Raw genomic sequence first — 57021 nt, 5'->3', positions numbered from 1 at the left:
GCCGCTGCTGAAACGGTTTGCGCTGGTTGCCAACGACGTGCGGGCCTTCGTGCGCGACGCGGCCGGCCGCAAGCTCACGGGTCAGGAAAAAGGCACGATTGGCGAGGCCCTGCCCCGCATGTTCCGGCTGCACAACGTGGTGGACTTATACCGGGACTTTTACCGCTGGATCGGGCGGCCCGAGCTGCTGAAATTCCACCCCGGCCAGCGGCTTGAATACGCCGATGTATTTGCCCTGATTTACCTGCGCATCCGGCTGGAAGGCCTGCCCGGCTACGACCACGTGAAGCACCTGCTAGTGGATGAAATGCAGGACTACACGCCGGTGCAGTACGCCGTGCTGTCGCGCCTGTTCCACTGCCGCAAAACCATCCTCGGCGACGTCAGCCAGACAGTGAACCCCTACAGCGCGTCCTCGGCCGAAACCATTGAACGGGTGTTTCCGCAGGCCGATGTGGTAAAGCTCTACCGTAGCTACCGCTCCACCGTTGAAATTACGGCCTTTGCTCAGCGCATCACGCCTAACCCGGACATTATTCCGCTGGAGCGGCACGGTCCCACACCTGCGGTAACCCGCTGCGGGAACCGGCAGGAAGAGCTGGAGGCCATTCGGCAATTGTTAACGGATTTCCCTGCCTCCGCCAGTCACTCGCTGGGCATTATCTGCAAAACCCTCCGGCAAGCCGAGCAGGTGTATGAGGCGCTGCAAGCCCCCGGCGTGTACCTGCTCACCGACGAATCCACCAAGTTCAAAGAGGGCGTTATCATCACCACGGCTCACCTGGCCAAGGGGCTGGAATTTGATGCCGTCATCGTGCCTTTTGTTTCCGCGCGCAACTACCGAACGGACGTTGACCGAAGCATGCTGTACGTGGCTTGCACCCGGGCTATGCACCAGCTTACGCTCACGTATTCGGGGGAGCTTACGGCTTTCCTGTCAACCAATGGTGTCGAATAATGTCTGGGCCGCCTGAACGATGCAGAAGAACGTCATGCTGAGCGCAGCCGAAGCATCTCTCCCGCTTCGTTGAAAAACAATCTTGCGTCAGCACGCGAGATGCTTCGGCTGCGCTCAGCATGACGTCGTTCTACTTTTTAAACAGCATGATGATTTAATCATTACGCCAGCAGCTGCGGCTTCTCCTGGTACACCTTCCACAGGAACTCGCCGAACAGGGTGTTGGCCCAGGCAAACCAGGCCCGCGTGAACCTGGTGGCGTCGTCCTTGTGGAAGGATTCATGCATGTATCCGGTGCCGGCGTGGGTGGCGCGCAGGCTCTGCACACACGCCCGGATTTCGTCGTCCTGAAGACTGGTGAGTCCGCGCATGGTAATGGCAATGGGCCAGATCATATCCTGGCCCACGTGGGGGCCACCAATGCCTTCGGCGGCTTGGCCTTTGAAGAAGAAGGGGTTGTTTTCGGACAGCAGAAACCGCCGCGTATTCTGGTAAACAGGGTCAGTGGCTGATACGGCACCCAGGTAGGGCAGCGCCAGCAGGCTGGGCACGTTGGCGTCGTCCATGAGCACCTGACTGCCGAAACCATCCACCTCGTAGGCGTAGATTTTGCCGTGCTGCGGGTGGTCGACAACTGCGTACTGGCGCAGGGCGGCTTCTACTTCGTCGGCCAGGGCGGTGAGCTGCCGGGCGGTGGTGGTATCCTGGGCTAGTTGGGTCAGCATCTCGGCGGCCTGGCGCAGACTGATTACGGCGAAGAAATTGCTGGGCACCAGAAACGAGTAGAGCGTCGCGTCGTCGCTGGGGCGGAAGGCGGAGCAGATCAGGCCCACCGGGCGCACGGGGTAGCCGTAGCCGTTCATGGGCTGCGTATCGGTGGCGGTGGCGGTTTCGCGCTGGAACTTGTAAGGGCCCAGGCTGTCCTCGCGCTGCTGCTCCCGGAAGGTTTGCAGCACCAGCTTGATGGCCCGCTGCCAGGCGGCGTCAAACGGCGCAGCATCGTTGGTGGTTTTCCAGTAGTGATAGGCCAGCCGGATGGGGTAGCAGAGGGAGTCTATTTCCCATTTCCGCTCATGTACGCCGGGCTGCATAGCCGTCAGGTCCGATTTCCACTCCCCCACCCGCGCGTCGTCGCCGTAAAACGCGTTGGCGTAGGGGTCTTTGAGGATGCAGCGCGTCTGGCGGTTGATAACGCCGGCTACCAGCTGCCGCAGCTCTGCATCCTTCTTGATGAACTGCAGATAGGGCCACACCTGGGCCGAGGAGTCGCGCAGCCACATGGCGTCAATGTCGCCGGTGATGACGTAGGTATCGGGTCGGCCTTCGCGCAGGGCGTAGGTTACGGTAGTGTCCAGGGTACTCGGAAAACAGTTGCCGAACAGCCAGCCCAGTTCCTGGTTGGGCACTTTCTTCTGAAACTCCTTGATAGCCGCCTCCACTGCGCGGCTCCGGAACCGCCGCTTCGCCTCCGCCGGCCGCACCACCGGGAAAGCCGGAGCAGCACCCAGCACGGAAGTCGGTTGCAGCAGCGCGCCACCGGAAAGCAGCGTGAGTCCCTGAAGAAAGTGTCGGCGGTTCATGGGTTGAATGGGAGTTGGTGGTTGGGATTGGGGAGGAATAAGTACGTCATTCCGAGCGAAGCCGAGGAATCTCGCGTGCTGTCGTCGGGTGCTGTTAAGAGAGTCCGGCAATTAAATGCAGAACGTCGTACTGAGCTTTTCGAAGCATGACGTTCTATTTATTTACCCGGCAGAGCACTCTGGCATCGTTTATAGCACCGACTTGGGCCTGTCGGCGGGGGCCACGCCCCAGGTGGGGCTGGGGGTCGGGCCCATTTCAACTACCAGCGTGCCGCCCTGCAGCAAGTCCTGGTGGGTGATGTAGGATTTTGTGTAGGCCCGGCCGTTGCGGGTTACGGCCTGGATGTACTTGTTGGTCGCGCTGTTGTTTTTAGCCTCGATGGTGAGCGTTTTGCCGGCTGCCAGCCGGATGGTGGCCCGCTCCACGGCCGGGCTGCCGAACACGTAGGCCCCGTTAGCCGGATTCAGCGGGTAGAAACCCAGCGTGGATAACACATGCCAGGCCGACATCTGCCCCACATCCTCGTTGCCGATGATGCCGTCGGGCCGGGCTGTGTAGAAATTATCGGTGATAAAGCGCACCTTCTCGGCTGTTTTCCAAGACTGACCCACGTAGCTGTAGAGGTAGGTGATGTGGTGGCCCGGCTCGTTGCCGTGGGCGTACATGCCAATCAGCCCCGAAATATCCGGCGAGGCTTCTTTCCCCATGCTGCCCTGCACCAGAAACAACGAATCCAGCTTCTGCGTGAACCGCTGCTCCCCGCCCAGCAGCGTAATCAGGCCCTCCACGTCCTGGGGCACCAGCCAGGTGTACTGCCAGGCGTTGCCCTCGGTGAAGTCGCTTTTCATGTGTACCGATTTGAAGGGGTCGAAGGGCGTGCGCCACTCGGTTTGCGACACCCGGCCGCGCATGAAGCCGGCTTTTTTATCGAAGTAGTTCTGGTAGTTCTGGGCGCGCTTACTGAAGTAGGCGTAATCAGCCTGCTTTCCCATTTTCAGCGCCATCTGGGCAATGCACCAGTCGGCCAGGGCGTACTCCAGGCCTTTCGACACGCTTTCCACCTCGCTGTTGGCCGGAATAAAGCCCTGGGCCTTCACAGCTTTCAGCCCGAACTCGTCGCGCATGGCAGTGGCTTTTACGGCCTCGTAGGCGAGGTTAGCATCGAACCCCTTGAAGCCTTTCAGGTAGGCATCCACCACCACGGGCACGGCGCTGTAGCCCACCATGCAGTTGGTTTCGTTGCCCATCAGGTGCCACACCGGCAGCTTGCCCTGCTGCTGGTATATGGCCAGCATGGAGTTCACCATATCATTCACCCGCTCGGGCTGCAGAATGGTGAACAGCGGGTGCGCGGCCCGGTAGGTGTCCCAGAGCGAGAAGGTGGTGAGGTTGGTGAAGCCCGGGTTGCGGTGCACCTGCTTGTCGGTGCCGCGGTAGTCGCCGTTGTGGTCGTTGAACACCGAGGGGGCAATCATGGTGTGGTACAGGGCCGTGTAGAAGGTTTTCCGGCGGTTTTCGTCGGCCTGAATCTGTACCTTCTGCAGCTCCCGGCTCCAGGCGGCATCGGCCTGCGCTACCACTTTCGTAAAGTCCCAGTGCGGAATTTCGGCCCGGATGTTGGCCAGCGCGCCATCCGTGCTAACGGGCGAAATGCCCACTTTCAGCTTTACTTTCTCCCCGGCCTGAGTGGCGAAGGTGAGCACGCCCTTGAGGCGGTTGCCAGTGGCGGCGGGCTTGGTGTTGCCCAGCGTATCGAGCACCTGTACGCTGCTGAAGCTGCGGATGGGCCGGGAAACAACGGCCGCGAAGTACAGCCGCTGATCCTCAGCCCAGCCTTTGGAGTTGCGGTAGCCGATGAGGGTACTGTCGTTGAGCTGCTCAATGTGGGTATCGGTGGCCAAATCCCAGCCGATACCCTGCTGCAAATCAAACACGAGGTGCGCGGCGTCGGACTTGGGGAAAGTGTATTGGTGGAAGCCTACCCGCTCGGTGGCCGTTAGCTCGGCCCGGATATCGTAGCGCTTCAGGCGCACGGCGTAGTAGCCGGGCCGGGCCTCTTCTTCCTTGTGTGAGAAAAACGACAGCAGGCCCCGCTCCGGATTCTTCGCCCGGCCTTCCATCACGCGCACCGGCCCGGTGGTCGGCATCACCGTCACGTCGCCCAGGTCACCAATGCCGGTGCCGCTGAGGTGGGTGTGGGCGAAGCCCACGATGGTGGAGTCGGAATAATGGTAGCCCGAACACCAGTCCCAGCCCTCCGTCACGTTGACGGGCCCCAGCTGCACGCCCCCGAACGGCACATTCGCCCCCAGGAATACGTGCCCGTGGAAGCCTGTTCCGATGTACGGATCCACGTAGCGCGTCAGGCTGGGCTCGGGGGCTTTGGCTGTTGCCGCCGGTGTACGAGCCGGCTGGATGCGGGTGCAGCCTAACACGACTAAGCCCCAGCTGAGCACCGTACCCAACAGAAAAAACCGACTAAAAAGAAGCTGCATACGCTGGCATTTGAGAAGTAAACAGGGTCAAAAAAGCAGGATAATCCAGTGGCGCGCTGCCCGGACAAAAGCACCCGCTACTGCACCACAATTTCATCCACAAACAGCCAGGTATCAGGCCTGGCGGCTCCGGGGGCTTGGGCGTTGCGGGCCGTCACCCGAACATACCGGGATTTGGTCTTTTTCACGTCCGCCCGCACTTCGCTGACACTGGGCTTGGCCGGCGCGGTCTGCACCGAAACGGGTGCGGAGTACACGGTTTGGAAGGTTCTACCATCCTCCGACACGGCCACTTCTACGCTGGTGGGCAGTTGAATTCCGGAGCCCACGGCCCGCAGGAAAGTGCTGGTAACCGTGTTGATTTCGGTGGGCTTTTGCAGGTCCAGGGTGGCTACCAAATCGGAGCCATAGAAACCCAGCCACTGCCCGTCGGCGTGGTTGGTGGAGCCTTTCTGACCATCTACTAACGTGAGCGGCCCCATGCCTTTGTAGCTCTTGTTGGCCTCGTTGAGCAGAGTTACGGGCCTAGCAAACGCCTGGTGCATGAGCAGCTCCCGCGTTGTGACCTTGCCCGTCATCTTCCCCTCTTCAAAAGATGCCGCTTTGATAACGGCTGAGTTGGGCACCGTGAACGGCTGAGTATAGGCCATGGACGCAGCCGTGGGCTCCGAGCCATCCGAGGTGTAGCGGATCTGCGGGCCGGCGGCGTCCATCTGCAGGGTTACAGTGGTGGTGCGGCGGGCGGGGTCGAGGGTGAGTTGGGGGCGCACGTTGAAGGCGCTGCGGGCGTAGTTGCCCCCCCAGGCCTCGTAGCGGCGGTACTGCTGTTGCATGCGCTGCTGAAAATCGGGCCAGTTGCGTTGGCGGGCAGGCGTCCAGAGCGCCTCCGCCAGCGCCGACATGCGCGGAAACGCCATATACTCCACCTGCTGTTCGGTGGGAATGTACTCGGTCCAGATGTTGGCCTGCCCGCCCAGAATGTACTGCTGCTCGGCGGGTGTCAGCTCCTTCGGGGTGGGCTCGAAGGTGTACACCTTCGACAGCGGCAAATAGCCCCCGAAGGCCAGCGGCTCCAGCTCGGGCAGGCCCTGGTAATGGTCGAAGTAGGAATGGGAGCCGGGCGTCATCACCACGTTGTGTTTTTGCCGGGCCGCCGTGGTGCCGCCTTCCTGCCCGCGCCACGACATAACAGCCGCATTAGGGGCCAGGCCGCCTTCCAGAATCTCATCCCAGCCGATGATGCTTTTGCCTTTGGAGTTGACGAACTTCTCCATGCGCTGCACGAAATAGCTCTGCAGCTCGTGCTCATCCTTCAACCCCTCGGCCTTCATGCGGGCCTGACATTTGGGGCAATTGTGCCAGCGGGTTTTGGGCGCTTCGTCGCCGCCGATGTGCACGATTTTGCCCGGAAACAGCGGCATCACCTCCGTCAGCACGTCCTGCAGGAAAGTAAACGTCTGCTCGTTGCCGGCGCAGAAAATATCATCGAACACGCCCCACAGTCCCTCTACCTTGAACGGCCCGCCCGTGCACGACAATTCCGGGTACCCCGCCAGCGCCGCCACCGCGTGGCCGGGCATCTCAATTTCCGGCACCACCGTGATGTAGCGCTCCTGGGCGTACCGCACCACTTCCCTGATCTGCTCCTGGGTGTAGAAGCCGCCGTAGCGGACGTTATCGAACTGATGGGGCTGGTCGGTGTAGTGGCCGATGAGGGTGCCGTCGCGCCAGCCGCCTACCGAGGTTAGCCTGGGATATTTCTTGATTTCGATGCGCCAGCCCTGGTCGTCGGTCAGGTGCCAGTGGAAGGTATTCAGCTTGTGCAGTGCCAGGTAGTCGATATACTTCTTGACGAACTCCACCCCAAAAAAATGCCGGCTGACATCCAGGTGCATGCCGCGCCACTGGTAGCGGGGCTTGTCAATGACTTCTACGGCCGGCAACCTCACGGCTGCCCCGCGCTGAACAGGTAGTAGCTGCCGGATGGTTTGCAAGCCCCGAAACACCCCCTGAGCGTTGCTGGCAGCCAGTACCACCTGCGTGGGCTGTACGCTGAGCATATAGCCTTCCGTGCTTAATGTATCCAGCGCGGGCCGTAACGTTAGCCGGATACTACCAGCGTCGGGGTTGCTTGGCGTGGCTACTACCTGAAGCTGCACGCCCGATGTTCGTCTGATATCCTGGCTCAGCGTCTCGCCAATGCGGCGCAGCTCCCCGTTTTTGGGGTCAACATATATTTTGGTAGCCGGCGTGACGACGAAGCTGCCGGTGCCAGCCATAAGGCGCACCGGCTGTGGAATAATGGAGGCTGCCGGGCTTGCGGCCGGTTGCTGAGCGGAAACGGCTCCGGACAGGCTAAGGAATGCAGCCAAGGGTAGCCAGATTTTCTTTCTCACAGGGAATGCACAGTAGAAGGATGGAAAGGTAGCTCCTGCTTAATGTGGCACAAGGCCGCGGCACCCAGGACGGCCGCGTTATCGAGAGTGGAAGGCGCAACCACCAGCTGCTCCACCACCTTTAAAAAAGGGAATTCCCGCAGGCTCTCCTGCCAGCCGCCCTGTAAATAGGCAAACCACTTGCTCACGGAGCCGCCTAGAAAAACGCCCTGCTGAACGTCAGGTGCCCCAGACAGTCTGCAGCTCATTCCTGCACGGCGCATAGCCTCATTACCAGTTCCCGCACACTATCGGCGTCGGTTTCCCAGCGCGGCGCATCAAACTCAGTGGCTTTGGCTGCGGGCGGACCGGCCAACAGCTTTTTGGCACTGGCATGAAATTCCTGCGCTCCGGTGCACCGAGCCAAATCCTGAATAGTGGTGGGTGTGACGCCTGAGCCGGGCATAATCTGAATGCGCCCGCCCGCCTGCTGCACCAGCGCGGCCAGTTGCTCCTGCCCCTGTGGCGCAGTTAGCTGCCCGCCGGAAGTCAGCACCCGGTGGCAGCCCAGCACAATAGCATCTTCCAGAGCCTGATGTTGGTCCAAGCAGACATCGAAGGCGCGGTGGAAAGTAACCGACATATTCCCCGCCGCTTCCACCAGTTGCCGGCAGGTAGCCAAATCCACGCGGCCCGTTTTATCCAAAGCCCCCAGCACCACGCCTGCGCAACCCAGTGCCCGGCACTGGCGGATGTCGGCTTCCATGATGGCCATTTCTTCCGCATCATACACGAAGTTGCCTGGCCGCGGCCGGATCAGCACAAATACAGGAATAGTCAGCAGAGCCAGTACGCGCTGAATGGTACCGTAGGAAGGCGTAACGCCCCCCTGCTCCAAGCTCTGACACAGCTCAATCCGGTTAGCGCCCCCCGCCTGCGCCGCCACGGCCGACTGCACCGAGCCCGCACAGATTTCCAGTAGCAGGCTCATTTCAGCAGATACTCCGCCTGAATAAGCTGCTGCTGATTCTGGGCGTCGCACACGGCATAGCTGAAGCCTTTCTGCAGGGCAAACGCCCCATGCTGCCCCTGGGCGCTAATGGCAATAAAGCACACCTGAATATCTTTGGCCTTATCACCTTTAATTCTGGCTACCCGCTCAATAGCTGCTTTACAGGCCGCTTTCGGCGACATGCCCTGGCGCATCAGCTCCACCACCGTATGCGCGCCGGCAATCCGAATCACATCTTCCCCCTGGCCGGTTGCTGCCGCCGCACCCACGGCATTATCCACGAACAAGCCCGAGCCAATGAGGGGCGAGTCGCCGAGGCGGCCACGCATCTTGAAGCCCATGCCGCTGGTAGTACAGCTGCCGCTGAGGCGGCCCTGGACATCCTGGGCCAGCATGGCAATGGTATCGTGGTTGTTGGCGCCGCCTACCGGGCCGGTATTACGGGTTCCGGAGTTCTCAATATTGACTACGGGTTTGTATTGACTGGTTTTCAACCATTCTTTATAGGCCTTCTCGGCATCGGGGCTGAGCTTCTGGGCTTCCAGCGGAAAGCCCTGCGCCACGGCGAATTGCTGCGCGCCCTCCCCTACCAGCATCACGTGCGGGGTCCGTTCCATCACGCGCCGGGCCACGCTGATGGGGTGTTTGATGCGCTCCAGGGCCGCCACGCTGCCGCAGTTAAACTGGTCATCCATAATGCAGGCATCCAGTGTCACGATGCCTTCCCGGTCGGGATTACCGCCCAGGCCCACGCAGCAGTTCTGCGAGTCTTCCGTTACCATCACGCCGGCTTCTACCGCATCAAGGGCGCGGCCACCTTTGCTGAGCACTTTCCAGGCACCCAGATTGGCGGCCAGGCCAGTATCCCAGGTTGAAATGACCTGCGGCTTCCCCGCTACCGGCGCAGGTGGCAGGCTCAGGGCTTCTACCGAGGGGCTGGCTGCCAGCGCGGCCAGGCCAGCAGCTGAAGAGGCAATAAATTTGCGACGAGTAGGCATGAACGGGAAGTCGATATGAGCTTCCTCAAATAAACTGATTTTTCACTTCCCGTACGGATGCCACTCAACCCGAAGCAGTAGCAACTTGCTGAGCTGGAGTTTAAGGAAGATTTTCAGGGTCCGGGGCCACCGCCCCGGCCTCTTTCTCCTCGTGTGCGGCTACCTGCTCCGCAGATGCAGCCGTATCCAGCCGGTCCAGTTCCTGCAGCTCCTCCACAATCATGGCCGGGTTGAACAGTCCTGTTGCGGCGGCTAAATCTTCCAGGAAATGGTCATTGACCTGGGGTTCTTCCGGAATTTCCGGCTCGAATGGTTGCTGCTCTGTCATCTGCCTGCTTACGTACCCTACTCCATTGGCGTTTTGCCTAATTCACAGGCCGGGGCTGAGTGCTGCCGTTTGGCCTTTATGTTACCACGTTCATTGCTGTTTTCCGGTGGAGCATACTGCTTGTATCAGCCATCCTGAGGTCTAGAAAAGTGCTTTTATATCCTGCAATAGAAGCTATTCAGCAAGGAGTTCATTACCTGTAAGTCTAAAGATAAAAGAAGTGCTTACCCATCTACGGCTTCAGAATAAAAGAAAAAACCTCATTAGAACGTCGCTAATGAGGTTTTTTAAAGCTATTGGTGGGCCCAGCTGGAATCGAACCAGCGACCTACTGATTATGAGTCAGTTGCTCTAACCGATTGAGCTATAGGCCCTAGGCGAAACTTCCCGCGTAGCAGTTGGTTTCAGCTGTGCAAACTTCGACTTTTGCGGCCGTATTTGCAATTCGCCTGCCCCGGAAAGTTTGCTAATAGCCCCGGGCAGGCCGTTTGACCTGACTTCATGACGCGCAAGCTGACGAACCTGCTCTTCGATTTTGGGGGCGTACTCATCAACATTGATTACGGCCTGACTGTGGACGCCATGCGCCGGCACGGTAGTGCCATTGAGTTTACCCAGGCGGCCCAGGCCGAACTGTTCGACCAAATGGAAACCGGCCAGCTCACCCCCGACCAGTTTCGGGCGGGGCTGCGGCAGCATTACGGGCTTACGGCCACCGATGCCGAGCTGGACGCTGCCTGGAACGCCATGTTGCTGGATGTACCGGCCGAGCGCCTGGCCCTTATTGCCGAGTTGCGGGCCCAGGGCCACCAGACCGCCCTGCTTTCCAACACCAACCATATTCACATTGAGGAAATAAACCGGCGGCTGAAAACGCAGTACGGTCTGGAGCATGGCATTGCCGACTGCCTGGACCGGGTGTTTTACTCCCAGCAGGTGGGGCTGCGCAAGCCGGGCGAGGAAATTTTCCACCACGCCCTGCGGGAGATGAACTGGAAGGCCGAAGAAACGTTGTTTATTGAGGACAGTCCCCAGCATATTGCTACGGCTCAGCGCCTGGGACTGCACACGCTTTTTCTGACTCCGCCGCTCACGCTGCTCGACGCTTTGCCCGCTGCCCTCCGTGCCTTCCCCAACCGAGAATCCACCGCTCCTCCCGCTGCCTGACGCTTCGGGGCCTGTTCTATCCTCAACGGCCGCCGCGCAGGATGCCAAGGCTGCGTTCCGGCGCTACGAGCGGCAACCCTGGCCCCGTCCTCTGCGATATGCCCTGCATCTGGGGCTGTTTCTGCTCACGGCCCTGACCACCACGCTGGCCGGGGTGCAGCTGATGCGTAATCAGTTTCTAGCGGATATATGGCTGCCGTTTGAGGTGCTGTTGCAGCCGCGGCTATGGGCCGCGCTGAAAGTTGGACTGTGGTATTCGGTGCCATTTTTGGGTGTGCTCACGGTGCATGAGTTCGGGCACTATTTCACGGCCCGCTACTACCGCATCCGGGCCACGCTGCCGTTCTTTATTCCGCTACCCATCGGCATAGGCACGTTTGGGGCCGTTATCCGCATCAAGGACCGAATTTTTTCCCGTCAGGAGTTTTTTGACGTGGGCTTGGCCGGGCCGCTGGCCGGCTTTGTGGTGGCCGTGGGCGTGCTGGCGTATGGCCTCACTCATCTGCCGCCGCTGGAGTATCTGTACGGTTTTCACCCGGAGTACCGGCCTTTTGGCTCTGAGTACGCCCAGCATGTATATCAACATCTGAAACCAGGGAATAGTCTGGTGCTTGCCCAGCCGCTGCTGTTTAAATGGCTGGCGGCGTGGCTGGCCGATCCGGCCCGGATGCCGCATCCGAATGAGCTGGTGCATTATCCGGTGTTGGTGGCGGGCGTGCTGGCGTTGTTTTTCACGGCCCTGAATCTGCTCCCCATTGGGCAGTTGGATGGGGGCCACATCGTGTACGGGTTGCTGGGGCCGCGTCGGGCGGCGCGGGTGTCGGTGGGGCTGTTCACGGCCTTTATCTTCTATGCCGGGCTGGGCCTGTTCACGCTGCATTCCGGCGCTGATATGTGGCTGTACGGCGCGGTACCCTACGGGCTCTACCTGTGGCTGGTGTTCCGGCGGGCGGTGCCCACGGCCCGCCGGGCCGTGTTGCTGGCGGGGGCCGTGTGGCTGGGGCAGATAGCTCTAGCCTCGGCCATACCGGGCCTGATGGGGATGCCGGGCTGGCTGCTGTTTGGGTTGCTGCTGGCCCGCGCTACGGGCATTTTTCATCCGGTAGCGCCCCGGGAGCAGCCGCTGTCCAGGGGCCGCCAGGTGCTGGGGTGGCTGATGCTGCTTATTTTTGCGCTGTGCTTTACGCCCTCCCCTATTCTTTTATCCTGATGATTTCCGCCGACTTGCGGGGTTTCCCCGCGGCTGGCATTTGTGCATGACGGTTCCTCAATTCTCTCAACATCATTTCCTGCGAGGCTCTACACGGCTGGTTCTCGGCCCAAATGGGCTGTACGTCAGCCAGGGTCCGCGCCGCGGGGCGGCCCGGCTGGAAACCGAAATTCCTTACGAAGAGCTGCTGCCGGTAACCCTGGAACACCAGAGGCCCGACCCGCTGCGGATGCCACCGGCCGGAACCTGGGTAGCTGTTTGGGTGCTAGTGCAGGGTATCAGCCGGCTGCTGCAGAACAAGAACCCGCTGCCTACGGAACTGTGGGTAGCCTGCGGCGGCTTTCTGCTGGGACTGGCAGCAGTAGTGCTGGTGCGCCGCTACCGTGGCCGCCGTGTGCTGCTTACCACCAACCGCATCCACCTGGCTTTTCACGATGCCCCCCGGAACCGCGCTGCCCTTACCACTTTTATTGATGCCATGCAGCTACGGGCCCACGCCTACCTGCGCGAGGAATACGCCACCGTAAATCCGCTCGGCCACATTGAGCTGCAGCTGCATCGCCTGCATTGGCTGCGGCAGCTGAAGGTGCTTTCGGAGCAGGAATACCGTACCCTCAGCACCCGCCTCACCGGTCGCCTTTCCCTCGATCCGGTGAAACTCATGGGCCAGGACCTGGAAACGCCGTATCTGAATTAGACTATTTTTGCTGTCTTATCGAGCACTTTATGACTACTCCTACTCGGCAGATCAATCAGACTTATCCGCTTATCGGCTTTACCAAGCTCACCATGCAGGAGAACAACCTGCGCATTGAAGAGAAGCGCTTCTTTCAACAGACAGCCGTTGACATTCCCTACGAGGAACTATTACCAATTGGAGTTGGCCATCATCACTTTGTTCCGTTTCGACTACTGTTAATTGAGATTTTTCTCGGTTTCGGGTGTGGTAAAGCCTGCTACACACTGGTAACTCAACCCAACCAACGGGAATCAGCTACATGGCTTCTGTTGATTCTACTCGGTATTTTCCTGGGGTTAGGAGCCTATATTCTGCAGATCTGGCGCCATGATTTTCTGATTACGACCGGGCGGGGCAATATCGCACTGTTCCACAGCCCTCGTAATAAAGCCGCGCTTTACGATTTCGCCAACGCCCTGCGCGACCATACCATCTTGTATATGCGCAGGCAGTATGCCGTAGTTGACCCTCTGTTGCCAGCTGAGCCTCAACTAGCCCGCCTTGAGTGGTTACGGAGTCTTGGAGCAATCAACAATACTCAGTTTGATCAGTTGAAAACCCGATTGCTTGGCCGTTTTTTCGGAGCAGAGAATATTCTGGGAGACGAATACGGACTTGCCCCTTCTGCCAACTAGCCCTGCAAAACACTATAAAAGCCCACGGACATAACCTGTACGTGGGCTTTTATAGTGATATAAATGCGCTGACTTATAACCCTACCCCAGCGCGGTTACGCCGGGCAGCTCTTTGCCTTCCATGTACTCCAGTAAAGCGCCGCCGCCGGTGCTGATGTAGCTTACCTGCTCCGAGAAGCCGAGCTGGTTAACCGCTGCGGCCGAGTCGCCGCCGCCGATGAGGCTGAAGGCGCCTTGCTGGGTGGCATCGGCAATGGCCTGGGCTACGGTTTCGGTGCCTTTGGCGAAGTTGCTCATTTCGAACACACCCATCGGGCCGTTCCAGAGGATGGTTTTGGAGTTGCGCACCACCTCGCTGAACGCCTTAATGGACTCGGGGCCCAGGTCGAGGCCCATCCAGCCTTCCGGAATCTGGTTGTTGGGCGCTACCTGTGTGGCGGCGTCGTTGGCAAATTTATCGGCAATGAGGCTGTCGGTGGGCAGCACCAGGTTCACGCCTTTGGCTTTGGCCTTTTCGATGAGCTCCAGGGCCAGGTCCATTTTATCGGCCTCCAGCAGCGAGTTACCGATTTCACCGCCCTGGGCCTTGGCAAACGTGTAGGCCATGCCGCCGCCGATGAGCAGGTTGTCTACTTTATCGAGCAGCTTCTCGATGATGAGGATTTTGTCGGAAATCTTGGCCCCGCCCATGATGGCGGTGAATGGGCGCTCGGCCTGCTCCAGCACCTTTTTGGCGTTGTCCAGCTCGCCCTGCAGCAGGTAGCCGCCTACGCGGTCCTCGGCGGCAAACGAGTCGGCAATAACGGCGGTGGAAGCGTGCTTACGGTGGGCCGCACCGAAGGCATCGTTCACGTACACGTCGCCGAGTTTGGCCAGCTTGGCGGCAAATTCGGCGTTGCCTTTTTCTTCCTCGGCGTAGAAGCGCACGTTTTCCACCAGCAGAATCTGGCCGGGCTGCAAAGCCTGGGCTTTGTCCTCGGCCTGCAGGGCGTCGTCGGCGAACTGTATTTCCTGGCCGTACTCCTGGCTCAGGCGGGCTACAATGTGCTTGAGCGAGTATTTATCCTCGGGGCCACCTTTGGGCCGGCCCAGGTGTGAGAGCAGCACCACCGAGCCGCCATCCTGCAGGATCTTCTTAATAGTGGGCGTAGCGGCCCGGATGCGGGTATCGTCGGTAATGGCGAAGCTTTTATCCAGCGGCACGTTGAAATCTACGCGCACCACGGCGCGCTTGCCGGCGAAGTTGTATTGATCGAGCGTTTTCATGGAACAGGAAATGGGTTTGGCTGGGGCGAAGATAGGTAATGGGGGAATGAGAGGGTAAAGGAACGGATAAGGAGGCCAGAACGTCATTCCGAGCGGAGCGAGGAATCTCGCGTGCTGATGTCTGAATAGCATTACAACCTCAGCACGCGAGATTCCACGCTCCGCTTGGAATGACGGGCTTGTTTTCACCAGACGCCCTATTCCATCCTCACCTCTTGAAATACTACCTTTGCCCCCGATATGAAAATTGGCATCTTCTTCGGTGGCCCGTCGCGCGAGCGGGAAATCAGCTTCGCGGGCGGCCGCACCGTGTACGATAATCTGGATAAGTCCCTGTTTGAGGCTGTGCCCGTGTTTGTGGACAGCCGTGGCAACTTCATCCTGCTCAACTGGGAATACATCTACAAAGGCACCATCCGGGACTTTTACCCGCCCGTGTCGGCGCTGCCGCGCACGGAGCTGCCGGTGCAGATGTACTTCGAGAGCCTGGGCGAGCTGAACCTGGAGGAGCAGGACCGCATTATTGCGGAAGTGGGCCGCCGGGTGGAGCCCCGGGAGCTGGCCGGCCTTATCGACTTCGCCTTCCTGGCCCTGCACGGCCCGGCCGGCGAGGACGGTGCCATTCAGGGCCTGCTGGAGTGGTACGGCATTCCGTACTCAGGCTCCGGCATCCTGCCCTCGGCCTTCGGCATTGATAAGATTGCCCAGAAGAAGCTGCTCAAAGCCCTGAACCGCCCCACGCCCGACTTCCGCCTCATCACGGCCGAAGAGTGGGACGCGGCCGACCCGCAGGCTACCCTCGACTACCTGGTGCGCGAGCTGGGCCTGCCGCTGGTGTTCAAGGCCCCGCGCCAGGGCAGCAGCATCGGCATCAGCATCCTGCGCGAAGCCGATGTAGCCAAATTTGCCACCGCCGTGGAACGCAGCCTGTTCCGCAAAACCGTAACCCAAACGGAGTGGCAGGCACTGTCGCAGCAGCAGAAAACCGTGTGGCTGCAGCAGCTGGTGGACATCCGCGACGGAATTGGCCTGCCGGTGGTATTGGAGTTGCCAGTTGCCGGTTCTGAGGTGCCGGTTTCAAACGAGCCAGCCACTGTCCCCAACGGGCAACGGACAACAGACAACTCGCAACTGATTTATCAGCCCGAGGAGCTATTGCGCGCCCTGGATGCGCACCTGGCCACGGCCGAAGCCGTGCGCCTGACCAGCGTGGAAGGCGAAACCCAGGTGCTGGTGGAGAGCTTCGTGCAGGGCCGCGAGTTTTCCTGCATTGTGGTGGAGGACGCCGACGGCCAGCCGCTGGCTTTGCCGCCCACGGAGATTGTGAAGGGCGAGGAAATGTTCGACTACCGCTCGAAGTACCTGCCCGGCCTCTCCCGCAAAGTCACGCCCATTGATTTACCCGAAGCCGATATTCAGCGCATCCGGGAAGCCTGTGAGGAAATGTTCCGCACGTTCGGCTTTCAGGTATACGCCCGCCTCGACGGCTTCATCGGCCCCGATGGCAAGCTGTTCCTCAATGACCCGAACACCACCTCGGGCATGCTGCCGGCTTCGTTCTTCTTCCACCAGGCGGCCGAAATCGGGCTCAACCCCAGCCAGTTCCTGACGTTCCTGATCCGCACCTCGTTGGCGGCGCGGCGGCGCGGCGGGCTGCGGCCGGTGAAGCTGGCGGGCCTGCTGGCCCAGCTGGATGCGGCCGTGGCGGCCCGGGCTTCCGAAGAGCGTACCCGCACCAAAGTGGCCGTCATTATGGGCGGCTACTCCTCGGAGCGACACATTTCGGTGGAGAGCGGGCGGAATATCTACGAGAAGCTCAGCTCCAGCGTCAAGTACGAGCCGGTGCCCGTGTTCCTGACCGGCAACAGCCAGGAATTCCGCCTGTACGTGCTGCCCATCAACGTGATGCTGAAGGACAACGCCGACGACATCCGCGAGAAAGTGGAGTACCTGGAGGCCGGACACGCGCTGCACCCCATTCTGGAGCGCATCCGCCACGAGGCCCAGGGCATCACCAGCACCTACGCCGGGCAGCCCACGGCCCAGCCGCGCCGTGTATCGTTCGAGGAGCTGGCGGGCATGGTGGATGAGGTGTTCATTGCCCTGCACGGCCGCCCCGGCGAGGATGGGGCCCTGCAGCGGGAGCTGGAGAAATTCGGGCTGCCCTACAACGGCTCGGGCGTGGAAAGCTCCAGCATCACCATCAACAAGTTCGAAACCAACCGGCGCCTGCGCCAGGCCGGCCTGCGCGTGGCCGAGCACCGCATGGCCAGCCGCCTAGAGTGGGACGCCGACGCCGAGAGCTTCTACCGCAGCCTCGAAACCCAGTTCCCCTACCCCTTCATTGCCAAGCCCGCCGACGACGGCTGCTCCTCGGCCGTAAAGAAAATCAAGAACCGGGCGGAGCTGGAGGCCTTCACCCGCCTCATCTTCCGCAGCCAGGAAGACCTGAACGAAACCGACGCCACCACCCTCAGCCTGGGCTTCAAGGAGGAATTCCCGCAGAAGGACGCCTTTCTGGTGGAAACCCTCATTAGCCGCGACGGCGCCGCCCACTTCCTGGAAGTAACCGGCGGTCTGCTCACCCACTGGGACGCCAATGGTCAGCTACAGATTGAGGTATTTGAGGCCTCCGAGGCCCTGGCTACCGGCGAGGTGCTGAGCCTGGAGGAGAAGTTTCTGGCCGGCGAAGGCCAGAACATCACTCCGGCCCGCTACGCCACTGAGCCCACGGAGCGCCAGCGCGTGTCGGAGGAGGTGAAAAAGGAGCTGCGCCGGGTGGCCGAAATCCTGAATATTCAGGGGTACGCCCGCATCGACGCGTTTGTGCGGGTGCGCCAGAACGGAGCCGTGGAAGTGCTCATCATCGAGGTGAACTCCTTGCCCGGCATGACGCCCGCCACCTGCATCTTCCACCAGACGGCCCTGGCCGGCTACACGCCCTACGACTTCATCGACCGGATTCTGGAGTTTGGCAAGCAGCGCACGGAGAAGCAGTTGAGCTAACCGAAAACCGTGGCGCAAGCTTTAGCTTGCGCCGGGCGTTACCTGGGTAGCCGGCTCCCGGTGCGAGCTACAACGTACGCCACCCGTTTATTTTTCACCCCTCCGGCCCTCGTTTGCGGGGTCGATTACGCAAGCTAAAGCTTACGCTACTATGTCCTTTTTTCGCTCCGATACGCCGGCCGACCTGCTTAAGCACGTGGTAATTATTCTGGTAGCCACGGCGGCCCTGGTGTTCGGGTTCTTCTTTGTGTACCTGCCCGTTACCACCAACCACGGCGAAACCATTGTGGTACCGAAAATTACCGGCATGAACCAGGCCGACCTGGAGGACTATCTGGATGAGCGGGACCTGGCGTACTTTGTGGACGACAGCACCTACGACGCCGGCATCCGGCCCGGCACGGTGCTTACCCAGGAGCCCAAAGCCGGCGAGAAGGTGAAGGAAGGCCGCAAGATTTACGTGTCGGTTTCAATGAAAAACCCGCCCGTTATCAAGATGCCCAAGCTGACGGACGGCTCGGTAAAAAACGCCCAGATGATTCTGAAAAGCTACGACCTGGTGGTGGGTCAGCTGAAATTCGTGCCCAACATCCAGAAGGATGCGGTGCTGAAGCAGCTGGTGAACGGCAAGGAAATAGCCGCCGGCGCCTCCATCACCAAAGGCACCCGCGTGGATCTGGAAGTGGGCGACGGCCTGGGCAACCAGGAATTCCCAGTGCCCAACCTGGTGAATATGCCCGCCGATGAGGCCACCACCCTGCTGGTGGGCCAGGGCCTGCAGGTGGGCGAAATCTTCTACCAGGAGCCTCAGGACGGCGAGACGGAAGGCACCGTGGTAAAGCAGCGGCCCGCCTCGACGCCCGGCACCACCATCCGCATGGGCCAGCTCGTGGATTTGTGGGTGGCGGGTAAAGAGCCGGTGAAAGCCGTTGACTAAAAATCCGCTTGAAATAGAAGCAGCAAGAGGTTCGTTGACGTACAACGAACCTCTTGTGCTATTCAGGCGTGAGGGAAGGCGGCCCGGCTGGCCTCACTCTGCTAATTCTTTACCTTGCCCTATGACTTTTTCGTTACGCTCTTTGCTGGGCACCGCAACGCTGCTCGGGCTGGTTCCGGCCGTGGGGCGGGCCCAGGTGGTGCAGCCCCTCGGGGCTGAGCCGCCGCATACCCTGGCAACACCCGCCGCGGCTCAGCGCCCAACGGCCCTGGGTCTGCCGTTTTTCGATGATTTTTCCCGTCAGAAGGAAGGCACGCCCGATGGGCAGCGCTGGGAAACGGCCGGCGGTACGCTGGTAAACAACCGGTTTCCGCGCCGGCCCATCAGCCGGGGCGTGGCTACGCTGGATGGGTTGGATGCGCAGGGCAACCCGCGGGGCGGCGTCTCGCAGCTCGGCGACGCCGACGTGCTCACGTCGCAGCCCATCGACCTGAGCGGCCAGACTGCGGCCAGCAACCTGTTTCTGAGCTTTTTCTGGCAGGCCGGCACCATTACGGGCCCTCCGGCGGCCAGCGGCACCCGGCCCGTGGCCCTGTACGTCGATTTTAAAGATGCCAGTGACCAGTGGCAACAGGTGTGGCAGCTGCGCAGCCCGGCCGATACTACCAACTTCCGCTTCAAGGCCCTGCCCGTCAACCAGGCGGCTTTTCTGCACCCCAATTTCCAGTTCCGGTTTCGGGTAAGCGGCTACCTCTACAACAACCGCGACGCCTGGAGCGTGGACTACGTGCGCCTCGACCGGAACCGCACCGCCACCGACTCCACCTTCCGCGACATTGCCCTCAGCAAGCCCCTGCCCAGCGCCCTGAAGCGGTTTTCGGCCATGCCCGTGGCGCAGTTCAACCAGAACGCCGCCCAGGAGCTGAACGACCGCACCGCCACCAGCATGAATAACCTAGACGCCGGCCCGGCCCCCACGCCTATTTCCTGGGAAGGCTACCTGGACGTGGTGGGCGGCGGGAGCAACCGATTTTTGCAGGGCAACCGCTCCCTTGATGCCGGCCTGCGCCAGCAGCCCATCATCGGCAACCCGCGCCTGGCTACGGTGCCTACCACGCCGGCGGCCAAGCAGCTGCGCCAGCGCGTGGTGCTGCTCAGCAACGAAACCAACCCGCTCACCCTGCCCAACGATACCCTCACGCGGGTAACCGACCTGACCGACTACTACGCCTACGACGACGGCACTGCCGAAGCAACCGTGAGTCTGCCGCCCGCTTCCACGGGTCCGGCCAGCTACCTGGCCCTGCGCTTTGACCTGAACCGCCCCGACCAGATTCGGGCCATCCGGCTGGCCCCCACGCTGATTACGGCGGCGGGCCGGCCGATTTCCGTAAACATCTGGGACGACAACGGCAACGGGCAGCCGGCCGCCACGCCCAAGGCCACCAAGAGCTTTACCATTCCGGCCACGCTGCCGGCAGGCCAGCCGTTCGTGGAAATACCGTTTGATAGCCCGGTGCCGGTGAGCGGCCGGTTTTACGCAGGGTACGGGCAGGCCTCCACGCCCCAGTTTATTGAGTTTGGGCTGGATCTGAACAATACTCCCCCAGCTAACACTTTTTTCATTAGCTCCCAGGGTGCCTGGAGTCCGGCTTCCACGGCCACCAACTACCACCCGGCCGGCTCCCTGATGCTGCGGCCGGTAACCACCGGCGTAATAACGGCCACCGCCGCCCCGGCCGAGGTAGCAGCGCAGTATCAGCTCTATCCTAACCCTACTGCCAATGGACAGGTACAGGTGCAGGGCCGTTACGCCCGGGCCAGCGTGCTGGACGCCGTGGGCCGCGTGGTGTGGGAGCAACCGGCTTCGGAGGCGGGCCGGCCCACGCTGCAGCTACCGTTGCCGGCCGGATTGTACCTGGTGCGCCTGGTATTGCCCAACGGGCAAACGGTTACCAAGCGGTTGGCCATAGCCCAACTCTAGCATCCGTAGTTTGTTGGTTTCTTAGTAACCTTACACTCCCGGCCAATTCCGGCCTTTTTGCCACCCTCATCTTGCCCTTGCCCCTTATGAACGACATCACCTCCGCCGAGCTGAAAGAGCGCCAAGCCAACGGTACCGCCCCCATTATCATCGACGTGCGCGAAACCTGGGAAAATGAGGAAAGCCGCATTGATGGCAGCCGCAATATTCCGCTGGGCGAGCTGCCCACCAAGCTGGAGGACCTGGAGGATCTGAAGCATCAGGAAATTGTGGTGCACTGCAAAGGTGGTGGCCGCTCGGCTTCCGCTAAAGCCTTTCTGGTGCAGCACGGCTTCGACCACGTACGCAACCTGATTGGTGGCATGCAGGGCTATCAGCAGGCCTAGCCTGGCTGGCCGCTGCCTATTTTAAAGCCGGATTGCCCTGCGCAATTCGGCTTTTTGCGTTGATAACCTCCTGTTTTCTAGTGCGTAGAGGTTATTTTATAGCTCATCATCAAAATTTAATTGCTAGCAATTGAATTTTATTCAACCAAATAACATTCCTTTGTCTATATGAATGCGCCTTCGGCTTCTGCCCCGTCTGCAAATCCGCTTCAGCAACTGGAAAATCAGTTGTGCTTCCCGCTGTATGCGGCGTCGCGCATGATTACCAAAGCCTACCAACCCTTGCTGGATGAGTTTGACCTAACCTATCCACAATACTTGGTGTTGTTGCTGCTGTGGGAGCACCAGGAACGCACGGTGAAGGAGCTGGGCGACCATCTGGCCCTCGACTCCGGCACGCTTACTCCGCTGCTCAAGCGTCTGGAGCAGCGCCAGCTCATCAGCCGCCGCCGCGACCCGCGCGACGAGCGGTCCGTTATCATCGGGCTGCTACCGGCCGGAGCGGCGTTGCAGCAGCCCGCCTGCAAAATTCCGGAGCAGCTGTTTGAAAAAATGGGCATGCCCCAGGCCGAATTTGAAGCCCTGCGCGACCAGCTCACCCAATTGCTTACCCGGCTGAGGTAATTCAGCTTTTCCCTTACCATTTCATTCTTTCTTCCCATTCAGATGAAAATCGAGAAAGTATTTACGGCTCAGGCCAAAGCCAAAGGTGGCCGCGACGGCGCCATCACCACCAGCAACGACGTGCTGAACCTCACCCTGAGCACGCCCAAGGAAATGGGCGGCCCCGGCAAAGCCGGCGCTACCAACCCCGAGCAGCTGTTTGCCGCTGGCTACGCTGCCTGCTTCGAGGGCGCGCTGGGCGTAGCGGCCCGCCAGGCTGGCGTGAAGCTGCAGGACGTAACGGTAGAAGCCCTCATCGGCTTCGGCAAGGCTGAGGACGGCGGCTACGGCATTTCGGCCGACCTGCACGTGAACCTGCCCGGCTTCGAGCAGGCGCAGGCCGAGCAGCTAGTGGAAGCCGCCCACGGCATCTGCCCCTACTCGCGCGCTACCCGCGGCAACATTGAGGTGAACCTCACGACGACCACCAACGCCGCCTAGGCTGCCTGAGTGATTTCCGGAGGGTTGAGTCTGGGCTGCCGCATCCTTTGCCGGCCCGGACTCAACCCTCCATCTTTTTTACCGTTGAGCTTATATATGCTCTGCGCGTCAGTGCGCGAAACGGTTCCACCCTTCCTTTTCCTGCTCCTTATGAAAACCAACACCATTCTGCTGGCCAGCCGGCCGCAGGGCACACCCACGGCGGCTCAGTTTCAGTTTGAAACCCGCGAGCTGCCCGCGCTCCAGGCCGGCGAAGTGCTGCTCAAAACCCGCTACGTAAGCGTCGACCCCTACATGCGGGGCCGCATGAGCGCCGCCAAATCGTACGTGGCGCCGTTTGAGGTGGGCCAGCCCATTGCCGGCGGCGTAGTGGCCGAGGTAGTGGAAAGTCAGGCCGAGAACCTGCCGGTGGGCAGCATTGTGGTGGGCAACCTGCCCTGGCAGGAATACAGCGTGGACCCGGCCGCCAGCCTCAACCGAGTACCCGCCGACAAGGCCCCCATCAGCTACTTCCTGGGTTTGCTGGGCATGCCCGGCCTCACGGCCTACTTCGGCCTGCTTGATATCTGCCAGCCCAAGCCGGGCGAAACCGTAGTGGTATCGGGCGCAGCTGGCGCGGTAGGTATGGTGGTGGGCCAGCTGGCCAAAATTGCGGGTGCCCGCGTAATCGGCACGGCCGGCTCCGACGAGAAGGTGGCCTACCTGAAGCAGCTGGGCTTCGATGAGGCCTTCAACTATAAAACCGCCGACGTTCCGGCTGCCCTGGCCGCCGCCGCGCCCAACGGTGTGGATTGCTACTTCGACAACGTGGGCGGCCCCATCACCGATGCCGTGTACGACCTGCTCAACAAGCACGCCCGCATTGCCCTCTGCGGCCAGATTTCGACTTACAACGAAACCGAAGCGCCCGTGGGTCCGCGCCCCGAGGGCAAGCTACTCAAAACCAGCACCAAGCTGCAGGGCTTCATTGTGAGCGACTACCTGCCCCGGTGGCCCGAGGGCGTGAAGCAGCTCACGGAGTGGTACAGCCAGGGCAAACTGCAGTTTGAGGAAACCATTACCGAGGGCTTCGACCAGATTCCGGCCGCCTTCCTGGGCCTGTTTAAGGGGGATAATACCGGCAAAGCCATTGTGAAAGTGGCCTAAACCACCCCGCTCTTATTTCTCACTCCACCCCTCCTTTTTCACCTATGGCAACTTCCGCCGACATCATCTGCGTGGCCGCCGAATGGCGCGTGCAGCCGGGCCACGAGGACACCGTGCGTCGTCTCCTGGGAGAGGCAGCCGCGGCCGTGCGGGCCCAGGAGCCCGGCAACCTGGCCTACACTGCCCACCAGGACCCCGCCGACGCTACCCGCTTCTTCATTTACGAGCAGTACGCCAACGAAGCCGCCCTGCAGGCCCACCGCGACTCGGCCCACTTTCAGCAGGTAGTGGTGGCCCAGATTGTGCCGTTGCTGGCCGAGCGACGCGTAAGCCGCTACCAGCTGCTGGCCTAACCACCTTGTTTCACCCGTTTTTTCCGTTTCACCCTTAACTACCTATTCCCATGAAAATTCTGATGGTGCTTACCTCGCACGACCAACTGGGCAACACGGGCCACAAAACCGGCTTCTGGCTGGAAGAATTTGCCGCGCCCTACTACGTGTTCAAGGATGCCGGTGCCGAGCTGACCCTGGCCTCGCCCCAGGGCGGCCAGCCCCCCCTCGACCCCAAAAGCGACGACCCCAGCGCCCAGACCGACGCCACCAAGCGCTTCAAAGCCGACCCCGCCGCCCAGCAGGCCCTGGCCAGCACGGTGAAGCTCGACTCCGTATCGGCGGCCGACTACGACGCCGTGTTTTACCCCGGCGGCCACGGCCCACTGTGGGATTTGGCCGAGGACAAGAAGTCGATTGAGCTGATCGAAACCTTCTACGCCGCCGGTAAGCCCGTAGCCGCCGTGTGCCACGCCCCCGGCGTGCTGCGCCACGTGAAGGACGCCAACGGCGAGCCGCTGGTGAAAGGCAAATCGGTAACCGGTTTCACCAACACCGAGGAAGAAGCCGTGCAGCTGACCAACGTGGTACCCTTCCTGGTGGAGGACATGCTGAAGCAGAACGGTGGTGACTACTCGAAAGGCGCCGACTGGGCCCCCTATATCACCCAAACCGGCAACCTGATTACCGGCCAGAACCCGGCTTCCTCGGAGCCGGCCGCTGAGGCCCTGCTGAAGCTGCTGAAGAAGTAAGCCTGAGCACCGCCTCCCCAGTACCCGCCCCGGCGGCTTCCCTTGCGGAAGCGGCCGGGGCGGTGTCGTTGGTGGGAACTACTGGTGGCACTGCTCCCCCAACGCGGTGGAAGGCTGGGACCGGCGCGCGTACCGTTGAGGTTATCTGGTAATAAATCCGCGCAAGTCTCTATATTTCCTCCCGATGAACTGCCCTTTCTGAGCTATGAGCACGATTCTGAAGGAAATTGACGCGGCCCTGCTGGCCTTCGATGCCCACCGTGGCCGCCCCGTAGCCATTGAGTTGGGCGAGCGAAAATACACCCAGCTCATCCTCGACGTGGCCCACCTGCACGCCGACGGCGGCGACCTGACCCACAACACCGGCCGCCCCCTGGCCTACCGGGGCCTCGAAATTCTGCGCGACGACACCAACCGCGACCTGGTGCGGGTGATATAAGTGGTGAAATAGTGAGTTGGTGAACTAGTGAGTTTGATGTTTTGCTAGCGTGGCGGACGCAGATTGAACATAAAACTCACCAATTCACCAACTCACCATTTCACCACAGTGTACCTTTGCACCATGAATTTGCTATCTGCCGAGAACCTCGGAAAAAATTACGCTGACCGTTGGCTGTTTAAGGAGCTGAACTTTGGTCTGCAGCAGGGCCAGCGCGTGGCCTTTGTGGGCATCAACGGCACCGGTAAAACCACCCTCATGAAGGTGCTGGCCGGCATTGAGCCGCCCGACACCGGCGAGGTGAGCGTGCGCAAGGGCATCCGGGTAACCTACCTGGGCCAGAACCCCGACTTCGATGAAACGCTGACGGTGGAGGAAACCATCTTCGCCAGCCAGAACGATACGCTCAAGGCCATCAAGGAATACGAGCACGTAGTAAACGACCCCAACCACAACCCCGACGACCTGCAGCGCGTGATGGAGCGCATGGACGCCCTCAATGCCTGGGACTACGAGGCGCAGGTGCAGCAGATTCTGGGCCGGCTGGGCATCCTGGGCGAGCTGCTGACCCGCAACATCCGCATGCTCTCGGGTGGGCAGCGCAAGCGCGTGGCCCTGGCCCGCGTGCTCATCGAGGAGCCCGACGTACTGTTGCTGGACGAACCCACCAACCACCTGGACCTGGCCACCATTGAGTGGCTGGAAAACCGGTTGTCGTCGCCGAACCTGACGCTGCTCATGGTAACCCACGACCGGTACTTCCTGGATAAGGTGGCCAACGAAATTGTGGAGCTGGACAAGGGCCAGATGTACCGCTACCAGGGCAACTACGCCTACTTCGTGGAGAAGAAGGCCGACCGGGAAATGCGCGAAGCCACCGAGGTGGAGAAGGCCCGCCAGCTGTTCAAGAAGGAGCTGGAATGGATGCGCCGCATGCCCCAGGCCCGCGGTACCAAGCAGAAAGCCCGCATCGACGCCTTCTACGTGACCAAGGAAAAGGCCAGCACCAACCTGAGCAGGCAGCAGGTGGAGCTGAGCGTGAAAACCACCCGCCAGGGCGGTAAAATCATCGAAGCCAGCCACCTCAACAAGCGCTTCGGCGACAACGTGGTGCTCGATGATTTCAGTTACGTGTTCAAGAAGAAGGACCGTATTGGCTTAGTGGGTCCCAACGGCGCGGGCAAATCCACGCTGCTGAACATGCTCACCGGCAAGCTCCAGCCCGACTCCGGCACCGTGGAGGTGGGCCAGACCACCGTATTCGGGTACTACACCCAGACGGAGCTAGAATTCGACCCTTCGCAGCGCGTAATTGACATTGTGAAGGAAGTGGCCGAGGTAGTGGAGCTGGCCAACGGCGACGTGCTCACGGCCAGCCAATTCCTGAGCCTGTTCCTGTTTCCGCCGGCTCAGCAGTACACGCTGGTAAGCAAGCTGAGCGGGGGCGAAAAGCGCCGTTTGCAGCTGTTGCGCGTGCTCATCAAAAACCCCAACTTCCTGATTCTCGACGAACCGACCAACGACTTGGACATCGGGACGCTGAACATTCTGGAAGACTTCCTGCTGCACTTCTCGGGCTGCCTGCTCATCGTCAGCCACGACCGGTACTTCCTCGATCAGCTGGCCGAGCACCTGTTTGTGCTGGAGCCCGGCGGGGCCGTGCTCAACTTCCCCGGCAACTACACCGACTACCGCGAGTACCTGGCCGAGCGCGAAACCGAAGCGGCTTTGGAAGCCGCCGAGAAGGAAGCCAAAGCCGCCCGCGCCGCTGCCAAGGCCGTAGCCGCTGCCCCGGCCCCTGCGCCGGTAGCCGCCCCCACGCCTGCTGCCCCGCCCAAGCGCAAGGCCACCTTCGCCGAGAAAAAGGAGTACGAAACTCTGGAAAAGGAAATAAGCCAGCTGGAAATCCGCAAGGAGGAGCTTATCGAAAAGCTCAACTCTGGCACCGGCTCCCACCAGGAGCTGGCCGACTGGGCCGCCGAGCTGAAGCGCACCGAAACCGCCCTCGACGACAAAGGCATGCGCTGGCTGGAGCTGGCCGACTTTGTGTAGCGGTACTTTTGGGCCAGTTAAACTAATTGATGCCGACTTTGTAATTTACCCAGCCTCCTCCCCGGGGGCTGGGTATTTTTTTCACCACTCTCCTTTCCCTACCATGAGAAACCTCCGTCTTTTCCGCGTGCTACTGCTGTTGGTAATGGGTATCCTTTGGGCTGGCCACAGCCAGGCGCAGGATGCCGCCAAGGAAAAACCCAGCCCGGCGGCTACCGCCACGGGCAAAATCGGTAAAGCCACCGTAACCGTTGCCTACAGCAGCCCCGCCGTGAAAGGCCGCGCCATTTGGGGTGGGCTGGTGCCCTACGGCCAGGTGTGGCGGGCCGGGGCCAATGAGGCCACCACCTTCACCACCGACCAGCCCCTGACCGTGGAAGGCAAAACCCTGGCCGCCGGTACCTATGCCCTGTTCGTACTTCCCACCGAGAAGCAGTGGACCATCATCTTCAATAAAACCGCCAAGCAGTGGGGCGCTTTCAAGTACGATGAGAAGCAGGACGCCCTTCGCGTGCCGGTAACCCCACGCAAAGCCGCCAGCATGGCCGAGCGGCTGGTGTACGAGGTGACGCCCCAGGGCCTGGTGCTGCGCTGGGAAAACCAGGAAGCATTGATTACCCTGAAATAACCGGCTAACAGGAGCCTACAAAAGCCAGCGGACGTGTCTGCTGGCTTTTGTGCGTTAGTGGGGTTGCGTCTGGGCTACGGCGGTGGAGGCGGGCTGGTATTGCCGCGTGCCCCGCAGCGTTTGGTTAAACGTGAACTGAACCGGCCGCTCATCGAAGAATACCACCACGCGCAGCTTGCGCGCCACGTCCATGCGCGGAAAGAATACCTGCCCGCGCATTCCCTGACCGGGGGCCAGGGTGTTGTTGCGGAGCACTACGGCTTCCAGTGCTGTGGCCTGGGTGTAGAGGTGGTCGGCCTGTTCGGCGTGGTCGAGGCGTTGGTTGTCGAAGTAGGCCTGGTCGCTTTGGTGGCGGGCTTCGCGCTCCACTACCTGCTGGTCGGTTTCCTTTTTCTTGATGCTGGATACGTCCTCAACCAAGTTGGCCGCGCTGGTCAGGATTTCAAACCAGCTCACGTTATCGGCCTTGCGCTCCTGCTCCTTCAGCCTGGCTTGCAGCTGGCCCAGCCGCACCTCCGGGTTGGCGGCCAGGCGGCGGGCCTCGAAGAACTGCGCCGGCACGCGGGTGCTGTCGGTTAAGGTATCGGGCACAGCCATGTAGTAAAAGGTTTCAGGGGCAATGAGGATGGGCTTATCGGAGTAGTTCAGGTAGGCCACCTCAAACACCAGCTCGTTGTCATCGGCCCGAATAAAGCCAGCCCGCACGTACACACTATCGGGGTGGCTGACGACGCTGGTGGGGTGCCCGTTCACCCAGGGCCCGTTGGAGCGGGCCGGCTCCACGGCTAGGAAAGTGCTGGCCCCGCAGGCGGATAAGAGCAGGGCCAGCCCTCCGGCTATTACACTGAATAATAATCGTGTAGAAGTAAGCATCGGAGCTAGATAACGGGATGGGAGGATAGAAAAAGCGGCCGGACCAACCACTGATCCGGCCGCTTATGGCGTTTCTGCAAGAATAGTTCCAACTCTGCTCAGTTTATTTCGGCAGGAAGCTGGACGGCGCCATCATCGGCCACCGGGAAGGGCCAGGAGCGCCGGATAGCCGTCAGCGGAATGCGCCCAAATACGTGCGGGAAATAGGCCTGGCGCCGCTCGGCCCACTCCCGCTCCACCCGTATTCCGGCAGATTCCAGGGCGGTTTCCTCTACTTCCAGCAGCACGGCCCCGGGGCTGGCCCGGTAGTATAGCCGGGCCGTTTCCAGCACCTGGGCCAGCTCAGAAGCATGAATAAAGCCCTCGGCCTCCAGATCGGCGCTTTCAAAAAAGTCGGTTTCCTGCGCCCGGTGCCAATCGGCGGGCTGGGCAATGCGGTAGAGCATATGCGGTAATTAAAAATTGAGAATTATAAATTAAAAACTGACCTGTTACGAAAGGAGTTACCACATGCCAACAGCCAATTTTTAATTCATAATTCTCAATTTTTAATTCTTCATTAGGCTTTCCACACTTCTTGCTGCACGGCTTTGCCAACCGTGAGTACCAGGCGCGTGGGGTTGGGCACCAGGGTGAGGCGGGCTTCTTTGCCGGAGTATTTCTCGGAATCAATCCAGACGCCTTCCTTGGGTGTGGGCGTACCGCTGGTGTTGGCCGGCAGGTAGGCCGTGGGCAGCAGCACGTCGGTGTCGGAGCCCAGGTCGTTGTGTACTTTTTCCAGGGCGGCTTCCAGGAAAGCGCCGTATTCGTCGTTGAAATCGTCTTCGAGGTCGTGCAGCTCTTCCTCTACGTCGTCGTAGCGGGCATCGTCATAGGTGAGCTTGTGCAGCTCGGCTTTCTTCTCGATGAGGGCCACCAGGGCGCGGTTCAGCTCTTCCGAATTCATACTGGCTAAAGCATTAGGTTAAGGTGCAAAGGTGGGGAGGAATCGGCAGTTTCCCGCGCCTCCGGCTTCGCTCTACATACGTTTCCGCACGGGTTTCGGCTTGCCTTTCCTGAATCGTTGACCTTCAGCGGGAATCATTTGGCCCAAACCAGTATTTTTACCCCAAGCAATATTTCCACCCGCCACCCCAGCTACTCCATATGGAAACCATGACCTCGCCGGCCGTACTGGCCCACCCCGCCCACGACTTCCTGCCCCTCAACGGCACTGACTACCTGGAATTTTACGTGGGCAACGCCAAGCAGTCGGCCTATTTTTACCAGGCCGCGTTTGGCTTTGAGCTGGTAGCCTACGCCGGCCCCGAAACCGGCCTGCGCGACCGGGCCAGCTACGTGCTCCAGCAGAACAAAATCCGGCTGGTACTCACCACCTCCCTCCTGCCCGACTCCGACATCACCCGCCACGTGGCCCAGCATGGCGACGGTGTGAAGGTGATGGCCCTGTGGGTGGACGACGCCCGCAAGTCCTTCGAGGAAACCACCAAGCGCGGCGCCAAGCCCGCCTTCGAGCCCTACACCATTGAGGACGAGCACGGCTCCGTGACGATGGCCGGCATTTACACCTACGGCGAGACCATCCACACCTTCGTGGAGCGCAGCAACTACACTGGCCCCTTCCTGCCCGGCTTTGTGGCCCGTACCAGCGGCATTCCGCAGGGTACGCCCGTGGGACTGCAGTACGTGGACCACTGCGTGGGCAACGTGGGCTGGGGCGAAATGAACCAGTGGGTGAAATTTTACGAGGACGTGATGGGCTTTAAGCTCCTCATCACCTTCGACGACGACGACATCAGCACTGAGTACTCGGCCCTGATGAGCAAGGTGGTCAGCAACGGTAACGGCTTCGTGAAGTTCCCCATCAACGAGCCCGCCGAAGGCAAGAAAAAGAGCCAGATTGAGGAATACCTCGACTTCTACCACTCGCCCGGGGTACAGCACATGGCCCTGATTACCCACGATATCCGCCAGACGGTAACCGAGCTACGCCGCCGGGGCGTGGAGTTCCTGCAGGTGCCCAACACCTACTACGACGACCTGCTGGACCGCGTGGGCCACATCGACGAGGACCTGGACAGCATCCGCGACCTGAACCTGCTGGTAGACCGCGACGAGGAAGGCTACCTGCTGCAAATCTTCACGAAGCCCGTGGAAGACCGCCCCACCGTGTTCTACGAAATCATCCAGCGCAAAGGGGCCAAGTCGTTCGGCAAAGGCAACTTCAAAGCCCTGTTCGAAGCCATTGAGCGGGAGCAGGCCCTGCGCGGCAACCTGTAGCCCACTGTCATTGCGAGCAGAGCGAAGCAATCCTTCCTTTCCAAGGCGCAAAGTCCTGACCTATTCCAAAGCCCCTGACGCCCGCAAGGTTGTCAGGGGCTTTGCGTTTTTTGGGGCTTCGAGCACTAAAAAGGACGGATTGCTTCGTCCTGCGTCCTCGCAATGACGGGAAAACCTCTTTTCTTTACTCCCGTTCTCTGAACTCAGTTTATCCCTCCCAAAGCACTTTCGTATGGCCCTCTCGCCCGAAATCCACGCCAAAATCAACAACTGGCTCACCCCCAGCTACGACGCCACCACGCAAGCCGAAATCCGGGAACTGCTGGCCAGCAATCAGGACGATTTCCTCTCGGATGCGTTTTACCGCAACCTGGAGTTTGGCACGGGCGGGCTGCGCGGTATTATGGGCGCGGGCTCCAACCGTATGAACCGCTACACGCTGGGCATGGCCGCCCAGGGCCTGAGCAACTACCTGGTGCAGTCGTTTCCGGGCCAGGAAATCAAGGTGGCCGTGGCCCACGACTCGCGCAACAACAGCCGGCTGTTTGCGGAGCTGGTATCGGCCATTTTCTCGGCCAACGGCATTACGGTGTACCTGTTTGAAGCCCTGCGGCCCACGCCTGAGCTGTCGTTTGCCATTCGCCACCTGGGCTGCCAGAGCGGCTGCGTGGTTACGGCGTCGCACAATCCCAAAGAGTACAACGGGTTCAAGGTGTATTGGAACGATGGGGCGCAGGTGGTAGCTCCCCACGATAAGAACATCATCCGGGAAGTAGAAGCAATTCAGTCGGTAGCCGACGTGCAGTTTGAGGCTGATAACGCGCGCATTCACCTGATTGGCGAAGAGCTGGACGCGGCCTACCTGGCTCAGGTGAAGGCCCTGAGCATCAACCCCGCCGCCATTGAGCGCCAGCACGACCTGAAAATTGTATACACGCCGCTGCATGGCACTGGCATTACCATGGTACCCAAGGCGCTGGCGCAGTTGGGCTTTACCAATGTGCACATCGTGGAGGCGCAGGCCACGCCCGACGGCAACTTCCCCACGGTACAGTCGCCCAACCCCGAGGAGAAAGTAGCCATGCAGATGGCCCTCGACCAAGCCAAAGCCCTCGACGCTGACCTGGTGCTGGCCACCGACCCCGACTCGGACCGCGTGGGTATTGCCGTGAAGAATAACCACGGCGAATGGGTGCTGGTAAACGGCAACCAAACCGCTGCCCTGCTCACGCACTACCTGCTCTCGGCCCGCAGCCAGGCCGGCAAAACCACCGACCAGGATTTCATCGTCTACACCATCGTAACCAGCGACGTGCTCGGTGATATTGCCCGCCACCAGGGCGTAAAGGCCTATCAGACGCTGACCGGCTTCAAGTACATTGCCGGCATCATCCGCGACCTGGAAGGCCAGCAGAACTACATCGGCGGCGGTGAGGAAAGCTACGGCTACATGATTGGCGACTTCGTGCGCGACAAGGACGCTATTTCGGCCTGTGCCCTGCTGGCCGAAATGGCCGCCGTAGCCAAGGACCACGGCCGCACCCTGTACCAGGAAATGGTGCAGATGTACTGCACCTACGGCTTCTACAAAGAGCACCTGATTTCGCTGACCAAAAAGGGCCAGCGCGGCGCTGAGGAAATCCAGGAAATGATGGCCGAACTGCGTGCCAACCCGCCCCGCACCATTGCCGGCCTGCCCGTGGTGGAGCTGCGCGACTACAAAACCGGCCGCATCCGCGACCTGCGCACCAACCTCGAAACCGAAACCGGCCTGGAAAGCTCCAACGTGCTCCAGTTCATCCTGGAAGACGGCAGCAAAATCTCGGCCCGCCCCAGCGGCACCGAACCCAAAATCAAGTTTTACTTCAGCGTGCGCCAGCCCCTGAAATCCGCCGTTGATTTCGATCTGGCCGACAAGCTGGCCGGTGAGAAAATTCAGCGCATCATCGACGATATGCAACTGAACTAACCTGTCCCTATTACAGGGATATAGAGAAGCCTGAGCTAGTGCAGCTCAGGCTTCTTATTTTTAGATCTGTATGTAACGCTACCTATAGTGCCCTAGCTCTCTACCTCGTAATGGAAAAAAATAGAAATACGACAGTTGTTACGCTTGTTCTTGCTTCTCCCAGCTATTTTTTGGCAGCGTTATTTGTAGCCTTGGCGGCATTCTGCCAGTACCATGACACTACAGTTCTGGCGGTGCCCAGCATATTGCTGGCCTTATTAGCCGGCACACAAGCACAAAGCTTGTCGGTGAATACCGCGCGCAAGCGGTACCGGCTGGGCAGCCAGATATTGGGGTTTACCTCAGGACCATGGCAGGTGCTGCCTCCTACTCAGCGCGTCGTTATTCGGTATTTCTCCGACATAGCCGTAGTATCCAGCGACAGTGGTGGTGGAGGTACCGAGCTTGCCAAGGATAGCCGTTTTATCGTTTTACTTTCCATACCCAATAGTCAGCAGGCAGATGTAGTTATGAGTACCTCCAACTACACTCACGCCCTGAAAGCCGGCTATTTTCTGGGGACAGTTTTAGGAGTTGAAGTAGTGAGCGTAAATCAGTATAAACAGCAGGAAGTACTGCAGGAAGCCGACCCAGACAACGACTAAACTTCTAAAACACAAAGTTGAACGAGGCCTGCCCGAGCAGCCCGCGCAGGTCGCGGCTGCGGCTGTTGAGGGGCACGAAGTAGCTGCCTTTGGTATCGAGCAGAATGTGGCGGGTTTTGACGAGCTCCAAGCCCAGGCCCAGGTTCAGGTTGGGGATGAAGTCGTTCTTCTTATCGTCGTTGCGGTTCAGGATGAAGCCACCCACCTGGTAGCTGGTATACAGGTTGAGGTAGCGGCGGCGGCCCCGCCCGAAGTTGCGCGGGTAAAAATCCTGCCCGAAGTTGATGACGAACAGCTCATTCACGAAAGCCGAATCCGTTTTGTTGGTGGTAGTGGGCTTGTACACGCCCAGGTTGAAGTAGCTCTTGCCACGCGTGAACAAATACTTGATGGCATAGCCCTGGTAGGCCGGACTGGTGAGGCCTACCTTGGGGTTGTCCAGCCGCAGATAGGCGTATTCCACGCCCGGCATGTTTACGAAGCTCACGCGCCGGTTACCCGTCGGGAAGCTGATTTCATCGAACAGCCTGAGCGACACGTAGGCCTGGCCCTGGTGGCTGCTGAGCAGCTGCTGCTGCTGGCGCACCTGCCGGAGTTGGGTTTCGTAGCGCTCCGCTTCGCTTTGTAAGGCTACTCGCTCTTCGTTGCCGAGTTTCTCACTACGCAGGCGGGCCTGCGTGCTGGTTAGCCGGGCAGCAGTAGTCTGCTCCTCCGCCTGCAACTCCTGCACGCGCGTGCCCAGGTTGCGGGCATTAAGATTATTCTCGAGCACATAACCCAACGCCGCCGCCATAGAATCGAGGCGGGGAATTTCGCGGGTAGGCAGGCTAAATTCGGCCGTAAGCTGCTCGGGGGTTTCCTCCTGCTTCTGCACCCGCACCGCCCGCTGCCGGATGAAACCGGTGAGGGCTGCCCGGGCCTCGGCGTATTTGGTCACGCCCACACTCAGCCGCTTCTGGGTTTCGTAGGTTTCCTGGCCGTCGGAGGTTTGGGCCTGGGCAGCTAGCCCGAACAGACTCAGAAGCAGGATAGCCGCAAAGCGACTTAACGGGGCAGCAGGCAGCAGATGCATAAAACTCGTCCTTTTAGTACAGCTCACCTGTCAGTGGTAAGCCAGGGCAAGTTGTGCTTTATGCAACTGACCTCCTCTATTCCTTGGCGACAAAAGTCCTCAAGCTCAGACTTTACAAAACAAATCAAAAACACTAAAACACATTAAATACCAACACATTATCACATAAATATCAGATTCAAATAAATTCTGTTGTCAGCTAATTACAACGCCAAGCAGTCATGACGGCATGACGTTAGCCCGACCACTCGGGCTTTATATAAAATTTTTACTATATTCAGAGAGTGCTGTGGCGTTGTGTTGTTGTTTCAGGATGCGTGCGGTGCTATACCTAACCCCTTTGTCTTATGAAACGCGCCCTGTGTTCACTTCTGCTCATCTGCGGCTTTACTGCGGCAGTAGCCCAGCAAAAAGCCGCTGGCAAAATGCCCGTCAATGCCGAAAAAATAAAGGCGGAGCTTATCCAGCTTGATAAAGACTGGGCCACCGCAACGGTGAATAACGACATGACTTTTGTAAAAAACCTTGTGGCCGATGACTGCCTGTTTACCGAGGCCGACGGCATGGTAGCTACCAAAGCCGAGATGATGAAAGACATGGAATCGGGCAAATCCAAAACCACTTCCAATCAGCCCAGCGAGTACAGCATACGCCTGTACGGGCCGGATATGGCCGTCATTCGGCACAACATCACGACTGCCGGAACCGAAGACGGGAAAGACGTCAGTGGCGAATACCGCCGGATGCACGTGCTGGTGCGCCGTGAGGGACGCTGGGTAGTGGTCGATAGTCAATCGGTACGGGTGGGCCCGGTGGCAGTAGCCACTAAATGAATACGCTCCTTCCGGTGCGCAACGGATGCGCCGCCGGGGTAACCTGCCCAACTATTCCCGGCGCTTATCCCGGCGACCATCCAGCAGCAACAGCAGCAACACCAAAAACGCCGCTACCGAAAGGCTCCACCACGTAACGGCCGGCAGCCCGCTGTAATAGGGCATAGCCGGCGAGTAACGACCCAGCAGACTCAGCCCTGCAAACAGGATAACGGCCACCGTAATGGCCGCCAGGATACTACGGCTTACCAGCTGGTCGGCTTTGCGCAGCAGCAGCTGGTAGCCGCTCAGCTCTACCCGCACGCGTAAATCCCCGCGGGATATTTTGCGCATAATCTGACGGATGTCACCGGGCAGGGTTTGCAGCAGCGCCAGCAGCTGCGTGCCGGTATACAGCGCCTCACTCTGGATGTTTTCCATGGAATACTGCTCCCCGATGATGCGCGCGCCATACGGCCGCACAAACTCGAAGGTGTTGAAGCGCGGGTGCAGCACCTTGCCAATGCCCTCCAGAATCACCAGGGCCCGCAGAATCAGGAACACGGCCCCGGGCACCTGTAGCTTGTAGCGGTAAATGATATTCTGCAGCGCATCGGCCAGATCCGACATGCTCATTTCCTTCACGTCGAGCAAAGCGAAATCCTCAATCAGCTGGCTGAGGTCGGCCTCAAAGGCGCGCATGTCGGGAATTTCGGAGGTAATGGCCAGCCGGCGGAAGTTCAGGGCCATACTGCGGGCATCCTGCCGGGCCATGCCAATGAACACCCCCGCAAAAGCATACTTCTGCTGGCGCGTGAGGCGGCCCACCATCCCGAAATCAATGAGTACCAAGGTACCATCGGGGCGCACCAGCACGTTGCCGGGGTGCGGGTCGGCGTGGAAGGCCCCAAACTCGAAAATTTGAGTCAGGTAGATATCCATGCCGGTTTCGGCCACCTTCTCGGGGCTCAGCCCCCACTCCAGCAGTTGCGGCTTATCGGTGATTTTACAGCCACTCACGTACTCAATCACTAGGATGCGGTTGGTGCTCAGTTCACGATACGGCTTGGGAATATAGAAGCTGCTGTAATCCTCGTAGAGCTTGCGGAACTGCTCCATTGAGCGGGCTTCGGAGGTGTAGTCCAACTCCTTCATCATACTCCGCTCAAAGGCGTCCACAATATCCTGGGGATTACTCAGGCCCTGGCGGCGCAGGAAGTTGGCCGTAAGCCTGACCAGCTCGTGCAGCAGACTCAGGTCGGTGCGTACTTTTTCCTGCACGTCGGGTCGCTGCACCTTCACCACCACCTGCTCGCCCGTGAGCAGGCGGGCACCGTGCACCTGCCCGATGCTGGCCGAGCCCAATGGCACCTCATCAAACTCTGCAAACACTTCCTCCAGCGGCCGGCCCATTTCCTGCTCAATAATCTGTCGGGCCTGGGCCACCGGGAAAGGCGGCACGTTGCTCTGCAGCTTCTCAAACTCATCAATCAGCGCCTCGGGCAGCAAATCGGCGCGGTTGCTCAGGGCCTGGGCCAGCTTGATGAAGGTGGGGCCCAGTTCCTCAATTATCATGCGGATGCGCTGCCAGCGGGTGGTTTCAAACACTGCCTGCTCGCCTTCCTGCCAGGAGCGGCGCCGACTCTGGGGCACCAGCCGCCGCAAAGCCGTACTCGTCACCACATCCTCAAACCCGTAACGGATCAGCACCTCGGCTACCTGCCGGATGCGCGTGAGGTTGGAAATGGTGTTTTTAAACATGAAGCACGGATTTAGGCGGATTGAGCAGATTTCGCAGATTCTGTTGGCCGGACGTTTACTGCCTGATAGTTGCTGTAACTGCGGCGCAGCAGCTACGGATACTTGAAATCTTTCTCAATCTGCGAAATAAGCGCATAAAAAAGCTCCGTCCGCTAGGTTACGGACGGAGCTTTTTTTATGCGCAAGGTAATACTAGGCGTTGCTCTCAGATGAGGCAGTGCCAGTGCTTTCCTTTTTAGCAGCCCCGGCTTTGGCAGCGGCCGATTTTTGCGTTTTGCTGGCAGCGGCGCTGGTGGCATCCGCCGCTTTCTTCACGGCACCGGCGGCTTTGCTGGTGGCACTGGAAGCGGGCTTGGCGGCGGCTTTAGGGGCAGCAGCTTTTTTGGGGGCCGATGCGGGCGTGGCTTTACCACCTTTCACGGTGCGCTTCAGTTCCTCCACCTCGGAGTTGGGTGCAACGCCTACCGTTTTCAGCAAACGGGCGGCCAGGCCCTGGGCCTGCTTTTCCAGCTCTTTGCGCTTGGCATCGGTGTTTTTCTTCAGGTCGTCCATGATTTTGGCGCCTTCCTGCTCCGACAGCTTGCTTTCTTTCACCAGCGCGTCGATGCTTTTCTGCACCCGGTCACTGGTCAGGGATGCGAAGCCTACGCCGGCGTTGATAAACTTCTTAAACAGATCTTCCATACGGCTGAAGAGTTAAAGGTAAAGGGGTGAGAATGGAATAAATAGCTAAGCAGGAGGGCACCTGACCAGCAAAGTAGTATGCAAGCCTACTACTTTCAGCAAACCTACGAAAACACTGCTATATAGTTGAAGATGAGTGTAATTTTTTGTTCTCTCATTCAGCAAGTTCTCGTTCAGCAGAAGTGTTTGGGCAGAAATATGCGGCCATCAGGCAGCTTTGGCGGCTGTCTGCCCCCATATTTCTGCCGTGAATACGGCTACCTGGTCAAGTGCGGTGCGGGCTTCGGGCAGGAAGCGCCAGAACAGATGCCACCAGTGCACCAGCCCATCGAATACCTGCAGCGTAACGGGCGTGCCGGCGGCGCGGGCCTTTTCGGCGAAGCGCTGCACATCATCACCCAGTACCTCGGCGTTGGAAATCTGAATAAGCAAAGGCGGTAAGCCGTGCAGCCGGGCGTGCACCGGCGACACCAGCGGGTGCGTGAGGGCAGTAGCGGAGGCGTACAACGGCCCCCAGCCCCGGATTTCCAGGGCTTCCAGCACCTGGCTTTCCTCCTGGCACACCCGGCGCATCAGCCCCGAGGGGAGCATCAGGTCAGTCCAGGGAGACAGACCGATGGCAGCGGCGGGCAGGGCCTCGCCCCCATCCCGCAGGGCCACCAGCAGCGACAACGCCAGCCCGCCCCCGGCCGAATCACCGGCTACCATAATATTATGGGACGCGTAGCCCTGGGCCAGCAGCCAGCGGTAGGCCAGCAGGGCATCTTCGAGGGCCGCCGGAAATGGGTACTCGGGCGCTTTGCGGTAGTTGATGGCCAGGGCTGTAACGCCGCAGCGCTGGGCCAGTGTGCCCACCAGCGCCCGGTGCGTGTTGAGGGAGCCCAGCACGTAGCCGCCCCCGTGTAAGTACAGGATTACCCGGCTGGCATCGGCGCCGGCGGGGCGCACCCACTCGGCGGGCATACCGTCCACGGATGCATCCTCCATGAATACGTTCCAGGGCATCAGTTGCCCGAAGGAAAGCAACTCAAATGCCAGCCGCATGGCGGGCAGGCGGGGCCGCCGCCGGGCCAAAGGGCCGGTAGCAGCCGTCAGTAACTGCTTTAACAGCAGGTGTTGGGTGGAGGGCATTGTGGGAATTATTGGCAGACGGGGGAGCGGACGAAGAGCGGAGAAGCCAGCAGGAGCTTACCGGGGCGTTTGGTTCTTTTTACCCAGGCGGTGGCCTTTATAGCCCCGAATGGCAATCGGAATCCAGCCTAGTACGGGAATAAAGAACGTGAGGGTAAAGGGGTTGCGCCACAGCATCCGCCAGTATGTGCCGGGGCTGCCCAAATCCAGGTCGAAGTCGCGCTGGCCGTGGCGCAGGTATTGGCGCTCAAACTCCTGGAACAGCGCCGGCCAGGCCCAAGGCAGGAAAAACGGGAAGTAGCGCCAGTTGGCTTTGATGCACTGCCACAGCTCCCGCCAGCGGTATGGGTGCTGCCCGTGCTGCTGCACGGCGGCATCCATTTCCTTCTGCATACGGCCGCGCACCTCGTTGGCCAGCGCCTCGTACTCCTCGCGGGTAAGCTCGTCGGTGGTTTTGTCCGTCAGCTCATAGGGCTTGATGCGGGTGCCCAGCACAAAGGTGAGCTTGGCCGGAAACGCCATGTAGAAAAACCAGGGCTGCAGCAGCACCAGCAGAATAACCGGCCCCATCGGAATAAACGGAATGCCGATTTTCTTGCTCAGCCTGTTTACCCAGGCCCAGCTATAAGTGTAAGGGTTGAGGTACTCCCCGTTGATGGTGTAGAACGGAATGATATCGGTGCGGTGCTGAATACCCAGACGCACGATGCTGGTGGCCAGCCGCTGCAGCTGGTACTTGTTGTTGAACCCCTTGCCAATGCCAGGTACGCCCTCGGGGTACAGCATCAGGTTGTGGTCGTTGTAGAACATCATGGTTTCGAAATTGAGCGTGGTGGCATCCACGCAGCCGCAGCGCTTCCAGAAGTCCTTCACCAAAAACGGGTTCATCAGGGCCGACTGGGACAGCATAGGCGCCGAGAGCGGCCGGGGCAGGTCGCGCAGGTTGGGCAGCACGCGCCACAGGTGCGAGAGGGCCACAATGGCATCCCAGGGAAAAGCCATGCCCGAGTGATTGGAGGCAAAAATCAGGGGCCGCTCGGGGTTGTTGCGCTGCGGGTAGTCCTCGAACCCGACCAGCTTGGAGCGAAACCACACCCGATCCAACAGCTGCAGCACGTTGCGGTCCAGGGTTTCTACAAAGTGCTCATCAAAGTAATCGGAATAGATATGCTGATTGGCCTGAATAGCGGGTGGCAGTTGAGGCAGTGCAGCAGCAGGATGAGCCATACGAGGGTGGGTGGGGCAGCAGCAGTGGGAATATCCCCTTTGGATGGGCTTCTAATGTACTGATTTTGCCAACTCAGCCGCTACTTATCAGGAGTAAAGCAGGATGGGACACACCAATCAAATAAATATTGGTTCTTATAAATATTTAACAAGTTCAAATATTTATAAATATTATTTTATTATACATTGCCCCCTGATTATCTGCTGACCTTGTATGATTGCACGCTTACTCCTCACAGGGGGCTTAGGCTGGCTCAGTGTGGCCATTGCCGCCGCCCAGCACCCCGCTGCTCACACCAATCCGGTAGCATGGCATCCGGTATCAGCGGCTCACCGGCAAGTTGGTGGGCTTACTATAGCAGTTGAGGCTTCTGCCCTGGAAGCCACGTTGCGTACTGCTCCACCCGAGACACAGGCAGCAGCAGGCATCCTGCTACCTGTGCCGCTACCTGATGGCTCCGTTGAAAATTTCAGGGTGTGGCGGGTGCCCGTAATGGCCCCGGAGCTGGCGGCCCGCTATCCGGCCATTCAGACGTATGCCGGCCAGAGTCTGCAGAACCCTGCAGTTTCGGCCCGGTTTGATTTGACGCCGCAGGGCTTTCACGGCCTGCTGCTGGGCAGCCCGGTGGGCAAGGTGGTTATTGAGCCAGTTGATGCGGCAGCTGGCCTGTACGCCAGTCGAACTGCGTCATCGTCAGCATCGTGGTCCTGTACGCTACCAGCTTCGACCGCCAAGCAGCCTACCGTGGCCAACCGTGGCCAGGCAGCCGCTTTCGGCAGCACGCTGCTGACTTACCGGCTGGCACTGGCGTGCACCGGGGAGTATGCCACGGCGGTAACCGCCAATGCCACGCCCGCCGTGGCAACCACCAAGCTCAACGTGCTGGCGGCTATGGTAACGGCTATTAACCGCGTGACGGGCATCTATGAGAAGGAGCTGGCTATTCGGTTGGTACTAATTGGGAACAACGACCAGCTGATTTATCTCAGTGCCGCTACTGACCCATACACCAACGATGACGGCTCGGCAATGCTCGGTGAAAACCAGGCTAACGTGGATGCAGTAATCGGGACGGCGCGGTATGATATCGGACACGTGTTCAGCACGGGCGGCGGCGGTATTGCGGCCCTGCAGGCCGTATGCGACGTGAACATAAAAGCCCAGGGCGTTACTGGCTTACCCAATCCCCGGGGCGACGGATTTTATGTAGACTATGTAGCTCACGAAATGGGGCACCAGTTCGGCGGCAACCACACCTTCAACAGTGTAACGGGTAGCTGCAACGGCAACCGCAACCGACAAACTGCCATGGAGCCCGGCAGCGGCACCACCATTATGGCCTACGCCGGCATTTGCGGTGCCGACAACGTCCAGAGCAACTCCGACCCCTATTTTCACGCCATCAGCCAGGATGAAATCCGCAGCTATGTGCTGGATACCCGCACCAACTACGGTGGGGCCTGCCCGGTTTACACCAGTACCGGCAACCAAGCCCCCGTGGTAACGGCCGGGGCCAGCTACACCATTCCGCAGGGCACTCCGTTCACTCTTACCGGCTCGGCTACGGATGCCAATGGCGACGCCCTCACTTACGCCTGGGAGCAGATGGACCAGAGCAGCCAGGGCGGAGCGCCCGCGGCGGCGGCTACCAGTACCACGGCACCGTTATTTCGGGCCTTTGCGCCGGTTTCCACTGGCACGCGCACGTTTCCGCGCCTCACCGATATTTTGAGCAACACTGCTACCATAGGGGAGACACTGCCCACGGTAGCCCGCACCATGAACTTCCGCCTGACTGCCCGCGACAACCGGCCCGGCGGCGGCGGTGTGGGCTCCGCCAGCACTGCCGTCAACACTACCGCCGCCGGGCCATTCCTTATTACTACGGCCAACTCGGCCATTACCCAGGCCCCGCTCAGCACTTTTACTGTTACCTGGAGCGTCAACAATACCACTTCCGCCCCTATCAACGCGGCCAACGTCCGCATCTTGTTTTCTACGGATGGGGGCCAGACGTTTCCGTATGTGCTGGCAGCCAACACTCCCAACGACGGTAGTCAGGGGGTGGTCTTCCCCAACGTGCGTACTTCCACGGGGCGACTGCGCGTGGAGGCGGTCGGTAATATTTTCTTCGATATTAATAACGCGGATATTACCCTGAGTGGCCCGCTCCCGGTGACCCTCACCCGGTTTACTGCAGCAGCGGAAGGCACTACCGCCCTGCTGCACTGGACTACTGCCCAGGAAGTGCATAACGCCGGCTTCGAGGTGCAGTTGCAGGGCCCTGATGACCAAGAGTTCAGGAAAGTGGCTTTTGTAGCAGGCCAAGGCAGCACCACCCAAAGCCAGAGCTATGCGCTGCGCGTGCCCGACCTGGGTGCCGGCCGCTGGTACGTGCGGCTTCACCAACTGGATGAAGGCGGGCAAACGGGTAGCTTCAGCAGCGTACAAAGCGTACTGATCAGGGTACCCGCCGTTGCAGCCAGCATCTGGCCAAACCCACTACCAGCGGGCCAGGGCACCATCACTGTTGAGCTACCAACGGCTGGCACGGCGCAAGTGACGTTGTATGATGTACTAGGACGCCCGGTCGCCACCCAGCCGCCACTAGCCCTGGCAGCCGGTAAAACCGATGTTCCGCTGACATTGCCTGCCGTACCGGCGGGCCTGTATATGTGGCAGCTTACCGTGGATGGCCGGCCGGCCACGCAGGGGCGAGTGCTGCTACGCCCTTAAATCTGGCGTTTTAGCTGTACGGTGGTGGTGAATAGCTCACCATCGGTATGCCGCACCACAAACAGCAGCCGACGCCCGTCTTCGGAGTGCAATAGCCGGCTGAACTGATTCAGGTTGAAATACTCAGCAGGCATCAGGTTAATTGACAGAATTTCGTCGCCTACCCGGAGCCCGGCATGGAATGCCGGGCCATCCGGCTCAATCCGCAGTATCTTATACCTGCGGTAATCGGGCCCGGTAGCCAGCAGGTCGAAGCCGCACATATCATGCTCAAAGGGCTCTTTGAAGGTGCTATTCGGCTTGAGCATTAGCATATTGTGCTCGTAGTCGATAATTACTTTGAAGCGTTTGAGCAGTTCAAAGCCCATATTTCCGTTGCGGGGCGTTTCGGCCCGCTGAGCTACGTCAGCGGCATCGGGAAAAGAGGTAATAAGTGCCGGCAGTTTGTACTGACCCAGCTGAAGCGCGGGTATCCGGCCCAGGCAGCCGTTGATATTCCCATTCAGGCCACGGCCCAGCGGAGTCCGAAGATGCGTGACAGGCACCTGCAGACGGGCATCGGAAGTGGTTTCGAGTGAAAGGGCGTGGCCGGCTCCGGTATCCAGCACCAGCTTCAGCGGCAGGGTGAGTGATGCACTCAGTTGCACAGGTACGGTCAGGTATGTTTTCCGGCCTTCCATATCCAACGGAATACGGGCCCAGCGTCGGCCCCGCGGGGCCCGGTACTGGGCGGGCTTATGCAGAGTAAGCAACTGCTGCTCGGGGTCAATTTCCACCACAAAGCTGCGGAACACATCAGAGCCCAGCAACCCATGAATAGGCATGCCCACGTATCCAGACAGGTTCAATACATCGTCTGAGAGAATCAGGAAAGGCAGCTCCGGGGCCTCAGCCCCACCCGGCAGGCGCACAGCCACGCCCGGAACCTGAAAAGCTTCCAGCGGGCGCTCCTCGCCGGCACCGGCTACCAGAAACCGGCCCTCCATAGCCAGGTTCAATTCCTGCCCCACGTAGGGGTCGGTGATGAGGGAAGTGCCAATGCCCGTATCCAGCAGGAAATTGTATGGGCCTTTGCCATTCAGCCAGGTTTCCAGTACAATCAGGTTGCGCTGCAGCACAAAGGGGATCTGCGCCTGATGGACGCCGGGTTTTTTGAAGCGGAAGGCGGCTGTTTGCGCCTGAGCACAACCAAAAACCAGCAGCAGCAGCAGCATACAAAGCCAGGCCGGACGGCCACGGCCCGCAAACACCAGCGCACAGATTTGCAGCAGCATAACCAGAGGAAATGAACTCTGGTAAGTTACTGAAAAAACCCAACTATTGCACCGATCTGCCGCTCGAAAAGCACCCGCGTGTTATTGCCTGTCCGGCTCGGTTGAAAGTAAGATTTCGGCAGCATCCGTAGCGCTGCACTATAACCCATCTATCAGTTATTCTGCGCATCCAGCTAGGCACTTATCCGAATAACGACCATAGACTCGCATATCCTGTAGTTACAATAAGTGTTATCCGTAAGATACCTTACAACTGCTTTGGCTGTGTAATTTTTGATTTTTTATAACACCCGGATAGTTCAATATGTAATTAAATATATATTCAGCTGTGTTTTGCCTATTCCGGCACCTCCCATTCGGTGCGGGGGCTGTAGTGCAGGTAGCCGTTGCGGATGTGTAGGGGCGAGGCAACGTTGTTGTGGTACAGCTGTCCGGTGCCCAGGCCCTGCGGAAAGCCGGGCGTGGCGAATGAGCCAGCCAGCTGGCTGATGGCATTTAGCCCCACATTGGACTCCAGCGCCGAGGTAAGCCACCAGCCGATACCCTGCTCCTCTGCCAGCCCCATCCAGCGCTGGCTTGCCTGCAGGCCTCCCAGCAGCGTAGGTTTCAGTATGATGTACGCCGGTTGCGTGAGAGCCAGCAGCTCCTGTTGCTGCGCAGGCTCGGTGAGGCCGATGAGCTCCTCATCCAGCGCCACCGGCACCGGAGAAGCCCGGCATACTTCGGCCATCTGCTCCCACTGCCCCGCCCGGATGGGCTGCTCGATGGAGTGCAGCTGAAAGCGGGCCAACTGCTCCAGTTTAGGCAGGGCCTCGGCAGGACTGAATGCCCCATTGGCATCTACGCGCAGAGTAAGGCGCTCCGGGCCGGCCAGGGCACGTATTTCGGCCAGAATGGCCAGCTCCGTTGCGAAGTCGAGCCCGCCTATTTTCAGCTTCAGACAGGCATAGCCATCGGCCAGCTTTTTCTCAATCTGTTCCCGCATAAAGCCGGCGTCGCCCATCCATACCAGCCCGTTGATGGGTACGCCTGCTTCACCTCGGCTGAAGGCATTATCGTAGAGCCGGTGCCGGCCGCCCTGCTGCCAGTCGAGCGTGGCCGTTTCCAGCGCAAAGCGGAGGGCAGGCCATTCCGGGCCCACCAGCTCAACGGCTTCCGCCGGCAGTAGCTCACGCAGCTGCCGCCGGTTGAACTCCCGCACAAATCCTTCCAGCGTGGCTTCAAAATCGGGCCGATAATCGGGGCTGAGGCCGGCCAGCGGCGCTGCCTCCCCGATGCCCACTACCTCGGGCTGCCCGCTGTGCTCCAGGTACAGGTAATAAGCCGTATGCTCCGTGAGGGCTCCGCGCGAGGTACGAGCGGGAAAATTGAAGCGCAAATCACGCCGGGAATAGCGTAGCTGGAGCATAGGCAGAAAACCAAAACGACTGACATGAACGGCGGCAATATACAACCCAGCACAAAACGCCGACGCCGCCCCCGGCCCGGAAAACCGGCCGGCGGGCGGCGCACTATCAGCGACGGAACCGGCAAAACCGGTTCCGTCGGCCTCCTCAGTGTAGGCGTTATTCTGCGGCGGTGCCCCGAGTGCCGCTACCGCGACTAGCCTGGCCCCCCTTTCGGCCGGCTGCACGGGCTTCTTCTGAGGTAAAACGATGTCCGCGGCCGCTCAGGTGCGAGGCTCGGCCACCTTCGCTGGCAATACGGCGCTGCGTAGCTGCATCCATGGCCGCAAAGCCGCGCGGGCGTTTGGCAACGGGTGTTTCGGCGGCGGCTTTGTTGGTGAGTTTGGTGTTCATAGCTGGGTTGGGTGTAAGAGAAATGACATGTGGCAATGTGGGAGAGTCGTCATTTTACGTCTCAGTGTTGCGGCAGGCATACCTCCAATCCCTGAAATACCAGTTTATTGCACCAGAATACCACTTTGTACTGAGGAGCTACTCCGTAGTTATACGGAGCAGCTCCTGATATTACCTGACAACCTCAAATCCTCAGCACAGCTGAAAACTACTGCCCGGGTTTGCCGTTATCCAGTAATATACTACCCGGCCTGCTTCTCTGCTTATGTCTGTATCCATTGCCTCCGTACCGGTTGCTGATCTGTCCCAACCCACAGCTGATGCCTCTTCCCGCTTTGCCGCCGTGCGGCATCAGACTGAGGCCTTGTGCCGGCCCCTGCTGCCCGAAGACACGGTAGTTCAGCCCATGCTGGATGTAAGCCCGCCGAAATGGCATCTGGCCCACACTACGTGGTTCTGGGAAACCTTCCTGCTGAAACCCTACCTACCAGACTACACCGTTTTTCATCCGGATTACGCTTACCTCTTCAACTCCTATTACAACTCGCTGGGCTCCCGCGTGAACCGCGCCGACCGGGGCACGCTGTCGAGGCCGGCTTTGCAGGAGGTGTATGCATACCGGGAGTTCGTAAATACCCACATGCAGCAGCTGCTCCGGCAGCCCGGCTTACTGCCGGAGGCGGCCCGCGAGCTGGTGGAGCTGGGCCTGCAGCATGAGCAGCAGCACCAGGAACTGCTGGTTACTGATATCAAATACATTCTGAGTACCAGCCCTCTGGCTCCGGCGTATCAGCCCGCCGCCCCGGCAGCACCACAGGCCCCGGCTCCGCCCGTAAGCTGGCTGCCCGTTGCTGGCGGCCTTCACCGCATTGGCTTCGAAGGACAAGGATTCTGCTTTGACAATGAGCAGGCCCCGCACGATACCTACGTGGCCGATTTTGAACTACAAAACCGGCTGGTGACCAACAGCGAGTACCTGGAATTTATGGAGGCCGGCGGCTACCGGAATTTTCAGTATTGGCTGGGCGAAGGCTGGGATTTGGCGCAGCAGCAAGGTTGGGAAGCTCCGCTGTACTGGGTGCTGCACCACGGCACCTGGCATCGGTTCACCCACCAGGGGCTGCAGCCGGTAAACCTGGCGGCTCCCGTTACGCACATCAGCTTCTACGAGGCCGATGCCTACGCCCACTGGCGTGGCTGCCGTCTGCCCACCGAGCAGGAATGGGAAATTGCGGCCCGCCGGTTTCAGCATGATACAACTACCGGCACTTTTCTGGAAAGCGGCCTCTACGACCCGCAGCCGCTACCTGCTGATGCCCCGGCCGACCAGTGCCACCAGCTGCTGGGCGATGCCTGGGAGTGGACTTACTCAGCGTACCACCCCTACCCCGGCTACCAGCGCGCGGCCGGCGCTTTGGGTGAGTACAACGGCAAGTTTATGCTGAACCAGCTGGTACTGCGCGGCGGCTCCTGCGCTACGCCGGAAAGCCACATCCGGCTCACCTACCGCAATTTCTTCCACGCCGACAAACGCTGGCAGTTTACGGGTATCCGGCTGGCCCGCTAGGTCCCGGACTCCGCTTTACTCATGCTTTGGCGGCTTCCTCTCTGCCAGCCTGTGGGCTGTTTTGCTTGTCCTGTTTTCCCTCCTTCTCTCTCACATGCCCACCTCTCCTCTCTCGCCTGAGTCAACTACTGTGGCCCAGCTGCCGAATTCTGATCTGGCCCATCATGTCCGGACGGGCCTGAGCCGCCCGTTCAAGATGCTTTCCTCCATGTATTTTTACGATGACGAGGGCAGCCGGCTGTTTCAGCAGATTATGGCGCTACCGGAATACTATCCCACCCGCACTGAGTTTGCGCTGCTCACGCGCCATCAGGCGGCCATCAGTGAGGCCCTGCGGCCGCAACACCTGGAAGAGCCGTTTTTCCTGCTGGAGCTGGGGGCGGGCGACGGGCTGAAAACCAAGATTCTGCTACGGCATCTGCTGCAAACGGGGGCCCGGTTTACCTACGTACCCGTGGATATTTCGGCGGCGGCGCTGGATGGACTGGCCGCCAGTCTGCGTGCTGAGCTGCCCGAGTTGCGCGTGGAGCCCGTAGTGGCTGATTACGCCGATGCGCTGCGGTTGATGGCCGCCCGCCCCGGCCGCAAAGCCGTGCTGTTTCTGGGCTCCAACATCGGCAACTTCCTGCCCGAGGACCGGCTGCAGTTTCTGCGCAACCTGGCCCATCCGCTTACCCCCGACGACCGGTTATTGGTAGGTTTCGATTTGCAGAAGGACCCGCGTCAGATCCGGGCGGCGTATGATGACAGCCAGGGCGTAACGGCTGCCTTCAACTTCAACCTGCTGCACCGCCTCAACCGGGAGCTGGGTGCCGACTTCGACCTGGAGCACTGGCAGCACTACACCGATTACGACCCGCTGAGTGGCGCAGTCCGCTCGTTCCTGGTGAGTACCCGCGCCCAGACAGTGCATTTTGACGCGCTGGACTGGCCGGTGGAATTTGCGGCCTGGGAGATGATTCACACCGAAAACTCCTATAAGTTTACCCGCCCGGGTATTGCCGAACTGGCCCAGACCGCCGGCCTTGCCGTTCAGCACATCTTCACCGATGAGCAGGACTTCTTCGCCGATGTACTGTTGCAGCCCGCGTAATCCCGCTGGCTGCCTATGCCTGGCAACGGCCCGGCCTGTCTTCATCTTCTGCAGTACAGCCGCCCGGCCTGTTCCGGAGCGGGTGTTTTTTCCGTGGTTTTCATGACCGATTCCATCAGCCTAGCTTCCGGCTACGGCTCCTTTCTGACCCCGGGTGTTGCGGCCGAAGCCGCCATCCGCAGCATTCGGGCCGGGCAGTTACCCGTTGCGGATGCCGCCGGCCTGCCAGTTTTGCGCGAAGCCATTGCCCGCCGCTACCAGCAGCTGGAAGCCACGCATGTAGAGCCGCAACACGTAGTGGTGACGCCTGGGGCCAAAGCCGCCCTCTCGGCTCTGCTGACCTGCGTATTACGCCCCGGCGACGAGGTGCTGCTGCCCACGCCCAACTGGTTTGGGTTTGGGGAGCTGGTGAGCCGGGCCGGCGGCGTGGTGCGGGAGCTGCCCCTCAGCCCCGACGATAATTACACGCTGCACCCGGAGCAGCTGCGGGCGGCTATTTCGCCGCATACCCGGGTGCTGCTCTTCTCAAACCCCAACAACCCCACCGGCCGGGTATATCACCACGAGGAGCTGGCCTCGCTGCTGGCCGTTACCCGGGACTTTCCGGAGCTGTACGTACTCAGCGACGAAATCTATGACCTGGTAAGCTTTGCCACGAAGCCCACGCCCTCCCTGCTGGAGTTTCCGGACCCGCACGGGCAGCATCTGGTAGTGAACGGGTTCAGCAAGTCACTAGCCCTCATTGGCTGGGGCGTAGGATATCTGGTAGCCCCCACGGCGGTGGCTGCACGTTGTGCGGCTTACCGCCACGCCACCGGCGGAGCTGCATCGGTGCCGGCGCAGTACGCGGCGCTGGCCGTTACGCAGAGTGCTGCCAGTGTGGCCAGTGGGCTGGTGAGCCAGCTGCACACGGGCCGTAACCTGCTGCTGGACTACCTGCAGCGGCTGCCCGGCGTACTGCCGTTTCTGCCCGAAGCCACCTATTATGCCTTCCCCGACCTGCGGGCGTATCTGACACCGGGAATGCCCGTTGCGGACGCCGCCCGGGAGTTGGTAACCCACCTGCGGCAGGCGGGTGTGGAGGTGGTAGACGGGACGACCTGCGGAGCGCCGGGGTTTGTGCGGCTGTCGTACGCGGTGCCGGAGCCGCTGCTGCGGGAGGCGCTCAACCGGCTTGCAATAGCACTGCGGCAACACGCGGCAGCACGATAACCCGCCCCGGAGCCATTGCGAAAGTTACCCCGGTATCGGGGCCGCTTCGTTGTACCTTTGCGGCCGTATTTTGCCGCTGTCGTTATGTCTCGCTCCACTTTTCGCTCCCATTTATGGCCCACGCTTGATCTGGCGTATCCGGTCATGCTCAGCCAGCTCGGGCACGTGCTGGTAAACGTGTGCGACAGTATGGTGGTGGGCCAGACCGGCAAAGTGCCGCTGGCCGCTGTATCGTTGAGCGTAAGTGTAAGCACGGTGGTGATGGTGCTGGGCCTGGGCCTTACAATGGGCATTACGCCGCTGGTAGCCACCGCCGACGGCCGCCGCGACGTGCCGGGGCTGGGTCGGCTGCTGGTAAACGGCGTATGGCTGAGTGCCGGGGCCGGACTGCTGCTGGCGTTGCTGGGCTTTGTAGTGCCGCTGGTACTCCCCCACCTGCAGCAGCCGGAGGCAGTGGTGGCGCTGGCCGCACCCTGGGTGCGCGTCATGTTTCTGTCGTTTTTCCCGCTAATGGTGTTCCAAGGCTTTAAGCAGTTCGCCGAAGGTCTGGGCCTCACCCGCCAGGCCATGCTGCTTTCGGTGCAGGCCAACGTGCTGAATGCGGTACTCTGCTACGGACTGGTGTTCGGGAAGCTGGGCCTGCCGGAAATGGGCATGATGGGCGCGGCCTGGGCCACCTTCATTGCCCGCGTGCTTATGGCCGTGCTCATGGCCGCGTATGTGCTGGTGGCCGTGCGACTGCGCCCTTACCGGGAGGCCGCCGCGCAACGCCTGCTGCCCGATGCCGACGGCCTGCGCCGCCTGCTGGGCCTGGGTGCTCCCATTGGGGTGCAGATGACCTTTGAGATGGGGGCTTTCAGCTTTTCCGCCATCATGATTGGCTGGCTGGGTGCCACCCAGCTGGCCGCCCACCAGATTGCCATCAACGTGGCCTCGGTAACGTACATGGCGGCTAGTGGCATTGCAGCAGCGGCTACTATTCGGGTGGGCAAGCTCCTGGGCTCCCACGACCCCGCCGGGGCCCGCCAGGCCGGCTTCATGGCTTATCTCATTACCTTTCTGTTCATGAGCCTGATGGGCCTGATTCTGGTGCTGGGCCGCCACACCATTCCGCAATACTACAACCACGACCCGGCCGTGGTGGCCCAGGCCGGTACGCTGCTGCTGATTGCCGCCGCTTTCCAGGTGTCCGATGGGTTGCAGGTGGTAGGCCTGGGGGCGTTGCGGGGGCTGGAAGATGTGAAAGTACCCTCCATTGTGGCACTGCTGGCCTACTGGGCCGTGGCTCTGCCGCTGGGGTACGTGCTGGGCTTCCGGCTGGGCTGGGGTACCACGGGCGTGTGGGTAGGCCTGCTGACGGGCCTCTCGCTGGTAGCCGGAGTGCTGCTGGCCCGCTTTCGGAGCCGGCGGACCTTGCGGCCCTCGACCGTGAACGAACCGGCCCTGGCAGTACGTTAAGCCCTCAATAGTACCGGAGCGGCCTGGTTTTTGTCTGCCGCATTATATCCTTTGCTCTTACGTAGCTCCCGAATGCTCTTTTCCTTTGCTCCGCTCTGGCTGCTTGGTCTGCTTTCTATTCCCTCTTCTCAACAGCCCACAGCCCAGGCACCGGTTGTACCGCCTGCTCTGGAGTGGAATGCCAGCCGCCCGCTTACCTGGGCCGATTTCAAAGCCCGGCCCAACTCCGACCGGCTGGAGGCCCTTACCTCGTCTACCATTGACGCCAAGGTCGGCTGCGTCGACTACCAGTTTTCGGCGCAGGTGAAGGCTGTATTCCGGCCCACTGAGTCGTGGGTGCGGCACCCGGCGCAGGCTACGGCGGCGCTGCTGCGGCACGAGCAGGTGCATTTCGACCTGACGGAGGTGCATGCCCGCCTGCTGCGGCAGAAGCTGAGCCTGGTGAAACTCGACTGCGAAAAGCTGCAGCCGGCTTTCAGCAACATCACCAAAATGGCCTTCCTGACCTGGCAGCGCGAAGAGGCCCGCTACGACCAGGAAACCAACCACGGCATCAACGCCGCCCGCCAGCAGGCCTGGGAGCAGCAGGTGCAGCAGCGTCTGCAAAGCCTTAGTGCCTTTGCCCTGAAATAATATAGCTGAATTGCTGGCTGGGTGAACGGAATAGTGCCCCGTAGTACTCTTCCGGCTAACTCCTTCCCTCGCTCAACAGTCTAATAATTTACCTATTCAATTATCCACTGCATGCTCACCTGGACTGAATTTGAGCGGGTTGATATCCGGGCCGGGACGATTCTGGAAGCGCGGGAGTTTCCGAAGGCCCGGCGGCCGGCCTATCAGCTGCTGATTGATTTGGGTCCGGAAATCGGGCAGAAGAAAACCAGCGCCCAGATAACCCACCACTACACCCCCGCCGACCTGGTGGGCCGGCAGGTGCTGTGCGTGGTCAACTTTCCGCCCAAGCAGATTGGCCCGTTTATGTCGGAAGTGCTGGTAACCGGCCTCCCCGATGCCAACGGCCACATCGTACTGACGGCCCTGGCCGGCCCCGTTCCCAACGGCAGCCGCCTGATGTGAAATGGTGAGCTGGTGAGCTTAATGCTCTGCTAGCGCCATTCAGGAGGCCTGAACGGCAAACTCACCATCTCACCAGCTCACCTTACGGGTGCGGTGGTGGGCTGCCAGGCGTGGTGAGCCGCGCTTCGCGCAGCGACAGGCTGTCGACTACGGTGGAGTAGATTTCGTCCAGGTCTTTGTCGTGGATGGCGTAATAGCGGTAGCTCTGTACGAAGGCCGAGTCGGTAACCTCGTAGCGCCAGTACACGTCTTTCTGCTGCTGCCGGAACAGGGCCCGGGCCGAGTCCTGGGGCAGAATGGCAGCATCGGTGCGGGCCTCCAGCAGGTGCAGCTCCACCAGCAGGCTCACCATCTTGTCGCGGGGGATAAGCTGCGCCGGCACCGGCACTTCTTCGGGCTTCTGACAAGCGGTAACCAGCAGAGCCAGTGCACAAAGCCAGCTCCCTGCACGGAAGGAATATCGTTTCACGGTAGCAAAGTTAGGAGGAAGCCGTAGTTTAGTCGAAATGAAACCTGCCGATTCGCCTTTCCAGCAACTTGTACGCAAGCTCCGCCAGATGGAAATACGCATCCTGAAGGCGGTGGATGCGCAATTGCAGGGCGATTTTCATTCGGTTTTTAAAGGCACCGGGCTGGAGTTTGATGATGTGCGCCTTTACCAGTACGGCGACGAGGTGCGGGCCATCGACTGGGCCGTATCCAGCAAGGGGCATGGCACGTTCGTCAAAACTTACAAGGAAGAGCGGGAGCAGCAGGTGCTGCTGCTGCTGGACGTGAGTGCCTCTCAGCAGGTAGGGGCCGAAGGCCGCCGCAAGCTGGATGTGGGCCGCGAAATCTGCGGGGTGCTGGCCCTGGCCGCCGCCCGGCAGGATGCCCAGTTGGGTATTCTGGCTTTCTCCGACCAAAAAGAGCTGTACCAAGCGCCCGGCAAAGGCACGCGCCACGCATATGCCCTCATTAAGCGGCTGTTTGCGCTGGAGCCCCGCAGCCGCAGCACGGCCGTGGCCGCCGGTATCAAGCAGGCCCTGGGACTGCTCAAGCGCCGTACCATTGTGCTGCTGATTTCGGATTTCATTGACACGGAATACGAGCGGGAGCTGACGATGCTGGCCCGCAAGCACGATTTGGTGGTGCTGCAGCTGCTGGACAAGCGGGAGCGGGAATTTCCGCCGCTGGGCATTATTCCGCTGCACGACCAGGAATCGGGCCGCACGGTGTGGGTCAATACCTCATCGGCGGCTTTCCGGGCGCGCTACCGGGCCACCTACGAGCAGAACCGGGAGCAGATTGGCCAGATCTGCCGCCGCCACCGCACCGAATACCTCTCCATTGCCACCGATTCCGACTTCATTCCGCAGCTGGTGAATCTGTTCCGGCGGCGTAACCAGCGCGGTGCCCGTGGATAGCCAACCCGCCCGCACCTACCGACGCGCAGGCCTGCTGCTACTGCTGTGGCTGCTGGGCATGCCGCTATTGGCCCCGGCCCAAACCCTGCCCGACAGCCTGCCGCACGGCTCGTTTCAGCGGCCGGGCGTGCGGGTGGGCGAGATTGTACAGTACGAGCTGACCTACCGCCATGTGCCCGGACTGGCCGTCATCTTCCCCGACTCGGCGGCCGATTTTGCCCCGTTTGAGTACGTAAGCCGGCGCTACTACCCTACCCGCACCCGCCAGGGCCGCAGCCTCGACCGCGCCGTGTACCGTCTGCGCACGTTCAGCCTCGACTCGGTGCAGACCCTCACACTGCCGGTAACCCTGCTGCGCGGCCGCGACACGCTGCTGCTGGCCACCACCCCGGCCCGGGTGCGGCTGGTGCGCACCGTACCGCCCGAAACCGATGTACAGGCCCCGCCCATGCTGCGCCCTAACCTGCAGCTGCTGCCCGTGCAGGAGCAATTCAATTACCCCTACTGGCTGGCCGGGCTGGCGCTGGTCCTGCTGATAGCCGGCGGGCTGGTGCTGGGTTTCCGGCGCAGCCTGCGCAGCCGCTACCGCCGCTACCGGCTGCGGAAAAACCACGCGTATTTCCTGGCCCAGTATGCCCGCCACGTGGAGCGCTTCACCCTCTCCCGCTCCCTTACCAACATGGAGCGCGCCATTACGCTCTGGAAAAACTACCTCTCCACCCTGGAAGACAACAACATCAGCAGCCTGACTACCCGCGAAATTGTGGCCCATTACCAGAACGACGCCGATGTAAGCCTGGCCCTGCGCCTTGCCGACCGGGTAGTGTATGGCAATCAGTTTTCAGAAGACGATACGGAAACCGACCTAGCCTTCGTGCTGCTGCGCACCTTTGCCGAGCGGCAGTTTCAAAAGGTGTACGCCGCCAACTAGTTGTTTGGTCGCCGACCCGTGGCCCTGCAACCCGCGTTTCCTGTTTACTTTTGATCTTTCACCTTTCTGCCGTTCATGCCCTGGCCCGATGCTCTGACCTCCCTGCTGGATAGTGTGCGCTACAGCACGCTGGCCAGCTATAGCTGGGAGCAGCCGCGCCTGTTGCTGCTGATGCCGCTGGTGCCCCTGCTGTTTGTAGTGCGCTGGATACTAGCCCGCCGTCGTCGCTCCCGGCTGGGCGTGGCCTTCGTGGCCGGGCAGTTGCCCCGCGACTGGAGCACCCTGCTGCGGTTTGTGCCCGATGTGATGCTGGCCCTGAGTTTGTGCTTTGGTATTGTGGCCCTAGCCCGCCCCCAGCGCACCGATGAGCGGGTGGTGCAAACCGGGGAAGGCATTGATATTCTGCTGGTCGTTGACGTATCGGGGTCGATGGAGCTGCAGGACCTGCGCCCTAACCGGCTGGAGGCGGCCAAACGCGTGGCCCGGGAATTTATTGATGGCCGCCAGGGTGACCGGATCGGGCTGGTGGTGTTTGCCGGCGACGCCTACTCACTGGCCCCACTCACTACCGACTACGACCTGCTGCGCGACGACCTGCAGAGCCTGCGCTTGGGGATGATTCCGAACGATGGTACGGCCATTGGCACCGCCCTGGGCGTAGCCACCAACCGCCTGCGCGACTCCCGTTCCCGCACCAAAGTGTGCATCCTGATTTCAGATGGTGAAAACACAGCCGGCTCCCTCGACCCGCTTACCTCGGCGCAGCTGGCCCACGCCTACGGGCTAAAACTGTACACCATTGGGCTGGGGCAGGATGGCATTGTGCCCTACGGCACCGATGCGGCGGGCCGGCCCCGCTACGTGGATACCCGCCTCGACGAAACCACCATGCGCCAGCTGGCCCAGGCCGGTGAGGGTCGTTTCTTCCGGGCTACCGACAACGCCGGCCTGCGCCAGATTTTCAGCCAGATCAACCGCTACGAGAAGTCCGAAATCAAGCAGACCCGCTACCGCAATACCCAGGACTATTACCGTACTTATCTGTTCTGGTGCGTGGGGCTGTGGCTGCTGTGGCTGGCCCTGAAAAACACCTTCCTCACAAATGCGCTGGAAGATTAACACCGTTTCATATGTCCATTGCCGATAACCTGCACCGTATTCAACAACAGCTCACCGGCACCAATGCCCGGCTGGTGGTCGTCACCAAAACGCACCCCGTGGAGCGCCTGCAGGAAGCCTACGATACCGGAGTCCGCCTGTTTGGCGAAAACCGGGTGCAGGAAATGACGGCCAAGCAGCCCGAGCTGCCCGCCGACGTGGAGTGGCACCTCATTGGGCATCTGCAGACCAACAAGGTGAAGTACATTGCCCCGTTCGTGCATACCATCCAGAGCATTGACAGCCTGAAGCTGCTGCTGGAAATTGAGCGACAGGCCGCCAAGCACAACCGCGTAATTGAGGGGCTGCTGCAGTTTCATATTGCCGATGAGGAAACCAAAACTGGCCTCTCGCTGCCCGAAGCGGAGGAAATACTGCGTTCCGAAGAGTTCCGCAGCCTGCGCCACGTGCGCCTCACGGGGATAATGGGCGTGGCCACCTTCACCACCGATGAAGACCAGCTGCGCCGCGAATTCCGGACGCTGCGCGGCTATTTCGACAAGCTGAAAGCCCTCTATTTTGCTGATGATGAAGCCTTCCGGGAAGTATCGATGGGCATGAGCTCCGATTTCCCGCTGGCCCTGCGCGAAGGCAGCACGCTTATCCGGGTAGGCAGCGCTATTTTTGGAGCCAGATAAATTCTTAGTTGTCAGTTGCTGGTTGTCAGTTATCAGGGGCAGGACTCCTATTGCTTTTGCCCCAGCAACGAACACCTGACAACGAGCAACGAAAAACCAACAACGACACACACATGACTGCACGACTCATTATTCAACTGGCTGCGTTGTTAGGTGCCCTCAGCGTAGGCATCGGGGCCTTTGCCGCGCACGGACTGCGCAAGATGCTGGAGGCCGCTGGCCGCTTCGAAACCTTTGAAACGGCCGTACGCTACCAGTTTTTCCATACGCTGGCCCTGTTGGCCGTGGGCGTGCTGTGGTATATAAAACCGGAATTGCGGAGCCTGGGCACGGTGGCCTGGCTGTGGCTGGGCGGTATTCTCATTTTCAGCGGCTCGCTATACGTGTTGTGCCTCACGGGCATCACCAAGCTGGGGGCCGTTACGCCCATCGGCGGGGTGCTGTTTATTGCCGGCTGGATTGTGCTGCTGCTGGCGGCGCGGCAGTTATAGAGCTAAACTTCTGCTACATAAAAAAGCGGCTTGCCAGAACTGGTAAGCCGCTTTTTTTGTGCGTCTGAAAGGCAACTGATACTAGAAAGCCTTCTTCTTGGCCTTGATTTTATTGTCGCCGGCTTTCACTTTCTGCTTGGCGTCTTTGGCATCGGTGGCTACATCGGTAGTGGCGGGAGCCGGAGCAGCCGATACGG

At 60.3% G+C, this 57021-nt stretch carries 54 protein-coding genes and 1 tRNA gene (2 of these 55 only partly in view); 33 read left to right on the top strand and 22 right to left on the bottom strand.

Features of this window, described 5'->3' with window-relative positions:
* Positions 1-958, top strand: partial view of a HelD family protein gene (locus EI291_RS10095; RefSeq protein ID WP_240635481.1) — the 3' end only. The gene continues 1100 nt to the left of window position 1, outside the view; only the last 958 of its 2058 coding nucleotides appear in the window; the start codon falls outside the window, past its left edge; the stop codon is at positions 956-958.
* A gap of 161 nt (positions 959-1119) precedes the next feature.
* Here the strand turns inward: EI291_RS10095 and EI291_RS10090 are convergent, their stop codons facing one another.
* The 8 genes from EI291_RS10090 to EI291_RS10060 form a co-directional block, all read right to left on the bottom strand.
* A complete protein-coding gene (locus EI291_RS10090; protein ID WP_125419692.1) occupies positions 1120-2538 on the bottom strand; it encodes a glycoside hydrolase family 125 protein in 1419 nt (472 codons plus the stop codon).
* Positions 2539-2727: 189 nt separating this feature from the next.
* Positions 2728-5034 (bottom strand): GH92 family glycosyl hydrolase, encoded by a 2307-nt coding sequence (locus EI291_RS10085; RefSeq protein ID WP_125419691.1) that lies wholly within the window; start codon positions 5032-5034, stop codon positions 2728-2730.
* A 77-nt stretch (positions 5035-5111) separates the two neighbouring features.
* Positions 5112-7430: a glycoside hydrolase family 20 protein gene (locus EI291_RS10080; protein ID WP_125419690.1), complete on the bottom strand. Its 2319-nt coding sequence runs from the start codon at positions 7428-7430 to the stop codon at positions 5112-5114.
* On the bottom strand, positions 7427-7618 hold the full coding sequence (locus EI291_RS22855; RefSeq protein ID WP_170172594.1) for a hypothetical protein: 192 nt from the start codon (positions 7616-7618) through the stop codon (positions 7427-7429). Before EI291_RS22855 ends, EI291_RS10080 begins: the two co-directional genes overlap by 4 nt.
* A 56-nt stretch (positions 7619-7674) precedes the next feature.
* Positions 7675-8400 carry a copper homeostasis protein CutC gene (locus EI291_RS10075; protein WP_125419689.1) on the bottom strand — a complete coding sequence of 242 codons (726 nt, stop codon included), beginning with the start codon at positions 8398-8400 and terminating at the stop codon, positions 7675-7677.
* The gene (locus tag EI291_RS10070; protein WP_125419688.1) at positions 8397-9419 is read right to left on the bottom strand and encodes a N(4)-(beta-N-acetylglucosaminyl)-L-asparaginase; all 1023 of its coding nucleotides are present in this window, start codon (positions 9417-9419) and stop codon (positions 8397-8399) included. Before EI291_RS10070 ends, EI291_RS10075 begins: the two co-directional genes overlap by 4 nt.
* Before the next feature lie 100 nt (positions 9420-9519).
* On the bottom strand, positions 9520-9747 hold the full coding sequence (locus tag EI291_RS10065) for a hypothetical protein (protein WP_125419687.1): 228 nt from the start codon (positions 9745-9747) through the stop codon (positions 9520-9522).
* A 297-nt stretch (positions 9748-10044) separates the two neighbouring features.
* Positions 10045-10121, bottom strand: a tRNA-Ile gene (locus EI291_RS10060).
* A gap of 127 nt (positions 10122-10248) precedes the next feature.
* Here EI291_RS10060 and EI291_RS10055 point away from each other — a divergent pair.
* From EI291_RS10055 to EI291_RS10040, 4 genes are read left to right on the top strand one after another with little or no spacing between them, the layout of a single operon-like run.
* Positions 10249-10914 carry an HAD family hydrolase gene (locus EI291_RS10055; protein WP_125419686.1) on the top strand — a complete coding sequence of 222 codons (666 nt, stop codon included), beginning with the start codon at positions 10249-10251 and terminating at the stop codon, positions 10912-10914.
* A complete protein-coding gene (locus EI291_RS10050; protein WP_240635480.1) occupies positions 10871-12124 on the top strand; it encodes a site-2 protease family protein in 1254 nt (417 codons plus the stop codon). The genes EI291_RS10055 and EI291_RS10050 overlap by 44 nt, the downstream gene beginning before the upstream one ends.
* 46 nt (positions 12125-12170) lie before the next feature.
* A complete protein-coding gene (locus EI291_RS10045) occupies positions 12171-12821 on the top strand; it encodes a hypothetical protein (RefSeq protein ID WP_125419685.1) in 651 nt (216 codons plus the stop codon).
* 29 nt (positions 12822-12850) lie between these two features.
* Positions 12851-13498 (top strand): hypothetical protein, encoded by a 648-nt coding sequence (locus EI291_RS10040; RefSeq protein WP_125419684.1) that lies wholly within the window; start codon positions 12851-12853, stop codon positions 13496-13498.
* A gap of 81 nt (positions 13499-13579) precedes the next feature.
* On the opposite strand, the gene EI291_RS10035 is transcribed toward EI291_RS10040, so the two are convergent.
* Positions 13580-14764, bottom strand: a complete 1185-nt coding sequence (locus EI291_RS10035; RefSeq protein WP_125419683.1) for a phosphoglycerate kinase — start codon at positions 14762-14764, stop codon at positions 13580-13582.
* A 240-nt stretch (positions 14765-15004) separates the two neighbouring features.
* Here EI291_RS10035 and EI291_RS10030 point away from each other — a divergent pair, with 240 nt between their 5' ends.
* From EI291_RS10030 to EI291_RS09975, 12 genes are all read left to right on the top strand, one after another.
* Entirely contained in the window at positions 15005-17770 is a 2766-nt protein-coding gene (locus EI291_RS10030; RefSeq protein ID WP_125419682.1) for a D-alanine--D-alanine ligase family protein, read from the top strand.
* Positions 17771-17921: 151 nt separating this feature from the next.
* Positions 17922-18707, top strand: coding sequence for a PASTA domain-containing protein (locus EI291_RS10025; RefSeq protein WP_125419681.1), 786 nt, complete (start codon positions 17922-17924; stop codon positions 18705-18707).
* Positions 18708-18828: 121 nt separating this feature from the next.
* Complete coding sequence (locus EI291_RS10020; protein WP_125419680.1) at positions 18829-20691, top strand: T9SS type A sorting domain-containing protein; 1863 nt, start codon at positions 18829-18831, stop codon at positions 20689-20691.
* An 86-nt stretch (positions 20692-20777) separates the two neighbouring features.
* Positions 20778-21077 (top strand): rhodanese-like domain-containing protein, encoded by a 300-nt coding sequence (locus EI291_RS10015; protein WP_125419679.1) that lies wholly within the window; start codon positions 20778-20780, stop codon positions 21075-21077.
* A gap of 168 nt (positions 21078-21245) precedes the next feature.
* Complete coding sequence (locus EI291_RS10010) at positions 21246-21701, top strand: MarR family winged helix-turn-helix transcriptional regulator (RefSeq protein WP_125419678.1); 456 nt, start codon at positions 21246-21248, stop codon at positions 21699-21701.
* Between the two features lie 42 nt (positions 21702-21743).
* Positions 21744-22181: an organic hydroperoxide resistance protein gene (locus EI291_RS10005; RefSeq protein WP_125419677.1), complete on the top strand. Its 438-nt coding sequence runs from the start codon at positions 21744-21746 to the stop codon at positions 22179-22181.
* Between the two features lie 150 nt (positions 22182-22331).
* Positions 22332-23327: an NADP-dependent oxidoreductase gene (locus EI291_RS10000; protein WP_125419676.1), complete on the top strand. Its 996-nt coding sequence runs from the start codon at positions 22332-22334 to the stop codon at positions 23325-23327.
* Between the two features lie 44 nt (positions 23328-23371).
* Positions 23372-23680: a putative quinol monooxygenase gene (locus EI291_RS09995; RefSeq protein ID WP_125419675.1), complete on the top strand. Its 309-nt coding sequence runs from the start codon at positions 23372-23374 to the stop codon at positions 23678-23680.
* A 50-nt stretch (positions 23681-23730) separates the two neighbouring features.
* A complete protein-coding gene (locus tag EI291_RS09990; RefSeq protein WP_125419674.1) occupies positions 23731-24411 on the top strand; it encodes a type 1 glutamine amidotransferase domain-containing protein in 681 nt (226 codons plus the stop codon).
* Between the two features lie 205 nt (positions 24412-24616).
* Complete coding sequence (locus EI291_RS09985; RefSeq protein WP_125419673.1) at positions 24617-24850, top strand: hypothetical protein; 234 nt, start codon at positions 24617-24619, stop codon at positions 24848-24850.
* 123 nt (positions 24851-24973) lie between these two features.
* Complete coding sequence (locus tag EI291_RS09980; RefSeq protein ID WP_125419672.1) at positions 24974-26902, top strand: ABC-F family ATP-binding cassette domain-containing protein; 1929 nt, start codon at positions 24974-24976, stop codon at positions 26900-26902.
* Between the two features lie 103 nt (positions 26903-27005).
* Entirely contained in the window at positions 27006-27530 is a 525-nt protein-coding gene (locus EI291_RS09975; RefSeq protein WP_125419671.1) for a DUF2911 domain-containing protein, read from the top strand.
* A gap of 54 nt (positions 27531-27584) precedes the next feature.
* Here EI291_RS09975 and EI291_RS09970 read toward each other — a convergent pair whose 3' ends face one another.
* From EI291_RS09970 to EI291_RS09960, 3 genes are all read right to left on the bottom strand, one after another.
* Complete coding sequence (locus EI291_RS09970) at positions 27585-28403, bottom strand: hypothetical protein (protein WP_125419670.1); 819 nt, start codon at positions 28401-28403, stop codon at positions 27585-27587.
* 98 nt (positions 28404-28501) lie between these two features.
* Complete coding sequence (locus EI291_RS09965) at positions 28502-28849, bottom strand: DUF952 domain-containing protein (protein ID WP_125419669.1); 348 nt, start codon at positions 28847-28849, stop codon at positions 28502-28504.
* Positions 28850-28962: 113 nt separating this feature from the next.
* The gene (locus EI291_RS09960) at positions 28963-29349 is read right to left on the bottom strand and encodes a hypothetical protein (RefSeq protein WP_125419668.1); all 387 of its coding nucleotides are present in this window, start codon (positions 29347-29349) and stop codon (positions 28963-28965) included.
* Between the two features lie 200 nt (positions 29350-29549).
* Between EI291_RS09960 and hppD the strand changes: the two genes are divergently transcribed.
* The 3 genes from hppD (at position 29550) to EI291_RS09945 (ending at position 33296) form a co-directional block, all read left to right on the top strand.
* Positions 29550-30683: a 4-hydroxyphenylpyruvate dioxygenase gene (gene hppD / locus EI291_RS09955; protein ID WP_205701588.1), complete on the top strand. Its 1134-nt coding sequence runs from the start codon at positions 29550-29552 to the stop codon at positions 30681-30683.
* A 232-nt stretch (positions 30684-30915) separates the two neighbouring features.
* The gene (locus tag EI291_RS09950) at positions 30916-32652 is read left to right on the top strand and encodes a phospho-sugar mutase (RefSeq protein WP_125419667.1); all 1737 of its coding nucleotides are present in this window, start codon (positions 30916-30918) and stop codon (positions 32650-32652) included.
* A gap of 110 nt (positions 32653-32762) precedes the next feature.
* Entirely contained in the window at positions 32763-33296 is a 534-nt protein-coding gene (locus tag EI291_RS09945; RefSeq protein ID WP_125419666.1) for a hypothetical protein, read from the top strand.
* Between the two features lie 4 nt (positions 33297-33300).
* On the opposite strand, the gene EI291_RS09940 is transcribed toward EI291_RS09945, so the two are convergent.
* On the bottom strand, positions 33301-34368 hold the full coding sequence (locus EI291_RS09940; protein ID WP_125419665.1) for a hypothetical protein: 1068 nt from the start codon (positions 34366-34368) through the stop codon (positions 33301-33303).
* Between the two features lie 347 nt (positions 34369-34715).
* Between EI291_RS09940 and EI291_RS09935 the strand changes: the two genes are divergently transcribed.
* Positions 34716-35201, top strand: a complete 486-nt coding sequence (locus EI291_RS09935) for a nuclear transport factor 2 family protein (RefSeq protein ID WP_125419664.1) — start codon at positions 34716-34718, stop codon at positions 35199-35201.
* Between the two features lie 51 nt (positions 35202-35252).
* Here the strand turns inward: EI291_RS09935 and EI291_RS09930 are convergent, their stop codons facing one another.
* From EI291_RS09930 to EI291_RS09915, 4 genes are all read right to left on the bottom strand, one after another.
* On the bottom strand, positions 35253-36941 hold the full coding sequence (locus tag EI291_RS09930; RefSeq protein ID WP_125419663.1) for an ABC1 kinase family protein: 1689 nt from the start codon (positions 36939-36941) through the stop codon (positions 35253-35255).
* A gap of 192 nt (positions 36942-37133) precedes the next feature.
* Positions 37134-37625 (bottom strand): phasin family protein, encoded by a 492-nt coding sequence (locus tag EI291_RS09925; protein ID WP_125419662.1) that lies wholly within the window; start codon positions 37623-37625, stop codon positions 37134-37136.
* Positions 37626-37832: 207 nt separating this feature from the next.
* On the bottom strand, positions 37833-38756 hold the full coding sequence (locus EI291_RS09920; RefSeq protein ID WP_125419661.1) for an alpha/beta hydrolase: 924 nt from the start codon (positions 38754-38756) through the stop codon (positions 37833-37835).
* Positions 38757-38813: 57 nt separating this feature from the next.
* Positions 38814-39983, bottom strand: a complete 1170-nt coding sequence (locus EI291_RS09915; protein WP_125419660.1) for a lysophospholipid acyltransferase family protein — start codon at positions 39981-39983, stop codon at positions 38814-38816.
* Positions 39984-40197: 214 nt separating this feature from the next.
* On the opposite strand from EI291_RS09915, the gene EI291_RS09910 reads away from it, so the two are divergent.
* Complete coding sequence (locus tag EI291_RS09910; RefSeq protein WP_125419659.1) at positions 40198-42720, top strand: reprolysin-like metallopeptidase; 2523 nt, start codon at positions 40198-40200, stop codon at positions 42718-42720.
* Here EI291_RS09910 and EI291_RS09905 read toward each other — a convergent pair.
* The 3 genes from EI291_RS09905 to EI291_RS09895 all read right to left on the bottom strand — a co-directional run bounded on the left by EI291_RS09905 (position 42717) and on the right by EI291_RS09895 (position 45793).
* Positions 42717-43994, bottom strand: coding sequence for a pepsin/retropepsin-like aspartic protease family protein (locus EI291_RS09905; protein WP_125419658.1), 1278 nt, complete (start codon positions 43992-43994; stop codon positions 42717-42719). The two genes, EI291_RS09910 and EI291_RS09905, sit on opposite strands and share 4 nt — an antisense overlap.
* A 337-nt stretch (positions 43995-44331) precedes the next feature.
* Entirely contained in the window at positions 44332-45402 is a 1071-nt protein-coding gene (locus tag EI291_RS09900; RefSeq protein WP_125419657.1) for an o-succinylbenzoate synthase, read from the bottom strand.
* A 157-nt stretch (positions 45403-45559) separates the two neighbouring features.
* On the bottom strand, positions 45560-45793 hold the full coding sequence (locus EI291_RS09895) for a KGG domain-containing protein (RefSeq protein WP_125419656.1): 234 nt from the start codon (positions 45791-45793) through the stop codon (positions 45560-45562).
* A gap of 265 nt (positions 45794-46058) precedes the next feature.
* Here EI291_RS09895 and egtB point away from each other — a divergent pair, with 265 nt between their 5' ends.
* The 6 genes from egtB (at position 46059) to EI291_RS09865 (ending at position 52200) form a co-directional block, all read left to right on the top strand.
* On the top strand, positions 46059-47360 hold the full coding sequence (egtB, locus tag EI291_RS09890; protein WP_170172593.1) for an ergothioneine biosynthesis protein EgtB: 1302 nt from the start codon (positions 46059-46061) through the stop codon (positions 47358-47360).
* Between the two features lie 94 nt (positions 47361-47454).
* Positions 47455-48453 (top strand): L-histidine N(alpha)-methyltransferase, encoded by a 999-nt coding sequence (gene egtD / locus EI291_RS09885; protein WP_125419655.1) that lies wholly within the window; start codon positions 47455-47457, stop codon positions 48451-48453.
* A gap of 102 nt (positions 48454-48555) precedes the next feature.
* Positions 48556-49665: a pyridoxal phosphate-dependent aminotransferase gene (locus tag EI291_RS09880; RefSeq protein ID WP_170172592.1), complete on the top strand. Its 1110-nt coding sequence runs from the start codon at positions 48556-48558 to the stop codon at positions 49663-49665.
* Between the two features lie 84 nt (positions 49666-49749).
* Complete coding sequence (locus EI291_RS09875) at positions 49750-51123, top strand: MATE family efflux transporter (RefSeq protein WP_125419653.1); 1374 nt, start codon at positions 49750-49752, stop codon at positions 51121-51123.
* 72 nt (positions 51124-51195) lie between these two features.
* Positions 51196-51756: a DUF922 domain-containing protein gene (locus EI291_RS09870; protein ID WP_125419652.1), complete on the top strand. Its 561-nt coding sequence runs from the start codon at positions 51196-51198 to the stop codon at positions 51754-51756.
* Positions 51757-51867: 111 nt separating this feature from the next.
* Positions 51868-52200 carry a tRNA-binding protein gene (locus EI291_RS09865; protein WP_170172591.1) on the top strand — a complete coding sequence of 111 codons (333 nt, stop codon included), beginning with the start codon at positions 51868-51870 and terminating at the stop codon, positions 52198-52200.
* An 82-nt stretch (positions 52201-52282) separates the two neighbouring features.
* Here EI291_RS09865 and EI291_RS09860 read toward each other — a convergent pair whose 3' ends face one another.
* Entirely contained in the window at positions 52283-52669 is a 387-nt protein-coding gene (locus tag EI291_RS09860; protein ID WP_170172590.1) for a DUF4296 domain-containing protein, read from the bottom strand.
* 37 nt (positions 52670-52706) lie between these two features.
* Between EI291_RS09860 and EI291_RS09855 the strand changes: the two genes are divergently transcribed.
* The 5 genes from EI291_RS09855 to EI291_RS09835 all read left to right on the top strand — a co-directional run bounded on the left by EI291_RS09855 (position 52707) and on the right by EI291_RS09835 (position 56824).
* The gene (locus tag EI291_RS09855; RefSeq protein ID WP_125419649.1) at positions 52707-53606 is read left to right on the top strand and encodes a DUF58 domain-containing protein; all 900 of its coding nucleotides are present in this window, start codon (positions 52707-52709) and stop codon (positions 53604-53606) included.
* A complete protein-coding gene (locus EI291_RS09850) occupies positions 53599-54537 on the top strand; it encodes a hypothetical protein (RefSeq protein WP_125419648.1) in 939 nt (312 codons plus the stop codon). Before EI291_RS09855 ends, EI291_RS09850 begins: the two co-directional genes overlap by 8 nt.
* 75 nt (positions 54538-54612) lie before the next feature.
* Positions 54613-55656 carry a vWA domain-containing protein gene (locus EI291_RS09845; protein WP_240635478.1) on the top strand — a complete coding sequence of 348 codons (1044 nt, stop codon included), beginning with the start codon at positions 54613-54615 and terminating at the stop codon, positions 55654-55656.
* Between the two features lie 11 nt (positions 55657-55667).
* The gene (locus tag EI291_RS09840; RefSeq protein WP_125419647.1) at positions 55668-56333 is read left to right on the top strand and encodes a YggS family pyridoxal phosphate-dependent enzyme; all 666 of its coding nucleotides are present in this window, start codon (positions 55668-55670) and stop codon (positions 56331-56333) included.
* Between the two features lie 113 nt (positions 56334-56446).
* On the top strand, positions 56447-56824 hold the full coding sequence (locus tag EI291_RS09835) for a DUF423 domain-containing protein (RefSeq protein ID WP_125419646.1): 378 nt from the start codon (positions 56447-56449) through the stop codon (positions 56822-56824).
* 81 nt (positions 56825-56905) lie between these two features.
* On the opposite strand, the gene EI291_RS09830 is transcribed toward EI291_RS09835, so the two are convergent.
* Positions 56906-57021 carry the 3' end of a DUF1573 domain-containing protein gene (locus tag EI291_RS09830; RefSeq protein ID WP_125419645.1) on the bottom strand. Its footprint extends 424 nt past the window's final position, so 116 of the gene's 540 nt are visible here — the last part of the coding sequence; its start codon lies beyond the right edge, outside the window; its stop codon occupies positions 56906-56908.

Source organism: Hymenobacter rigui (assembly GCF_003944715.1).
GTDB classification, from domain to species: domain Bacteria; phylum Bacteroidota; class Bacteroidia; order Cytophagales; family Hymenobacteraceae; genus Hymenobacter; species Hymenobacter rigui.
The sequence above is the reverse complement of the archived record's forward strand: the minus strand, read 5'-3'. Positions and strand labels throughout refer to the sequence as shown.

Bases quoted from the DNA above. Each gene is read 5' to 3' on its own strand.
- EI291_RS10090 (WP_125419692.1), bottom strand. From the start codon at position 2,538: ATGAACCGCCGACACTTTCTTCAGGGACTCACGCTGCTTTCCGGTGGC.
- EI291_RS10085 (WP_125419691.1), bottom strand. From the start codon at position 5,034: ATGCAGCTTCTTTTTAGTCGGTTTTTTCTGTTGGGTACGGTGCTCAGC.
- EI291_RS10075 (WP_125419689.1), bottom strand. From the start codon at position 8,400: ATGAGCCTGCTACTGGAAATCTGTGCGGGCTCGGTGCAGTCGGCCGTG.
- EI291_RS10070 (WP_125419688.1), bottom strand. From the start codon at position 9,419: ATGCCTACTCGTCGCAAATTTATTGCCTCTTCAGCTGCTGGCCTGGCC.
- EI291_RS10065 (WP_125419687.1), bottom strand. From the start codon at position 9,747: ATGACAGAGCAGCAACCATTCGAGCCGGAAATTCCGGAAGAACCCCAG.
- EI291_RS10055 (WP_125419686.1), top strand. From the start codon at position 10,249: ATGACGCGCAAGCTGACGAACCTGCTCTTCGATTTTGGGGGCGTACTC.
- EI291_RS10045 (WP_125419685.1), top strand. From the start codon at position 12,171: ATGACGGTTCCTCAATTCTCTCAACATCATTTCCTGCGAGGCTCTACA.
- EI291_RS10040 (WP_125419684.1), top strand. From the start codon at position 12,851: ATGACTACTCCTACTCGGCAGATCAATCAGACTTATCCGCTTATCGGC.
- EI291_RS10035 (WP_125419683.1), bottom strand. From the start codon at position 14,764: ATGAAAACGCTCGATCAATACAACTTCGCCGGCAAGCGCGCCGTGGTG.
- EI291_RS10030 (WP_125419682.1), top strand. From the start codon at position 15,005: ATGAAAATTGGCATCTTCTTCGGTGGCCCGTCGCGCGAGCGGGAAATC.
- EI291_RS10025 (WP_125419681.1), top strand. From the start codon at position 17,922: ATGTCCTTTTTTCGCTCCGATACGCCGGCCGACCTGCTTAAGCACGTG.
- EI291_RS10020 (WP_125419680.1), top strand. From the start codon at position 18,829: ATGACTTTTTCGTTACGCTCTTTGCTGGGCACCGCAACGCTGCTCGGG.
- EI291_RS10015 (WP_125419679.1), top strand. From the start codon at position 20,778: ATGAACGACATCACCTCCGCCGAGCTGAAAGAGCGCCAAGCCAACGGT.
- EI291_RS10010 (WP_125419678.1), top strand. From the start codon at position 21,246: ATGAATGCGCCTTCGGCTTCTGCCCCGTCTGCAAATCCGCTTCAGCAA.
- EI291_RS10005 (WP_125419677.1), top strand. From the start codon at position 21,744: ATGAAAATCGAGAAAGTATTTACGGCTCAGGCCAAAGCCAAAGGTGGC.
- EI291_RS10000 (WP_125419676.1), top strand. From the start codon at position 22,332: ATGAAAACCAACACCATTCTGCTGGCCAGCCGGCCGCAGGGCACACCC.
- EI291_RS09995 (WP_125419675.1), top strand. From the start codon at position 23,372: ATGGCAACTTCCGCCGACATCATCTGCGTGGCCGCCGAATGGCGCGTG.
- EI291_RS09990 (WP_125419674.1), top strand. From the start codon at position 23,731: ATGAAAATTCTGATGGTGCTTACCTCGCACGACCAACTGGGCAACACG.
- EI291_RS09985 (WP_125419673.1), top strand. From the start codon at position 24,617: ATGAGCACGATTCTGAAGGAAATTGACGCGGCCCTGCTGGCCTTCGAT.
- EI291_RS09980 (WP_125419672.1), top strand. From the start codon at position 24,974: ATGAATTTGCTATCTGCCGAGAACCTCGGAAAAAATTACGCTGACCGT.
- EI291_RS09975 (WP_125419671.1), top strand. From the start codon at position 27,006: ATGAGAAACCTCCGTCTTTTCCGCGTGCTACTGCTGTTGGTAATGGGT.
- EI291_RS09970 (WP_125419670.1), bottom strand. From the start codon at position 28,403: ATGCTTACTTCTACACGATTATTATTCAGTGTAATAGCCGGAGGGCTG.
- EI291_RS09965 (WP_125419669.1), bottom strand. From the start codon at position 28,849: ATGCTCTACCGCATTGCCCAGCCCGCCGATTGGCACCGGGCGCAGGAA.
- EI291_RS09960 (WP_125419668.1), bottom strand. From the start codon at position 29,349: ATGAATTCGGAAGAGCTGAACCGCGCCCTGGTGGCCCTCATCGAGAAG.
- hppD (WP_205701588.1), top strand. From the start codon at position 29,550: ATGGAAACCATGACCTCGCCGGCCGTACTGGCCCACCCCGCCCACGAC.
- EI291_RS09950 (WP_125419667.1), top strand. From the start codon at position 30,916: ATGGCCCTCTCGCCCGAAATCCACGCCAAAATCAACAACTGGCTCACC.
- EI291_RS09945 (WP_125419666.1), top strand. From the start codon at position 32,763: ATGGAAAAAAATAGAAATACGACAGTTGTTACGCTTGTTCTTGCTTCT.
- EI291_RS09940 (WP_125419665.1), bottom strand. From the start codon at position 34,368: ATGCATCTGCTGCCTGCTGCCCCGTTAAGTCGCTTTGCGGCTATCCTG.
- EI291_RS09935 (WP_125419664.1), top strand. From the start codon at position 34,716: ATGAAACGCGCCCTGTGTTCACTTCTGCTCATCTGCGGCTTTACTGCG.
- EI291_RS09930 (WP_125419663.1), bottom strand. From the start codon at position 36,941: ATGTTTAAAAACACCATTTCCAACCTCACGCGCATCCGGCAGGTAGCC.
- EI291_RS09925 (WP_125419662.1), bottom strand. From the start codon at position 37,625: ATGGAAGATCTGTTTAAGAAGTTTATCAACGCCGGCGTAGGCTTCGCA.
- EI291_RS09920 (WP_125419661.1), bottom strand. From the start codon at position 38,756: ATGCCCTCCACCCAACACCTGCTGTTAAAGCAGTTACTGACGGCTGCT.
- EI291_RS09915 (WP_125419660.1), bottom strand. From the start codon at position 39,983: ATGGCTCATCCTGCTGCTGCACTGCCTCAACTGCCACCCGCTATTCAG.
- EI291_RS09910 (WP_125419659.1), top strand. From the start codon at position 40,198: ATGATTGCACGCTTACTCCTCACAGGGGGCTTAGGCTGGCTCAGTGTG.
- EI291_RS09905 (WP_125419658.1), bottom strand. From the start codon at position 43,994: ATGCTGCTGCAAATCTGTGCGCTGGTGTTTGCGGGCCGTGGCCGTCCG.
- EI291_RS09900 (WP_125419657.1), bottom strand. From the start codon at position 45,402: ATGCTCCAGCTACGCTATTCCCGGCGTGATTTGCGCTTCAATTTTCCC.
- EI291_RS09895 (WP_125419656.1), bottom strand. From the start codon at position 45,793: ATGAACACCAAACTCACCAACAAAGCCGCCGCCGAAACACCCGTTGCC.
- egtB (WP_170172593.1), top strand. From the start codon at position 46,059: ATGTCTGTATCCATTGCCTCCGTACCGGTTGCTGATCTGTCCCAACCC.
- egtD (WP_125419655.1), top strand. From the start codon at position 47,455: ATGCCCACCTCTCCTCTCTCGCCTGAGTCAACTACTGTGGCCCAGCTG.
- EI291_RS09880 (WP_170172592.1), top strand. From the start codon at position 48,556: ATGACCGATTCCATCAGCCTAGCTTCCGGCTACGGCTCCTTTCTGACC.
- EI291_RS09875 (WP_125419653.1), top strand. From the start codon at position 49,750: ATGTCTCGCTCCACTTTTCGCTCCCATTTATGGCCCACGCTTGATCTG.
- EI291_RS09870 (WP_125419652.1), top strand. From the start codon at position 51,196: ATGCTCTTTTCCTTTGCTCCGCTCTGGCTGCTTGGTCTGCTTTCTATT.
- EI291_RS09865 (WP_170172591.1), top strand. From the start codon at position 51,868: ATGCTCACCTGGACTGAATTTGAGCGGGTTGATATCCGGGCCGGGACG.
- EI291_RS09855 (WP_125419649.1), top strand. From the start codon at position 52,707: ATGAAACCTGCCGATTCGCCTTTCCAGCAACTTGTACGCAAGCTCCGC.
- EI291_RS09845 (WP_240635478.1), top strand. From the start codon at position 54,613: ATGCCCTGGCCCGATGCTCTGACCTCCCTGCTGGATAGTGTGCGCTAC.
- EI291_RS09840 (WP_125419647.1), top strand. From the start codon at position 55,668: ATGTCCATTGCCGATAACCTGCACCGTATTCAACAACAGCTCACCGGC.
- EI291_RS09835 (WP_125419646.1), top strand. From the start codon at position 56,447: ATGACTGCACGACTCATTATTCAACTGGCTGCGTTGTTAGGTGCCCTC.